This window comes from Halobellus sp., from assembly GCF_042218505.1.
In the GTDB taxonomy this organism is placed as follows: Archaea; Halobacteriota; Halobacteria; order Halobacteriales; family Haloferacaceae; genus Haloquadratum.
The window spans coordinates 18,443-73,814 of record NZ_JBDGQZ010000017.1 but is presented as its reverse complement, the minus strand read 5'-3'; the positions used below and the strand labels follow the sequence as shown (position 1 = coordinate 73,814).

Below are 55,372 nucleotides of genomic sequence, written 5' to 3'. Positions count from 1 at the left end.
GGCGCTCGATCACGCACTCGACATTGCGGCCACGCGAGATGCGACGGTCCACGCGCTCTCGGTGGTCGATCGACGGCTCTACCTGGCAGCCGGTGAGGACCAGAAGGCCGAACTGAAAACGTCCCTGGAAGACGACGCTCAAGAAGCGGTGGAGCGCGTCGCGACCGCCGCCGATGACTCGGGCGTCCACTGTGAAACGATCGTTCGCGATGGCATCCCCTACCGTGCTATTCTGGACTACGCCGAGGAGTCACCGATCGATCTCATCGTAATGGGAACACACGGGCGCTCGGGTCGCGACAAAATCCAGAATCTCGGGAGCGTCACCGAACGCGTCGTCGAGAACACCGATAGCCCCATTCTGGTCGTCCGAATGCCCGGGGAGTGACGCGCCGCCGGGTTTGCTGCCGGCGAGTACCTGGCCGCAGGTTTATTTAGGAGCGCGGGGCCAGACGCCCCGTGATGTAACGTTCGTCCCGCGTCGTGCTGCGGTTGTTCGGCACAGCGACGTGGGCTGTCGGCTGCAACGCCGACGAGCGGTGCCGACTGTTCGCCTTCTCTCCCGAGTTCAGATTCCCTACTGCTCTGCTCAGTCGTGTCTGAAGCACCGACGACCAGTGAACACCATCGGCATTTCGCGCTCGTCGCAGGCGGCGACGACGTCCTCGTCGTTGACGGAGCCGCCGGGTTGGATGACGGCCTCGACACCGGATTCGGCGGCTTCCTCGACGCCGTCGGGGAACGGGAAGAACGCGTCCGAGGCCATCACCGTTCCCTCGGGGTCCTTGCCCTCGGCGTGCTCGTCGGCCTTCATTGCGGCCAGTCGGACGGCGTCGACGCGGGAGACCTGTCCCATCCCGACGCCGACGGTCTCGGTCCCGTCCGCGAGGACGATGCCGTTGGACTTGACGTGCTTGAGCACCTTCCACGCGAAGAGCATCGTCTCCAGTTGCTCGTCGGTGAGTTTGGTCTCGGTGACGACCTCGACGTCTTCGGGATCCGGCGCCCAAAGGTCGCGTTCCTGAACGAGTCGGCCGCCGACCAGCGGCTTCTCCGTGATTCGATCGGTCCGTTCGCCGAGTGATCCCACCTCGAGAACGCGGAGGTCGTCCTTCTCACAGAGCACGTCGAGCGCGGCCTCGGTGTATCCTGGCGCGATGACGACCTCCTTGAACGAGTCGACGATCTCTGCGGCAGTGTCGGCGTCGCACTCGCGGTTCAACGCGACGATTCCCCCGAAGGCGCTCATCGGATCCGTCGAGAGGGCGTCGACGTAGGCGTCCACGAGCGAATCGGCGGTCGCACACCCCGCGGGGTTCGTGTGTTTGATCACGGCAGCCGCGGGTTCGTCGAACTCCTTCACGAGTTCGAGCGCGGCGTCGGCGTCGTTGTAATTGTTGTACGAGAGCCCCTTCGCGCCCTCGTTCAACTGAGGCGCGTCGACGACGCTCGCCTCCGTCGCGGCCGTATCGACGTATACGGCGGCGTCCTGGTGCGGGTTCTCGCCGTAGCGGAGCGTCGCCGTTCGATCGTTCGAGAGCGGGCGGCGCTCGGGGAAGTCGCCGCCGCCGTCGCCGTCGATGGACACCGACAAATCGCCGTCTTCCGCCTCGTGGATGTCGAGGCTTCCCTCGGAGAACCACCGGACTGCGCGAGGATACGCCGTGAATTCGGCGTCGTGAAGCACTCGCGACTTCAGTGAGTCCACGTCGTCGTCAGCGTACACCGGCACCGACTCCTGGGTGACGATCGGACCGGCGTCGACCTCCTCGGTCACGACGTGGACGGTGCAACCGGTCACGCTGACGCCCGCGCCGAGTACCCGGTCGTGGGCGTCGGTACCGGGAAACGACGGGAGAAGTGACGGGTGGACGTTGAGCGTCGTCGGCGTCGCGTCCAGGAACGTCTCGGTGAGGACCCGCATATAGCCATCCAGGCAGACCAGGTCGAAGTCGTAACTCGACAGTGCGTCGAGAACGCGACGCTCGTGTGACTCACGGGACTCGTCGTCGGCCCGTTCGACGACTTCCGTGGGAATGCCGCGCTCGGTCGCGGCGTCGAGGACCGGCGCGCCCTCGTGGTTCGAGACGACGACGCCGAGTTCCGCGTCGCCGGGCCGCCGCTCGTCGATATGTCGAAGGTTCCGTCCCCGATTGCTCGCCAGGCCGGCAATCTTGATCATACTGGAGCCCCCTCGCGCAGGTAGTAAGTCAGTTGTGGTCTCACCGAAGCGTCTATGCACAATTGCGGATAGCGAGGGCCGGATATTGGGTCTTACCCCGCTAATCTATACACGGGAATGGGATACTCATCGACACGCTTTTTTCAGCGCACGGGGACGATGGGCGTATGCAGGACCTCTCCCGTTCCGACCCGCTCGCGGCCGTCTCGCCGCTCGATGGGCGGTATGCGGGTCGAACCGAATCGCTCGTTCCGTACGCCAGCGAGGCGGCCCTGATGCGGGCGCGACTCCGGGTCGAAGTCGAATATCTCCTCGCGCTGTCCGACCTGGATGCAACGCCGTTGTCGCTCTCGGACGACGCGTGTGGACACCTTCGCTCGGTCGTCGAGACCTTCGATGGCGACGACGCACGACTTATCAAGCGTCTGGAGACAGAGGGCGCTGCGGGGTACAGCGCGACCAACCACGACGTGAAAGCCGTCGAGTACTTCCTCCGTACTGAGACCGACGAAACCGTCCACCCCTGGATTCACTTCGGACTCACCTCCGAGGACGTGAACAACCTCGCGCAGCGACTGCTCGTCAAACCCGCCGTCGAGAACGTGCTGATCCCGGCGATCACCGGCGTCCGCAACGAACTCGAAGCGCTCGCACACGAGTACGGCGACACGCCGATGCTCGCGCGAACCCACGGCCAGCCCGCGACGCCGACGACATTCGGCAAGGAGATGGCGGTCTATGCCGCCCGACTGGGCATCACGACGGGTCGCGTTGTCGACGCTGCGACTACCCTCTCGGGAAAACTCGCGGGGGCCTCTGGGACCTACGCGGCACACGTCGCCGCCTACCCCGACGTCGGCTGGCGGGACTTCTCGCAGTCGTTCGTCACCGGCCTCGGACTCGACCACACCGGACTCACGACGCAGGTCAATCCCTGCGACGACCTCGCGGCGCTGTTCGACGCGCTCCGGGGCGTCAACAACGTCCTCTTGGACCTCGACCGCGACGTCTGGCGCTACGTATCGGATCGATACCTCGGCCAGGAGGCCGCAGCGGGCGAGACCGGGTCGTCGACGATGCCGCACAAGGTGAACCCGATCGACTTCGAGAACAGCGAGGGGAACCTCTCGAAAGCGAACTCGGACCTGACCTTCCTCGCGGACTACGTGACCGCCTCGCGACTCCAGCGCGACCTCTCGGACTCGACGGTAAAACGGAATATCGGCGCGGCGTTCGCACACTGCCTCATCGGCTACGAGAAGAGTGAGGCCGGCCTGACCAAGGTCGTTCCCAACGAGACCGTGATGCGCGAAGAACTCGACGCTCATCCCGAGTTGATCGGCGAGGCCGTTCAGACCATCCTCCGGCGTGAGGGCGATACCGAGGCCTACGAGCGGGTCAAGGATCTCACCCGCGGCCACGACGTGACGCTCGAAGAGTTCTATGATCTCTTCGACGACCTCGCTGTCGAGGAATCCGTTCGCGACGAACTCCGAGCGCTCACCCCCGCCGACTACACCGGCATCGCGGCCGAACTCGTCGAGCAACGCCGACCGGATAGTTAACTCGCCATAGAATAAATCTTTTAGCGCTCCCGACGAGAGGGTAGTGTATGAAAGCTATCGCTGTCGAACCCGGGGCTGACGGCCCGGTCGTCATCGACGTCGAGCGGCCGACACCGGGGCCCGGGGCGGCGCTCGTCCGCACGCTCCGCGTCGGCGTCGACGGGACCGACGGGGAGGTAATCGCCGGACATCACGGAGGCTATCCGGCCGATTCGAACCACCTGATCCTCGGACACGAGGCGGTCGGCGTCGTCGAAGAACCGGGCGACACCCGATTCTCGATCGGGGACGTCGTCGCCCCGACGGTCCGCCGGCCGCCCGGCGCGTCCAACGAATACTTCGAACGGGGCGAGCCGGATATGGCACCCTCGGGCGCGTACTACGAACGCGGGATCGAGGGCGCACACGGCTATATGTCCGAATATTTCACCAGTCCGGGAGAGTATCTCGTTTCGGTGCCGTCGTCGCTCGCCGACCTGGGATTTCTTGTCGAACCGCTCTCGATAACCGAAAAAGCGCTCGAACTCGCGTACGCCTCCCGATCGTCGTTCGACTGGACCGCCGAGTCCGCCGTCGTTCTCGGAAACGGCAGCCTCGGTCTGCTCACGCTCGCGTATCTCCGAGAGAAGCACAATTACGACCGACTCTACTGCCTCGGGCGTCGCGACCGACCTGACCCCACGATCGACATCATTGAGGAACTGGGCGCGACCTACATCGATTCGCGCGAGACGCCGGTCGCCGAGATCCCCGCAGTCCACGAACCGATGGACCTGGTGTTCGAGGCGACGGGCTACGCCAAACACGCCTTCGAGACCGTGGCGGCGCTCGCCCCGAACGGCGTCGGCGCGCTGTTGGGCGTTCCGGAACCGTGGGAGTTCGACGTCGACGGCGGAAGGCTCCACCGGGAACTCGTCTTGCACAACAAGGCGCTCGTCGGGAGCGTCAACTCGAACGTCCGGCACTTCGAGGCCGCGGTTGCGGCTCTGAACAAATTCCCTGCGTGGCTCTTTGAAGATCTGGTCACCGGGGTGTACGACGTCTCACAGTTCGAGGCGGCCTTCGACGACGACGACACCACTATAAAAACAGCCGTGCAATTCAGCGAGTATGAAGAACGTTGACGACCTCATTGCAAGCGCGGCCGAACTCGCAGAACGTGGGCTCTCGAAGGGTGAAATCGCTGACGAGCTGAACGTCTCCCGGGAGACGGCCAGTTGGCTGGTGGAACGCAGCGGTTCGAGTGGCTATGACGATCGCGAACCGACCGCAACGTCGGGCGCCGAGGGCAGCGGTCCACACGACATCCACGTCGACTGGAGTGCAGTGGGCCGGGACTCCGCCCGGCTCACGCAGATCGGTCGGGCGATGGCTGATCTCCTTTCGAAGGAAGGCGAGGCAGTCGATCTGACGATCGGTATCGAGAAGGCGGGCGCGCCGCTGGCGACGGTCGTCGCGAAGGATCTGGACACCGACTTGGGCTCGTACGCGCCGGCGAAACACCAGTGGGAGGAAGGCGACATCGAGGAACTCGGCGGTTCGTTCTCTCGAAACTTCGCGCAGATCCGTGACCGCGAGTGCTACGTCGTCGACGACATCGTCACCTCGGGGACGACGATGGGCGAGACGATCGAAGCCATCCGCGAAGAGGGCGGCGAGCCCGTCGCCTGTGTCGTGATCGTCGACAAGCAGGGGATCGACACTATCGAGGGCGTCCCGGTGTACTCGCTGATTGACGTCGTCCGCGTCGGCGAGGAGTAACCATCGTCCTCCGTCTCAGCCGTCTATTCCCGTCGCACCCCGTCCGGTCCCCGAGTGTCTCGTCGCGCCGACGCAACCCCTTTGTCTGCCCGCCGCATACGAGTAGGTATGACGTTCCAGCCCGAATCCGATCTGAGCGATGAAGAGGTCCGCGAACGGGTCGACGGCGCCATCGAGTCCAACGACGTGGTGTTGTTTATGAAGGGGAACCGCCTGATGCCGCAGTGCGGCTACTCTCAGCGCGCGGTCGAACTCATCTCACAGCACGTCGAGGAGTTCGAGACCATCGACGTGCTCCCCGCGCTGGATCACTACCGAAGTGCGCTCGAAGCCCACAGCGGTTGGGAGACGATTCCGCAGACGTACGTCGACGGCGAGTTCGTCGGGGGGAGCGACATTCTTGCGGAACTCGACGAACGCGGTGAGCTTGAAGAGACGCTCGGCGCATAAAGCGTTCTCGAAAAGTACGTTGGAGTGACATATTTATGGTAGTCGCTGTCACCCACCAGATGCAGAGGCCCTATAAGCCCCCGGCCCGTACCAACACACAGGTACAGACGTCGCGTCGCGCCGTCTCGTACGGCTACCACCCAACCCCAGATTAACTATGTCAGGCCGCGTATACCGACTTCACTCGACACTGGAACTGCCCCTCGAAGATGTCGAAGAGTACCTGAACGGTGACCCGGACCTGCCCTCCGAGGTCGACGACGTCGAGGTGACCCGTCGAAACAACACACTCATTCTCAAGGCCGTCGCCGCCGAGGATAATCTCAGCAAATACACCCCGACTGCCCAGTTGAAAGCGAGCATCACGGAGAATCGCGTTTACGAGGAGGAACCGCCGCGCGCTGGCGCCCCGCGCTGGGAGGAAGAAGAAGAGGAGATCCCCTCCGAACTCGTTGAGTTCGCCTGCTTCAAGGGCGACCGCGAGACCGTGCTTCAGAACACGGCGCTGCAGTATCCGATGTTTCTCGTCCTGCGCGAGATTGCGCTGCGTGCCGAGAAAGGCACGCTCACCGCAATCACCGAGATCGACGACGAACTTCACGCCCACCGGATTGTCGAGGGCGAGGAGCGCCCGGCGAGCATCGAAGTCGTCGAGAACCCCTCGAAGAGCGAAAACGGCTCGAACGGCGTGAACTGGCGCGACAACAAGTTCATCTCGGACTGACCCTTCCTCACCGGCGGTCGGGACTCGAAACCCTCTGCGAGACGCAGTGAAGATCCACACAACGACGCGTTCTGGGCTGTTCAGCGACGATCCTGCTTGTATGGCGCTTTCGCGACAGTCGCGCTAATTTCCCTCTCGACGTGGCGCTCGACGCTGTCGTTACCGGAGCCGTCGGCCTCGCCCCAGGTGAGCGTCACCTCGGTCCCGGGCTCTGCGTACTCGGTGTCGACGAGCGCGAGCGACAGCATCTCTCGGTGGTTGTAGAGGTAACTCATCCACTTCGAGACGCCGACGTGTTCGCCGTCTTTCGTGACCTCGTCGTAGTGACACGCCGACGAACGAGGCGTCGGCATATTCATAAACTTGTGCGACGCACCCTCGCGGAATAGCGACGCGAACACGTCCACGACGTCCTCGTCGTCCCACACGAGCGTGACCTTCTTGCGCTCGGGGTCATCCATCTCGGCCTGCAGGGCCGCCTTGCCGACGAAGTCGTGATCGAAGTCGATAATGTGGTCGTAGCCGACCTCGATCGGCGTGACGTAGTAGTCTTCGACGTCGTCGGAGTCGTAGCTCCCACCGATTGAGATGAGTCCCCGGCGGACCGAGAGCCACTCGCGGAAGTCCTGCATCTCCTCGCCGCTGTAGATCGCGGGGAGCGGGAGCGGCAGCCACCCGAGCACGACGTTGGCGCTCTGGTAACTCTTCCCGCCGAGGCGGCGGATGCCGTAGTCCTCGCCGGCGTCGAGAACTGCCTGTTTCACCGTCTCGGCGTCGTCGTAATCGCCCCAGAACTCGAAGCCGGCCTCGCCCGCCATCCCGTGACGCAGCAGGTAGGCGTCGACGCCGTCGATCGAGATCTCTCCGAACCGGAAGAAGCTCAGGTCGGGGAGGTCGCCGTCGACCGCCTCGGCCATCACGTCGACAGCGTCGGGGCCCTGGACCTGATACCGGAAGTTGTTCGGATCGTCACCGGTCGCGGCCGGACGAGGCTGCATCTCGACGTCGATGTCGTACGCTCCGGTCGCCGCCTGGTAGTCCAGCCAGTTGTGTGCGGCTGCTGCACCGACGCTGAGGAACTGGTCCTCGGCCTCCCGGAAGAGAATGGCGTCGCCGATGAGGTAGCCGTCCGGATTGGCGACGACGAGCTGTTTGGCTTGCCCGACGTCGAACTGGCTGAAGTCGTTGACCGCGTAGTCACTGTAGAGATCGATGGCTTCCCGCCCCTCGATCCGGAGATCTGTCATATGATACGACTGATCCGCGAGCGCGACGCTCTCCTGCCACGCGCGCTGTTCTTCGATCCAGTGTGTGTACTCGTCAGGAACGTTGGTGAAGTTCCCGAGGCCGAGGTCGCGCAGCAGGTCGACCTCACTCGCTGCAGCCTCCAGTACGTCGGCTAAGGTACGGTCTGACATCTCGCAGCCCTACAATCGGGCAGACCAACATAATACTTTATGAAAGATCGTCGAGAGCGATCGGCGGACGAAGTCGATGCAGGCGACTCCCTGTGAATTTCGAGCGGTGGAACACACGCCCTCGGCAGTATACTTATTTTATCGCCGACAGAGGATCACACGTATGATTCGCAGGGCGACCGAGGTGAACTGCCGATGAGCGACACACAGACCGAGGTCCGGGCGTACACGCTCCGCTTGGAACTGATCGATGAACCCGGCGAACTCCTCCGGTCACTCCGGCCGATCGCCGACAACGGCGGGAACCTCCTCTCGATCTTTCACGAGCGCGGGAACGTCACCCCGCGCGGCCACATTCCCGTCGAAGTCGACGTGGAGGCCACGCCGGACCGGTTCGAGATGATCATCGACGACCTCCGCGACGCCGGCATCAACGTCATCCAGGCGGGAACCGAGCGCTACAGCGAGGGGCTCACGGTGATTCTCTCGGGGCACGTCATCGACACCGACCTTTCGAACACGCTCTCGCGGATCCAGGAATCCGCCAACGCGAGCGTCACGGACCTCTCGTTGGCCGCGCCCGACGGAACGAGCGACGTCTCTAGCGCGCGGATCCGTATTGCAGCCGAGCGCGGCGCAACCGACCAGGTCATTGCGAAACTCCGGTCGATTGCGGCGGAGAAGGATCTTCGACTCGTCGAACCGCTCAAACCAGCGTAGAAACCGGCCGAGGACGCAGCTCTTCGGTCAGTTCGGGAGCGAGAGTTCCGAGGGAACACCCACGCCGTTCTCGACAGCCTCGATCCGTTCGAGGTTCGCTCCGTCGATCCGGGTCGATTCGACGAGCGCTCTCAGTTTGGCCAGGGGGATCTGTCCGGGGGCGTACTCGCTGTCGTCGTCGAGAAGCGGCGCATAGCCGAGTTTTGAGCCGTAAATGTGGCCGATAACGCGCGTGTGGCTGCCCGTTTCGCCCATCGCGATGCCGGCCGCACTAATTCCCGCTTCGGTCGCTTCGTGAAGCGCCCTCAGAAGCGTCAGCGTGTCCGAGAGGTCTTCAGGATAGATCGCGACTTTCGCAATCTCGCCGTAACTGGCACACTGCTCGATGATCGCAGTGAGGACGCCTTTCTCGGGTGTCGAGTCGAAATCGTGATGCGAGATGATCAACTGAACGTCGTTCCCTCTGAACTCGTCTAGGACCCACTCTTTTGCCCGCGCGGTCTCCAGTTCGATGTCGACGAACGCGACCTCGTCGAATCGCGACGCCGCAAAGAGCGTGTCGAGTCGCCCCTGATCTCTCGCCTTGCCGCCGAACCACTGATTGCGGTTCGTCGCGATAATCGGGAGTTCGCCGTCGTACGCTTCGAGTTGTTCGATCGGATCCTCGGCTTTGTCCATCCGGAATTCGACGATGTCCGCCTTCCCTCGGACCTCCGCCTCGCGTGTGAGGTCGTTTGTTGTGGCTGCGAGGGCGAAGTCGTCGATTTGCATTGTCACCGTGTAGCATCCGTCTGGTTATAAATTTGCTCATCGGTGTCGTGACCGGTCGAGACGTGTCAGCGCCATTGGATTATATGGTACAGTAAATATGATATTTAATTGAATGTATAGTTGAACACTAATCTCGCACACTTAAAAAAAGCCATAGAAGAAGTTTTTAAATGGATAGCAAGCTATTATCTGCAAAATATATATGAAATCAAATATTTATTTTTATTTGGTGTTTATGCTCCAAACTGCGCCGGACTCCGTCAGTCGTAGGTGAGGTTCCACTCTCTGTTGAGGAGCCAATCGTCGAGTTTCTCTCCAGGCTCCGCAAGACTGTGACTTCCGTGGCTGACCAGGACAGTCTCGACGTCGTAGTCGAAGCACTTCCCCGGATTTCGCTCGGCCGTGGCGTGGCTGTAATCGGTGAACTGCTCTCCGGGCGGAAGTTTATATCCTAGCGGGAGTCCCCGCCGACCCGAGGCTTCCAGCGAGTCGCAGGCGATGAGGACCGACTCCTCCTCGAAGAGAAAACTGCTGTTCGCCACCGTGTGGTCGGGCACCTGGACGGTGCGGATGCCACCGAGCAATTCGTCGCCGTCGCTGAAGTGAGCATCGGCATTGTAGTCGAGCGCGACGTAGAAGCTCGGCGATCCGCCGGGGCCCAGCAGTTCCGGATCGAACGCTTCCAGCAGCGCGGGCACGCTCACGAAGCGTCCCTCGTCGTCGTGGGACACGATAAGACGGTCGAGACCGCCGTACTCCGATTCGAGCATCGACGCCAGTTCCTCCCCGTCGTCGGGAAACCCGGCGTCGATGACAGAACCTCGCCGGTGGGCCGGTCGTTGAGCACGAAGACACGGACGTGCTCTAACTGGACAGTGTCCACACTCTCGATGGGACTGTTGATCGACATCGTCGCCGCTTACGAATAAATACAGGTGCTGGATCTCCATTATCTGGATCCGCAGGAACTCGACCCGCTAGCCGCCACCTCTGCTGGCTTGGGTCGACTGGCTGAGTTCCGATTGTTTCCCTCTTACTGAGTTTCTCATCTCCCGTTTCAACGATGCTGGAACGAGATCGACGGCTTACCCACTGTTTATAACACTCGTACGGTTGTTATCGCTATCTGTGATCGCCGCCATACAGTGCTGGTTTTCAACAATAGTGAAACCGGAGTCGGACAGACACACACTCACTCAGGCGGGGTCAGCGGCTCCGCGCCCGGCGCTGGCGGATGCTGGGACGACGATCAACAGGATTATGTCTTAGAACGATCGAACGCGACGTACGAATGACTGTCAGCAACGTCGTCGACGGTATCGACCAGGTTCAGTTCGAGCACGTCCGCGTGTTCGTCCTCGAAGATATGCCGAACCACGGGGAGGTCACCCTCGTCGATACCGCGTTCGACGAGAACGGCGCGGAACTCGTCGAAACGCTCGATACGGAGTACGGGAGAGTGGACCGGATCATCCTGACCCACGGAGACCACGGTCATCACGGCGGACTCTCCCACGTCGTCGATGCGTTCGATCCCGAACTGGCGATGCCGGCCGACGAGTCAAAACTCTACGACCATCTTGATGAGGCAGGCATCGACATCGACCCCGACGTGGCCTACGAGGACGGCGATCTGCTCGCAGGAAACATTCGGGTCATCCAGGTGCCCGGCCACACTGAAGCCACCTCCGCGCTGTTGCTCGAGGACCGCGACATTCTCATCTCGGGCGACGTGCTGGACGGGTCCGACCGCGGTGGACTGCCGGCAGGATACCTGCTCCCGCCACCGGCGTTGTTCAATGCGAACCACGAGGACGCCGAACGCAACCTCTACACCCTGCTCGGTCACGACTTCGACACCCTGCTCGTTTTCCACGGCTCCCACGTCTTCGAGAATCCGAAAAGAAAACTCGACGAGTATCTCGTCGAGCGCGAGTGGAACGAGTGGGACCCACGAACCGACTGAACGCGACACAATACCCCGCGTCGCACTCACTCTGTGTATTGTACCCGACTCTCTATGGACTCGGACGTGCTGTCTTGGGCGACGCTCAGTCGCGGAGTACGGAGACGTCGAATACGGGTTTGCAGGTTTCGCCACCGAGGAAGGATTCGAACGCGGCCTCGGCGTCGAGGAGACTGAATCGGTCGTCGAGGAACGTGGCGTGGTCCACATCGCCGGAAGCCATCAACTTGAACGCGCGGTCGAAGTCCTGAAACAGTGCGCTGTAGGAGCACTGGAGTTCGACTTCGGCGCGGACGAGTTGAGTCGTCGACACCGTCGTGTCACCGGCCTGCCCGACGAGGACGATCTGTCCGCCCTTTCGGACTCCGTCGACGGACATCGGGAGTCCGGAGGGATGACCGGTCGTGTCGAACACCACGTCGTACCCGATGCCGTCGGTGAACGTCTCACAGAAGCCGTCGGGATCAGCGGTCTCGACGTTGATCGTCTCGAAGCCGAGGTCTTCGGCGAGTGGCAGTCGGTATCCGGTGTCTGAGCCGATCCCGGCGACGGCGACCGCTCCCCCCTGGGCACGTGCGACCTGTGCCGTGAGCAGGCCGATCGGTCCCGGACCAGCGACGAGCACCCGATCGCCCGCACCGACGCGGGAGTTCTCGATGACTGCCCGGGTACAGACGGCCGTAGGCTCGGCGACTGCGGCGTGTCGTGGTTCGACGTCATCGGGAACTATCTGGAGCGTCTCTTCAGGGGCGACTGTGTACCCCGCGTACGCGCCGTCACGATCAATCCCGGTTAGTTCGATGTCCTGACAGATGTTCTCCAGTCCGGACTGGCACTGAAAACACTCGCCACAACCGCGGATTGGACGTTCGACGACCCGGTTTCCGGGGTCGAAGCGTGTGACCGAATCGCCGACGTCGACGACGCGGCCGGTGTACTCGTGCCCGATGATTGTGGGCAACTCCATCCGCTCGAACGCCGGTTTGAACTCGTAGATGCCGGCGTCACTCCCACAGAGGCCAGCGTAGTCGACCTCGATCAGGACCTCGTCCGACGCGGGTTCGGGGCGCTCGTTGTCGACGAGTTCTACGTAACCGGACTCACGCCCGGTCTTCGCTAATCCGCGCATACGGGTAGAAATCAATTCACATATTATAATCTTTCGTCCTCGGCGGCCCAATCATCACGACAGCCGCTCCGACGGAGAGGACCTCGGTAGTATTCAAAGAATTTATAATCGTTGATGATTTCTCATCGCCTATGGCATCGGACTGGTACGACAGAGCCACCGTCGCAGTCGGCGTCTTGCTGCTCAACGCGATGTTGGTAGTCGGCGTCATCCAAGTACTGAATCGATACGTAGGTTTCCCGATAGAACTGTACTGGACGTATGAGGTCGCCAGAACGATGCTCGCGTTGATGACGATTCTCGGGATTCCGTATCTCTTCAAGCGAGACGGAGACATTTCGTTTCTGCCGGTTCTCCGGCGGGTCACGTCCCAAACCGACCGGTTCCTGTTGGTGCGGAACGTCCTGATGAGCGGACTCTCGATCGTACTCGTCTGGTCAGCGTACCTCGCGTACCTGACGTCAGGCGACACCACGCTCCCGACAGTTACCTGGTTTAAAATCGCGTGGGGGTACGTGTTTTTCGGTGCAGCCGCCGCGATTCTGTTTGTGATCGTCGTGAGCGATACCAAGCGTCGTCTCGAGGAGGTTCTCGGAGGGTCAGATGTCTGAACTCTTACTCGTGGCCTTCATCGGGATTCTGTTTCTGCTCTACGGGATCGGCGTCCCCGCCGCCTACTCGCTGGCACTGACGGTGATTTTCGTTATGCTTCTGCCGGTCGGACCGGAGCTGAACTTCACCGTCATCACCCAGCGCTTCTGGTCGGGTATGAACTCCTGGGTACTGTTGGCCGTCCCGTTCTTCCTGATGGCGGGCCGGATTATGAACATCACCGGAATCACCGACGATATGTTCAATTTCGCCACCGAACTCGTGGGTCCCGTCCGTGGCGGACTCGCGCAGGTGAACGTGGTCGTGAGTCTGATCTTCTCCGGAATGAGCGGGTCGGCCGTCGCTGACGCAGCCGGTATCGGAAGCGTAGAATACGAGGCGATGACCACGAACGGGTACGAAGGCGAAGACGCCGTCGGCATTACGGGGGCGTCGTCGATTATCGGTCCGATCATCCCACCCAGCATTCCCATCGTCGTCTACGCCGTGCTGGCCCAGGAGTCTATCGGGACGCTGTTCATCGCCGGTGTCGTCCCCGGACTGCTGATGGCGCTGGCGATGGCCGGAACGGTCTATTACCTGGCGCGCACACAGGACTGGCCGAGTGCAGGATCGTACGACTTCTCCAGCCTCTTCGAGTCGTTCCTCAAGGCGATTCCGGGGCTGATGGCCCCGCTCATCATCATCGGTGGGATCCTCTTCGGGATTTTCACCGCCACCGAAGCGGCGCTCGTCGCGGTCGTGTACGCGATCCTGCTGGGATTCTTTTATTACCGCTCGATTACGATGCAGGATCTCTATGAGGTGAGCAAGGAGACGTTCGAGGACACCGCCAGTATCGTGGTGATCTTCGGCTTCGCGAACCTCTATGCCTACTGGCTGACGCTCGCCGGCATCCCAGATATGATCGGGGGCATCGTCACCGGGCTCGGGGCGAGCACTACAGTCACGATGCTGCTCCTCGCGCTGGTGCTGCTGGTGCTTGGGACGTTTATGGAGGGGATGGCAGTGCTCCTAATTATGGTTCCGATGCTGGTTCCGTTGTATCCCGAACTGGGGATCGACCCGGTTCACTTCGGCATCGTGATGGTCGTGACGCTGATGTACGGTCTCATCACGCCCCCGTTCGGACTCATACTGTTCGTGCTCGAACGGGTGACGAACGAGTCGCTCGACGAGGTTATGCGGTCGATGCTACCTTACTATCTCCCGCTGCTGGTGGTGCTTCTCCTCGTGATCCTGTATCCGGATCTCTCGCTCGTGCTTCCCGAAGCGTTCGGCCTGCTCTGAGTGGCCACCAGCGTATTTTAGTGTCCACTTCTCGTGGTCTCTACTCCGCCGATCAAATGATAACCCCGGCCTGAAGAACCGTGATGATAACAGCGAGCAGCGGAATGGACGCCAGCGTGGTCACAAACACGTTGGCGGAGACGAACTCCGGGAGCGATATGCCCCTGACGGTCGTGTCACTCGCGATCTCACCGACGAATATGATCGGGGCCACGGCCACAGGCATCGCGGTGAGCAGGACGAACACGCGCCCCACGATCGGATCCTGAAACCCGAGCGTCACGGCGACGACGATCCCGACCAGTGGGGAGACGACGAAGCGAAACAGCGTCGGCATCACCGTCATCGAAAGGGCCCCGTGGTACTCCGTCTTCGACAACTGCACCCCCAGAATCAGGAGCATAACCGGAATCGAGGCCTCCCCGACGAGCCCGAGCGTCTCCATCAGCGGCGACGCGGCGTCGGGGACGACGCCGGCGGCACGCGCCAGAACTGTGAGGAAAACTGCGTAGATCAGCGGGTAGCGTAACACACGCTTCGTGACCCCGCCAATTCCGTTGTCCCCGGACCGCAGCGCGATAAACAGTCCGAGCGTGAACACCAATGCCCCGTGAACCGCTGCGAAGAGCACCGCAGTCTGCCGCCCGACGTCCCCATATGCGAAGTCGGCCAGCGGGATCCCCAGTGCGCCGGTGTTGCCGAACGCCGTGACGAGCACGAAGGCATTCAGCACTGCGCCTTCCTTGTTCGTCACCGCTCCGTAGAGCCAACTCACGGCGAGCACGCCCGCCAGAAACACTCCGACGCCGACGGTTATCTTCAGTAACGCACTGGCCGTGAGCTCGGTTAGTGCGATGCTGTGGATCACGAGTGCGGGGGTCAGCACGAACAACGAAAGCGTGTTGAGCGGGCCGGGATCGATTCCCCGTGCACGGTTCAACAAGAAGCCAGCCGTGAGAATCAACAGAATCGGAAAAATCGCGGACGCGACGGTCCCGAGGGCAGAGGGCATACAAATGAAATCGCGCAGCAAACATAAAAGTGCTGTCGGTCCATCGTCGCGCGCCTATGTCGATCCGGTCTCAGCACCGCCGCGGGCTACGACAACTCCCTGTGACCACGTCACAATAAAATTATAAAATGGGCGAGCCAGAACTACCGATATGGTCGTCGTAGCCGCAATAGACGAATCAGACCAGGCCCGTGCCGTTCTCAGCGAGGCCGATACGCTGGCAGGACAGTTCGGGGACCCGATCCACGTACTGCACGTGATGAACCGATCAGAGGCGATTCAGGCCGAGGAGGACAGCCTCGCGCATACCGACAAGGCGATTCCCGTTGACGACCTCCGTGCCCGGGCTGCAACTGTCGCGGAGGAGTTGACGAAGGCTCATTCCACGGACGCGCAAGCGATCACCGCTGGACGAATCGGCGATCCGGCGTCCGAAATCGTCTCCTACGCCGACGAACACGACGCCAGATACATCATCGTCAGTCCCCAGCAGCGGAGTCAGACCGGCAAGATCCTCTTCGGGAGTGTCGCCCAGTCGGTCCTGCTGGACGCGGGCTGTCCGGTCGTCTCACTGCGTGCGCGCTCCGCCGAATAGGGTGTTCGACCACTGGCACGTTCGGTTCAAGATTCTCAGTGGGATTCATCGGAAAAATATTGCAACTTGGGGAGATAGCAGAGACAGCGTGAGATAAAAAAACCGAGCGACTGGTCAATCGGTCGGCTTAGGCCAGGTCCTGCACGTCGCTGATACTGACCGCCCACTTCGACTCCGACAGTTCTTCGAGCGCGGGCTGGCCGGCCTCGACGAACGCCGCACGATCGACGTCCTCCGCGGGGACGACCGTGGTGCCCTCTTCTTCGGCCTGGGCGTACAGCTCCTCCTCACGGGACTTGATGTCCTCAGTCATCCCTTGGACCGCGTCGGCGGCCGTCGAGGTGATGAGTTCGACGTCGCTGTCGCTCAGACCCTGGTAGAACTCCTCATTGTAGAGGAAGTGCTTCGTGTCCAGCAGGTGGCTGGTGACGCTGAAGTGCGTCTGCACCTCGTAGAGACTCACAGCCAGGAATTGCGAAATCGGCCCCTCGGAGGCGTCGACGACGCCGGTCTGGAGTGCCGAGTAGAGTTCGTCGTACGCGACCGGCGTGACGTCAGCACCGATCTCGTCCCACACCGAGGTCCACGTGTCGTACTGTGGTAGGCGGAGTTTGAGTCCCTGCACGTCTTCGGGGCTCGTAACGGACGTGTTGCTCGTGAAGCTCCGATTACCGACGTAGAACGCGTCACCGAGTCGGATTCCGTTGTCCAGCAGGATCCCGTTCAGTCCGTCCTCGGGTTTCAGGTACTCCTCGTTCACCGCGCTGTAGTGCTCCATATCCTCGATGACGAATGGGTCGCCCGCGAAGGAGTATTCGGAAGCGAAGCGCTGGGAGAGCGCCGTGGGGCTCTCGTGGAGGATATCGACGGTTCCGGCCTCGAGCGCGTCGAGGTTGTCTTCGGTGCCTCCGAGCGTCGCCGCCTCCAGGCTCACGCTGATGCGTCCGCCAGTTTCCTCCTCGATTACGTCGATAAAGTGTTCTTGGGCCGCTTGGACAGAGACGTTCTCCGGAGGCTGCGTAGTCGCAAAGGTAATATCGACCTCTTCAGAGCCGTTGTCGGCAGATGTGGTGGCACCGCTGTTGGTGCTCCCGCTGTCGGTTTCCGCACCGCCGCCGCCGCTGTTTCCGGAACAGCCGGCAAGCCCCATTCCGATACCGACCGCGATGCCGCCCTTTTTTAATACACTCCGCCGTGTGGTTGGCTTTGAGTCACGAGCCATACTCGTACGCGAATCACTAATCAGTAATAAAGATTGTGTTAATTGTCTATGCTACTCCCGGTGTCTACGTTACTCACGGTCCGTTCTGCGCTTCTGGTCGCCCTACATACATCTTTTCTTGCCTCTCGGTATGGCCGATTCCTCCGACACTCACCGCAACCCAGCGTCCTGTACAGCCGAGTGCGGCAGCGGCTCGCCCTCGATTCCAGCCTCGGTACACGCGGCAACCATCTCAGCCATCCGATTCCGGGTTCCGATGCTCGCACTGCCGGTGTGTGGCGTCACCACCAATCGCTCGGGTGCGTGTCGGAGCAGTGGGTGGTCCCCAGGGAGCGGCTCGGGGTCGGTCACGTCGAGCCCGGCGCGAGCGATCCACCCCTCTTCGAGAGCGGTGTCGAGTGCGTCGCTGTCGACGACGCCGCCACGACTTGTGTTGAGGAGAATCGATTCGTCCGGCATCTGCCGCAGTTCCGACGCACCGATTAGTCCCTCAGTCGATTCCACGAGCGGGACGTGGAGGGAGACGAAATCGCTCTCAGCGAGCAGTTCGCCCCGGTCGACGTACGTGGCGCTGACCCCCACGTCTGCGAGTTCCGCCTCCCGGTCCCGCTTCCGGGACCGACCGCTGTAGCGGACCTCCATCTCGAAGCCCGCAGCACGTCGGGCGGTCGCCGTGCCGATGTTCCCGAGTCCGATGATCCCCAGCGCGGCGCCGTGGACGTCGGGTCCCGTCAGAAGCGTCGGCCCCCACGTCTCCCACTCGTCGGCCTCAACGTACGCGTGGCCCTCCACTGTTCGACGGGCGCACGTCATCAGCAGTGCCCACGCCAGATCCGCGGTCGTCTCGGTCAGCACGCCGGGGGTGTGGCCGACGGCGATGTCTCGTTCGAAGGCTGCGTTCAGATCGATGTGATCGTAGCCGACAGAGAACGTACTCACGACTGACAGATCCGACGAGGCGTCCAGTACCTCTGCGTCGACCGTGTCGGAGAGCAAGCAAACGAGTCCGTCGGCGTCGAGTTCCGCAAGCCGTCTGACGACGTGTGCTTTCGACGGTGGCAGTTTCTGGTCCCGGACGACCACTTCGTAGCGATCCCGGAGTCGTGCGATCCCCGCGTCGGGGATTTTTCGGGTGATGTAGATGGTTGGGGTTGCTGTCATCGGTCATCGGTGGACGTCGCGTCGTGAAATCGTTTTGTGTCGAGCGTCGATCAGTAGTTATATTATTTTGATCGCTCTTCTAGGACGTATGCATACAATTGAGCACGATGTCGAGCGGCCGGACCGCGATGCCGTCGCCGCGTTCGAAGAGATTCCGAGCACGGTTGTCTCAGACGTGACCGGTAACGTGGGACTCACGATGGACGCCGGCCTGTCACCAGTCGCTGACGGTACTGACCTGGCCGGGACCGCAATCACGGTCAAGGCTGCGCCCGGGGACAACCTCATTATTCACAAGGCGATCACGATGGCAGAACCCGGGGACGTGCTCGTCATCGACTGCGACGGCTACACCGACGTCGGCCACATCGGGGAACTGATGTGCGAGTCGTGTCGGGCCCACGGACTCGCAGGCCTCGTCATCGACGGTGGATACCGCGACTGCCGGGAGATCGCCGAGATGGAGTTCCCCGTTTACGGCCGTGGGGTAAATCCCCAGGGTCCACTCAAGCAGGATCCGGGTTCGGTGAACGTTACAATCGTCTGCGGTGGCGTGAGCGTCGATCCGGGTGACATCATCGTGGGTGACGACGACGGCCTTGCCGTCATTCCTAGTGACGGTGCCGAGGAGGTCCTTGAACTCGCACGCGCGAAGGTCGAATCCGAAGACGCGGTCCGCGAAGAGATCCAAGATGGCACATATCTCTTCGAACGCAACGGATACGACGAACTGTTCGAGAACCTGGACGTCGTCGGTCCCGAGGACTCGATCCAGTAGCGGCGACGGTACCGTCCGGCAGTTAGCCCCGGGTTGGCTCGTTCGTAACCACCTGAAAGGGCTCCTAACGCGGATGAACACCCAGCCCAGATTCAACATCGTTGTAATCTCTCACAGGGCTTAAGACGGCACGAGCAAATGAGTACGTATGACCAAATCGAACGAATCGGACGCACGCGGGCTGAAGAGCGTGGAACGCTCTTTCGAGATTATTGAATACTTGCGCAGTGTGAGTGGCGCCACGCTCTCGGAGGCGGCCGACGACCTTGGAATGGCGGTGAGTACCGCGCACATCCACCTCACGACGCTCGTCGACACCGGATACGTGGTGAAAGACGACGACATCTATCGGTGTGGCTTCGAGTTTCTCCACACCGGCGGGCAACGCCGCGACGGGTTGGCACTGTATCAGGCGGCGAAACCTGAACTTGACGAACTACGGGACGAGACCGGCGAACACACGAACGTCACCGTACAAGAGCGTGGCTACTCGGTGCAACTGTACAAATCGGAGAATCCTGACTCGATCGATGACGACGCCTCGCTGGGGGATCACTTTTATCTCCATCTGACGGCGACGGGGAAGGCGATTCTCGCGGAGTTGTCCGACGAGCGCGTCGACGAGATCTTGGATCGACGCGGGATGCCGGCACTGACGGACGAAACGATCACTGACGAAGACGCCCTCTACGACGAACTGGAGGCGATCCGTGAGCGCGGGTACTCAATCAACAACGGGGAGCACTTCCCGGGCGTCTGTGCGATCGGCACGGCGATCGTCTCCGAACCGGATGGAGCCATCGGCGCGATTTCGATCAGTGGCCCGCGGAGCCGAATCACCACCGACCGCATCGAAGACGAACTCGCGCCCGCACTGCTGAACAAGAAGAATATCATCGAACTGAAGATCCGCCAGTTCGAGTGACGGAGCCCCCAGTTTCGGGGCCTGTGCGCCGATTCCGAGCCGACCATTCGCTACGCCGGTGGGCCGTCCCACTCACCGCCATCGTCCTCAGGTTCGTATCCGAGAACGGCCTGCGCGTGCTCAATGTCGAACCACCGAGCGTCGTTGCCGCTGACGGCGTAGAACGCGTCGTAAGTGACGTGATCGTCTTCCAGGCAGCACTCCAGCAGGTGTGCGAAGTCGCGCTGGGAGGTCCACGAGGCCTTCAATCGATTGACCATCTCCTGGTACTGTTCGCTTCCCCGCTCCCAGGAGCCAGTCTGTGACTGGTCCCACACCTCGTCGTCGTCGATCGCGTGTTCGTCGCCGCGGTCGACCCCTCGCTCGGCGTCACCGTAGGGGTGGTCGTACTCCTCAGTTCGAACGCTCGAAATCCGCAGTGAGTACACTTGATTTGGTGCGCCCTCGCGGCGGGCGTGCGTCCGACAGATGTGCTCGCCGAACATCTTCGAGGCACCGTAGTAGCCGTCTGGTTTCGGGAGCGTCTCGTGGGTGAGTCTGAACGGGTCGTGCTCACTGGGGTAGTCTTCCTCGTAGATATCCGGCGCGTGATCCTCCTCGTAGAGGCCCATCACGCGCTGTGAGGAGGCGTAAATCAGCTTTTCCACCCCGGCGTCTTCCATTGCTTTGAGTATATTGTACGTTCCGACGATATTCGGCTCGATGATGTCTGTGAAATCCGCGCCGGCGTCGGACTGTGCTGCCAGGTGAATGACGGCGTCCTGTCCGTCGAACGCCGGCCTGATCGCGTCGTAATCTGCGACGTCAGCGACGTGCGTTTCGTACTTGGGATGGTCACTTCTGTTCAGATACGTGAACTCGTACTCGTCGCTGTCCGCAAGATAATTAAGGATCGCCTCCCCTGCCTCACCGAACGGACCCGTCACAAGAACGTTCTGGGCTACCATCTATAGGATTAAATCCACAATACTACTATTTAAATTTATATGATCACCGGAAACGAACACGCCCCTGTCCAGTTCGCGTGAAAACCGTTTCATTAATGTTGAAACTGCCGCCGTTCGTCAGACGGTTATTATAACATGCGTACGAGAGTTATTCGAAAGGGTATGACCCTCTTAACGGACGCAATCACACCTCGCGCGAGGATTCAATATACTGAAAATATCTCCACTGCAGGCCCTGGTGCAGTTCACACCGCGGCCTACGGATGTTTGATCCTGGTATCCCGACTAGCCCGTGAGCGTAATTTCGTCGATTGTTCTCCGGGCGGCGGTGCCAGGGTGACCCGCTTCGTTTCTCGTATTGAGTCTCGATAGCACTAGTTTGGCGGGCCTTCGATTAAATTATTTATATATAAGAAAAATATAGTTTCAACATAATAGCAGTATGTTGATAGTATTAAAAGATAAAATAATCGTTCGAAACCGCTTTTTGATGCATAATTATGGAGTAGCTCTGTAATATATAATATTACTTATATACACCAGATAAATAAGTATTTACGCTATTATTCGCTATCACACCTTCTCTCTGCTCAGTTGATCCCAAAAGGCATTTATCGACTCTAATTAGATGTAATTACACGATGTCAGACGAGTTCCCAGCGTACCTCGATGTCGACTACACCGACGGCGAGGGCGAGACGCCCGCGGATTATCCAACGATCGAAGACAAGATCGAGAAAGCGATCGACGTCACGAAACGTGGTCTCGAAGAGTACCGGAACCCCGCCGTGATGTGGACGGGTGGAAAAGACTCGACGCTCACGCTGTACTTCATCACGGAGGTCGCCGAGAAGTTCGGCCTGGAGACGCCCAAGGCGGTCTTCATCGACCACTACCAGCACTTCGACGAGATCCACGGCTTCGTCGACCACTGGGCCGAGGAGTGGGACCTCGACGTCGTCTACGCCCGCAACGAAGATGTCGGCGCGTACGTCGACAAGCACGACCTCGAACCCGGCGACGATATCACCGTCTCCGATCTCTCAGAGCACAATCAGCACCACATCCGCAACCTCCTCGAATACGAGAAGGACACCTTCCCGTTCCTGCTTGACACCTACGTCGGCAACCACCTGCTGAAGACGGTGGCCCTCAACGACGTCCTCGAATCCGAGGGTATCGACGGCGTCATCTCCGGTGTGCGCTGGGACGAACAGGAGGCCCGCGCCGACGAGACGTTCTTCTCGCCGCGGCACAACCCCGACATCTACCCGCCGCACGACCGCATTCAACCCATTCTCCAGTTCGACGAGTCCTCGGTCTGGGACGCCTTCTGGCACTTCGTCGTGCCCGAGACGGTCGAAGGCTACCCCGACGACGGCTACGTCCCACAGAACGAGGACGACCTGCCGAACGGCCTCACGATGGCCGACATCCCGGTCTCCCCGAAGTACTTCGCCGGCTTCCGCTCGCTCGGGAGCGAGGTCTCGACCGACAAGACGACCGAGGAACCCGCCTGGCTGCAGGATATGGAGAACACCACCGAGCGCGCGGGTCGCGCCCAGGACAAAGAGGACCTGATGGAGCGACTCCGCGACCTCGGCTATATGTAATCGCACGCGAGTACCAGTTCTCGCCGCTCACTGCACGGGCGCGTCCGACTCGACGTCGACGCACTCGTGAATCGGCCCGTCTCGTTCCCTGCGGTGTTGCGGATCCCTGTCGTTCGAGCCCGCGAGCACCTCGCCGACGATACTATGGGCGATCTGACACGGCGACCCGCCGCCGAGATCGAGACTGACAGGCGTGTGCGGCGACGCCAGCGCGTCGTCGTCTCGCTCGGCTTCGCGATGCTCGTGCGGCTTCGATGGTGCAGACTGCAGCAAGAGTCGAAGCCCGCTGAAGTGGTGTGTCCTATGCTCGTCGTTCGCAGCCTCCGACTGCCGAGTCGACGGTTCGCCCAAAATTCACGTCTGATATCCGGGCCACAAATAATACTTGCAATCGGATCTGCCAGAGAGTATGGACAGGTTCCCTGAACACGCCGTCGAACCGGCCTTATCCAGCGACGGCGGGGTCGGGACGCAGGGGGACTCACACCGGATTCAACTGTACAATATCGTTCTGGACACGTCCAGGAGTCTGATGAGCGCCGAACCGGACGAATTCGACGCGAAACTCCACTGGGTCCTCGAGAGCGTGGGGACACACATCGACGCAGATCGAGGAGGTGTCTTCCGATCAACGGCCGACGGCTACGAACGTCTCGCGTCGTGGTCCGCCGACGGAGTCGATCCGATGACACGCCGCCGCGCCGATCTGGATTCGCTGGAGTGGCTGCGGAGCCGACTCGAACAGTTCGACAACGTTCCGATTGATCGTCGAAACGACATCCCACCAACGGCGGCGCTCAGAAATCGATTCCGGGAGGCGGACATCGGTGCCGCGGTGGTCCTCCCAATCGTCGACGACTGGACGCTCGGTGGGTTCGTCGTCTTCGACGTGCTCGACGCGTCGCGAGAGTGGTCGAACACGGAGGTCGAACTGCTTCGAACCGTCGCCGATATGATCGGCCACTCGCTGGCGAGAGTCCGACGAGAGACAAAACTCGCAGCGCAAAACGAGCGACTCGAGACGTTCGCCAGCGTGATCTCTCACGACCTCCGCAATCCGCTGAACGTGGTGACCGGGTCGCTTCATATGGCCCGACAGAACCACGACTCCGAACACCTCGACCGCGCGGCTCGCGCCGCGGACCGGATGGACGGCCTCGTCGATCAGGTGCTGAACCTCGCGCGGCAGGGCCGAGACGTCAGCGATCCCAAGCGAATTAATCTCAACGCGGTGTCCCGACGCGCGTGGGAAACCGTCGAAACGCGTGACACCACGCTCGAAATGGCGACGATCGGACACACCAAGGGCGATCCGAAACGGCTCCGGGAAGGCTTCGAGAACCTCTTTCGGAATGCGATCGAACACGGCGGTGTGCCAGTGACGGTCCGCGTCGGCCCGGTCGACGGCGGTTTCTACGTCGAAGACGACGGTCCCGGCATTCCCGAACCAGACCGCGAAGCGGTGTTCAAGCGGGGGTACACGACGGACGACGGCACCGGACTCGGCCTCGCAATCGTCCAGAGCATCTTCGAGGCCCACGGCTGGTCGATTCGCGCCCGTGAGGGCTGCGACGGCGGGGCCCGATTCGAGATCACCGGCGTTCATTTCACCGACTAACCACCGATGGCCGACCACAGACCGCTGCCGTCGATCAATTTCCCGGCCTGTCGATAGTGGAAACAATTATGACGGGATGGACGGAAAGTGATTCCAGACGTATGACACGGCGTTTTTCCCGTCTGTTGCCGATCATCGGTGTCGTGGTTCTCCTGGCATTCAGTTCCGTGGCGGCCTCCGCAGCCGTCACGACGAGCAACGAAACTGTCTACAACGGCACGCAAACGGACGCCGACCAGGCGATAGAAGTGACGTACACGGTCTCTCCCGAGGGGAGTACGATCAACAATATGACCGTCGCGTTCAGCGGGACCAATCAGGCGCTCCTCGAACCCAACTCGTTTAGTTTCACCGTTCGCCCGGGTGGCGCGGAGATCAACGTCGAGTCCCGGCCGGGTAACGCGTTCTTCATCCGGGAAATCGAGCCCAACGAGGAGGTGACGTTCGTCTTCGAGACGTACCCGAAGACGATCAAACGAGAGCAGATCGATGCGGCGAGCGTTCGGATCGAGTACATCCAAAACGGGCAGGAGCTCACCGACTCCGAGGCCGTCTCGGCGAATATGAGTTCCTCGCCGTGGTTCGAACTGCAACAGGCAGAAACACGGATCGACCAACTGCAGTCACAACTCGGTGACGTCTCTCTTGCCGGGCAGTTCACCAACGCGGCGTTCCTCGGTGGCCTCGCCGTCGGCATCGTCGGACTGGCCTTCGGCGTATACTCCTGGCGGCGCCGCAGCGGTAGTGAGAGCGATCTAAAACGAGAACACGCCAACCATCTCGAGCGCCTCGCGACGTCGATGGAGAGCACTGATGACACGATGACGCTCAACAACGAAGCCGAAAAGATCCGCGACGAAATTGATTCCGGAGACGACGAAGACTGGTGACACTGTCGAGCAGACCACCCCCCGGAGACAGTATCTGTCTTCGGACGCCGCGATACTCCCACGTTCGGCCGGCCGCGGGTGACCTGCGAAGGCGTAACGTGATAATCGGCTGATGATACGTGGGGCCGTTGCCGGGCTGTCCGGCCCGCATCTATCTACCTCGGCTCCCGCCGCTCACCGGTCGCCGGACGGCAACGGATTTACGCCTTCGACGTTTCTTGCGCCCCGTCCCTTAGTTATAATATACCGCACGGCGAGATATTCGACAGAGAATGGTTACGAACCCATCTATCGTTATTGGGATTGGGGAGGCGGGCTGCAAAATGGCTGCACAAGCGTACCGAAGCATCATCGACGAAGTTCCAGCCGACCGTGGCGACAGGGAGGAAGTCCTCGATCGGTTCAAGTTTGTCGGGATCGACACGAAGGCCGACGAAGTCGAGGAGTACACCCCGGACTCCTTCCAGACGATTGCGCTCGAGACACCGACGAAGAACTGGGAGAACGATGTCGAGGATTACCCGTACCTCCGTGAGGATATGCGCCTGGCCGACGTCGGTGGGGCGACGCGCCAGCGCGCGGTCTCCCGGTACTACATTGACAACCTACAGAACTATACGAGTTTTCGACAGCAGTTAGAGCGCGTCGTCGAGGAGTTCGAGAGCGACGCCGGAAAGGCATTGGACGATCCGGATCTCGACGGGGCGAACCTCTGGGTCATCAACTCCTTCGGGGGCGGGACCGGCAGCGGGGCGTTCCCCCTCGTGTCGGCGATGCTCGACCGGATCACGGCCGACGCCGACGAGAACTACTATCTCTGTGGCCTCGGTTCGCTGCCCCGACTCGACCAGATCGACGAACAGTCCCGGCCACCGGCAGCGAACGAGAACTTCTATGCGAACGCCTACACGGCGCTTCGCGAACTCGCGGTGTTACTCGATTACGACTTCGATGGGGCGTTCGAGGACGCCACAGGCGTCGAATACCCGCTCGAAATTCCGCTGTATGCAACGCACGGTGAGAATCAACTCCCCGGCTACGACGACATCCACCTCGAAAGTCCACCCTTCGACTTCTACGGGTTGATCGGCTTTAATGAGGAGAAGGGCGACAACACTGACTACCGGGAAAACCTCAATCAGGTCGCGGCGGACACCGTCCGACTTCTCGCGGAGGCCTTCGAGGAGGACTTCCCGAACGGCTACTCGCGCTCGGGGCGGAGCGGAAAACCGAAACTCTACTCGGTCGATAGCCGGGGGGTCGAAGTCCCGGTGACAGCCGTCGAGAACTACGTCCAGGCGCTCGAGAACATCCAGGACATCGACGACCGCATCGAGAACGAGGAGAACGAACTGGATCGGTACCAGGAGAACCGCGACTACGTCAATCAGGCGCTGGATCTCGAATCGGGCGGCCAGGCGTCCGGGGATGTCGCTGCCGAAGACGGCGAGGAACTGTACGTCGACAGGTCGCTCGTCGAGACCGCACGAGACCACGCAACCAACGAGTTCGACCCGCGGAACGGCTACGACGACGCGCTGCTCGACGAGAAGTACGAGAAAGCGCTCTCGCAAGTCGGCTCGCTGTCGAGTCGATACGAGTTCTCCGTCGACGACGTCTTCTCGTACTTCTACTACCGCGAACTGGTCACGCGGCTCCAGTCGCTCAAGCAGGGCCATCGGTTCACCAGAATCGTCCAGGACGCCATCGAGGACTACGCGGACAAGTTCTCGCGATATCTCGACAGCGACCAGACGCATCTGCTCACCGACTCCAGCGCCGATCCGCTCGACAAGTGGACTGGTGGGCTCGAAGAGTGGTTCAACGAGGCGATCGAAGACCAGAAGCAGAAACTCGAAGCCACGAGCCGAATCAAGTTCCGTCTCCGCGGCGAGATTGAAGACAGAATCGACACCCTCGAACGGCGACAGAACGAACTCACTGACGAGTACGCGGAGTACAAGCATATCGAGGACGCACAGAGTACCGCCCGCGGCCGTCGCGAAGAGGCCCGGACCGGGTTGGCGGACATCCGCGACGACATCAACGACGAAATCCGTCGAGCGGAGTCGGACCTCGAACAACTCCGCGAGGAGCGTGGCCGTCGCGAGAACGTCCAGCGCTCCAGGCGGGAGACGCTCGAATCGTACAAGCGCGAACGCTACGTGAGCATCCCGTTCCAGAACTTCGAGAACGCCAGCGTCGAGTTCCTCACCGACCTCGAGAGCATCGGTGACCTCCTCGAACGGAGCATCGTCAGTCGCCAGCGCGTCGCCCGCGCGTTCGAGTTTACGCTCAAACACCTCGAAGAGCCGTTCCAGGACCTCGAACCGCAGAACGTCCCGATCAACTCCTACCGGTATCTCGGCGTCCTGACGAACGACTCGAACGTCGATCTGCTCCAGGGCGAACTCGACGACGTCGAGGGAATCGACACCGTTCCCACGCTGATGTCGACGAACAGCGAGGAACAGGAGACGGCCCTCGTTGACGACGTGTTCCGCATCCGGTTCACCGGCGTCCACGCGGACATCGCACTGGAGAACAGCAGCGAGTTCGGACAGATCCACGAGCACTTCCGGGCGGACGAGGACGTCGGCGAACTGCTCGGGTCGACGGCCTCGGACGCCGAACTCGTCGCACAGAAGTTCGGTTACCCCGAACTGTTCCCCGACGACGACCAGATCAACGATGCGTGGGGATTCGAGTCTGAAGTGCCCGAGGCGGCCGAAGACTGAGCGAAACCCCGGCGGCTTCGAGAGCGAGCGGACCCGCTTCGTCTCGCGGCCGGAGCGGCCGACTCACGCTGCGTCCCCGCCGTCCGACCCGCCGTCGCGTTCCGGCAGGGAGACGAAAATGACACCCGCGATTGCGGTCAGTACCGCCAGCAGGACGAACGCCGCAGCGTACCGGTCGTAATCGGCCATCGCCCCGACCGCGGTCGAGCCGAACGCTCCGACGACGAAGAGCGACGTGCGGACCGCTCCCCAGGCCGTGCCGCGAACGTCCGCCGGGAGCAAAGCGACGATGTACGCGTTAGCGACGGGACCGACCGCGAGTCGCATCCCGAGCAAGAGCACGATTCCTACGAGCGGCACGATCCCGTCGGCGAACGGCAGTGCGAGCAGTGGGCCGACGCCGACGAACGCCACAATCGAGAGGACGGTCCCGTAGCCGTATCGGTCGGCCAGCGCGCCCCCGACGGACTGAAACACCGCCGCACTCAGAAACAGCAGGCCAAAGAGCGTCCCTGCAGTCGCCTCCGAGAGCGCTTTCGCTGTCACGAGATACGTCGTGAGAAAGGCGCTCAGTCCCTGGAAGGCGAACAGCATCAACGTCGTTCCGATCATCGCGAGAACGACTTTTCGAGAGGTGACCCCACGCCGGACGTCCCCGACGGCGGTGCGGCCCCGTTCACTGAGCGCCCTGTCATCCGGTTCAGTTCCCGTCACAGCGGACGATCCGTCGTCCCCGTGGGCCGGGTCGACCGCTGGTCGCTCGGGGACGAACACGCGGAGTCCAACCGCTGCAAGCAGGAATCCGGGGGCGGTGAGCCCCAGTGCACCGCGCCAGCCCACCATCCCGGTCGCGTAGACCGCGAGCGGCGGCACCACGGCCGCTCCGATGCTCCCCGCCGCGAGGACGATACCGAAGGCAGCACCGTCGCTGTCGACGTAGGTCCGGGTGAGTACGGTTCCACGCGGCGGCCCGTAGAGGCCCGAGGCGAACCCGAAGGCGGCCGTCGCGAGGACGAACATTGCGAAGGTCGGGGCCACGGCGTACGCGACCATCGTGAGCGCGCCCGTCGCGGCACTCCCAGCGAGTAGCGTACGCTCGCCGACCCGATCGACGAGAACACCGGCGGGGAACTGCATCGCTGCGTAGGTGACCCACAACAGCGTGATCGCTGCACCGGCAACAGTCTCCGACACCGGGAAATCAGCTCGGATGGCCGGCAGCAACGCGGGAATCGTGAATCGCAAGCCGAGCGCGAAGAACCATCCGCCGGCGACGGCGAGCAGCGTCCAACCGCGTCCGTCGCCCCGAAGCGACGCGGTCACGGCGAGAACTCGATCCGAGACGGATCTCGAAGACGGCGGCACGGCCCAAAGAAACACCCATCAGGTAAAGATTCTGACGAAACTGGTGGCGTCCGTCCCGACTACCCCGACGACGTCGCCGTCGCTGTCTGCGTCTGCGCCTGCGACTGCGCCTGCTCGAACGTCGATTCGGGAAACAGCGCGGTCACCTGATCGAAGTACAGCGCCTCGATCAGCGCCGCTGCCGGCCCGTTGACCAGGACGATACCGAACTGGTCGACGCTGCCCTCGATCGAGATCCCGGCCTCAGTCGCCTGTGCTTCGAAGGCCGTGATCGCTTCCTGTCGGAGTTGACTCTGTGCTTCTCGGTACTGCTCTCGGGCCTCCGTCTGTGAGATATTCCCCGAATCGAGTTCCGAGCGGATCTCCGATTCGCGCTCCTGTAACTTCTGCTGGTCCGGCTCTACGGCGGCCGCTGCCGTCGAAGCGTCGCCGTTCGTAGCGGTACTGCCCTCTGTTTGTTCGGTCTGTCCCGTGTTACACCCGGCGAGCGTCGCAGCGGCCCCGACTCCGGTGAGTTCCAGAAACCGGCGGCGACCTGTATCGAACTCCATCATATGCGTTTCGGGCTTCGCTTTGGATAACCGTGGCGGAGTGCCCGCCGAAAGCGGCGCCCCAGATCGGTTATACAGAGTTGGGCTGGGTTGTATACGATTCCTTACCGAGGAAACACACGCTGCGGCGCTCACCGGCTACAGTTGCAGTAAAGCAGTGGACTCGGCGGGATTTGAACCCGCGGCCTTCCCCGTGCCAGGGGGATGATCTACCGCTGATCTACGAGCCCTCGCGTACGTCATCAGATACCCTGTTTCCGCTCTTAAGCGCTTCGACTCGTCGGGCGACGCCCGCGGGTCGCAACCCTTTTGTTACCGTCAGTGGTGAATAGAGACGGGAACAGCACGGCCGTAAATCTGACTCGCCGCGTGCTGCGGCTTGGGATTGCGGAAGTGCGATGCGGTCGAAACCGACCGCGTCATATCGCGTATTCTGCGGTCTGTGCCGTTCCAATCTACAACAATGGCACGAATGCACACCCGCCGCCGTGGTTCATCCGGTTCGGACAAGCCGGTGGCAGACGACCCCCCGGAGTGGAGCGACGTCGACCCCGACGACATCGAAGCGCACGTTGTCGAACTCGCAGAGCAGGGCCACGAGCCCAGCCAGATCGGGCTCAAACTCCGCGACGAAGGCGTGAAGGGCGTTCCGATCCCTGACGTCAAAGTCGCGACGGGCAAGAAGATCACCGCGATCCTCGAAGAGCACGACGCGAAGCCCGAGATTCCCGAAGACCTGCGAAGCCTGATGGAGCGTGCGGTTCGGCTCCGCCGCCACGTCAACGAGAATCAACAAGATATGCAGAACAAGCGCGCGCTGCAGAACACCGAGTCGAAGATCCGTCGCCTCGTTGACTACTACCGTGGCGACGAACTCGATGAGGACTTTACTTACACCTTCGACACCGCCGTCAACATCATCGAAGGGTAACGCGTCTCGCAACGCACGATGGCCTCCAGATCCGATCCCACGCCGGCCCCGGACGCCCCCGCTGAGAGCGTCGCATCGACGCTCCAGAGCGCAGGGTTCGTCCGCCTCCTCCCCGGCGCTGACGGGGACGCACTGGCCGCTGCAGGGCTGCTCGCGCGGGCACTCCGCTGCGTCGACGTCCCGTTCCAGGTGCGCGTCGATCCGCTCGGAGCCGACGCGCCGGCGACCGACGAAGGTGTCCTCGTCGCGATCAGCGCCGAACGCAGCGGCGCTGACGTGACGTTCGCGCCAACGGTCGGATCTGCCGCGACCTGCCGCGCCTACGAGGTGGCCTCGAAGGTAGCGGGCGAGGACCCCGATCCGGTGCTATCACTCGCCGGTGTCGTCGCCGCGGGTGCACACCCCGGATCGGTCGCCGAGACGATGCTCGATCGAGCCGAGGCCTCGGAGTCGGTCGATCGTCGCCCCGGCGTCGCGATCCCGACGGCGGACGTCGCCGACGGACTCGCCCACTCGACGCTCTTTCACGCGCCGGTCTCGGGCGATCCGGATGCCGTCGACGAGGCGATCGGATCGCTCGTGGCGGCCGGCGAGGCCGGCGAAGCGATCGGCACGGAACTCGCGTCGTTCGTCGCGCTCGCAGTGGCTGGCGACAGCGAGGCGACCGCCCGGGGCGCCGAGGCAGTCGAACGGGCGTTGCGTCCGTACGCGACGCCAGGGGGTCCGACGGCGACAGTCGGCGGCTTCGCCGACGTACTGAACGCCGCCGCCCGTGAGCGACCCGGAACGGCTGTCGCGCTCGCGCTCGGTCACGGAGCAACCGACGCCGCGCTCGACGCGTGGCGAACGCACGCTCGGATCGTCCATCAGGCCCTTCGAGCGTCCCACACCGGCCGCTACGACGGCGTCTTCGCCGTTCGGAGCGACGTCGGGACCGACGAGGATGCCCGCGTTGCCGGTCGGCTGGGAACGCTCGCCCGTCTAGCCCGCGACTTCCGCTCGCCGGAACCGTTCGTCGTCGCGCTCGGCGAGGGCGTCGCGGCGCTGTCGGCCGTCGAATCCGGTGCGTCCGACGCGGCCGAGACGATCGCCTCGGAATTTGTCGCCGGCGACCGCGCCGCGTGGACCGGGACGCCGACAGAGGCTGTGGTCCGCTTCGATCCGGTCGCGGCCGATGCCGACGTCATCGCCGCGATCAGGGAGGCGATCCGATGACCGGGAGCGACCCCGACACACCGACGGACGGGTCCGACTCGTCGCAGGTCGACGAGCGCGAGACGGCAGAACGCACAGACACGGAACCACAATCGGACGCGGCGCACACCCGTGCGTTGCGGACAGCCCGCCTGCGGACGACACACGCCGACGCCGAGACAGTGGCGGCGGCGCTCCGTCCGGACAACACCGACTCGATGGAGACCACCGCCGAGGGCGACGCCCTCGTGACGACGATCTCCCGCGAGACGACCGGCGGGTTGCAGTCCACGGTCGACGACACCGTGGTCAACCTGACGGTGGCCGACGCCATCGTCGACACTACCCAGACACACAATGAGTGAACGATCAGTCTCGAAGCAAAGAAGCGGAAAGCGATGGTACACCCTCATCGCGCCGGAACAGTTCGACCGGACAGAAATCGGTTCGACGTTCGCGGACGACCCCGAGAAAGTCTACGGCCGAACCGTCGAGGTCACCCTCGGCGACATCACCGGCGATCAGGGCGAAAACAACACGAAACTCACGTTCAAGGTGAACGACGTCGCCAGCGACGCGGCCTACACGGAGTTCATCAAACACGAACTCGCACGCGACTACGTCCGCAGCCTCGTTCGACGTGGGGCCTCGAAGGTCGACGTCGCGATCACGGTACTGACGACCGACGACTACCGGGTCCAACTCCAGCCGGTCGCCTTCACCACGAAGAAGGCCGACCGCAGCCAGGAGAAGGCGATCCGCCGGGTGATGATCGACCTCGTCAGGGAGGCCGCTGCCGAGCGGACGTTCGACGAACTAGTCGACAGCGTCATCGAAGGCCGACTCTCGTCGGCGATCTACGGCGAAGCCAAGACGATCTACCCGCTCCGCCGAGTCGAGGTCCAGAAACTCACCCTCGAAGCGCGGCCCGAAGAGGTCGCCGCCGAGGAGGAGGCCGCCGTCGATGTCGACGAAGAAGACGTCGCCGTCGGCGACGAGGCCTGATTCGGCTGTTCTGTCAGACAACCCCTATTTTGTGCGATGAAGCGACGGCGCGGGATCAGGAGCTACAGCCTCACTTTTCGACGACGATCCTCCCCACCATTCCGGCCTGCTCGTGCGGGATACAGAAGTACTGGTAGGTGCCGGGGACCTCGAAGGTGTGCGACCACGACTCGCCGCTGTCGATGATTCCACCGAACTCCGAGGTGAAGGCCTCTCTGGCGGCCGCCGTCGAGTCGTAGCCGCCGCTGGCGAAGAACGCCGCGTCCTCGGGGATTCCGGAACCGTACGCGGTGACGGTGTGGCCGCGCGAACTCGTGTTCTGCCAGACGACGCTCTCGCCGACGCTGATGATGATCTCTGGGGGGTTGAATGCGACCGCGGTCATCCCGACGTCGTAGTCGTTCGCCGCGCCGGCACCGGAACATCCGGCGAGACCGGCGACTGTCGCCGTCCCCAGTCCGGCTAGGACGTCTCGCCGGGAGAGCTGAGTCCGCTCTCGTTCGCCCGTCGCACGCCGTTCGCTCATAAGGAACTCTCGGGATCCGAGGGGTATATGTCGCGCGGTCTGGCGGCAGACGACTCGGTCCGCCCCCGCGCCGTGGACGTCGCGTCCTGCGACCGGATGTAAAGAGGTAAACCGATCCTCCGAGTCGTCGGCGGTATGAAGCCCCGGTTCGTGGGTCGGTTGGGTCTCGCCGACGCGGTCACGATCTCGAACGCCGCTCTGGGGTTCGTGGCCGCAATCGCCGCGACGGTCGACGTCGAACTCGCGGCCCGGATCCTCCTCCTGGCAGCGATCGCAGACGCGCTCGACGGGGTCGTCGCCCGTCGGCGCGGGGGGACAACAGTCGGCCCGTATCTCGACTCGCTGGCTGACGTCGCGTCCTTCGGCGTCGGGCCCGCGCTGTTGGTGGCGATGGCCGTCGCGGAGACGTGGGGGCTCGGAGCCCCCCACGGCATCGTCGCCGTGCTCGGATCGGCGCTGTTCGTCGCGACAGCGGTGACTCGGCTCGGTCTCTACACGGCGTATGACAGCGGCTCTGCCGAAACCGAGGGTGTCCAGACCACGCTCGCGGCGACCATCGTCGGCGCAACCGTGCTCGCGGGGTTCACGAGTCCGATCGTGCTCGTACCGCTCGTCTACCTGCTCGCCGCGCTGATGCTCGCGCCGATCACCTACCCGGACCTCCACGCGCAGGACGCGGTGGTGATGGGCATCGTTCAGGCTGCGGCGATCCTTCTCGGGGGGCAGATGGGCCGCCAACTGGTCGGCGCGATCGGCGAAGGATTCGCGTACGGACTGCTGTTTCTCGCGCTCTCGTATCTGTTTCTCGGGCCGCGGTTCTACTGGCGTCGCGACTGACTGCGGACGGTACCGCCCTCCGGTTCCGGCGGCCCTACCCGCTCACATCCCCATATCGGCCGCAGCCTCGGGCACCGGGAGGTCGTGCGGTGTCGCGTCGAGTAGTTCCGCGGCGTGATCCAGGGCCATATCGAACCCGTAGTACCGCTCCAGTTCGTCGCCGTCGGCGTCCGGGCGCACTTTCAGCATCGCGTACCCCTCTCGGTTCTGAGCGATAGCGGCCGTACTCCCGTCCGATTCGAAGGCCAGGACCCGCTCGGTCTCGGTCTCGCTGTAGTGTGCGGTGATTCCGTTTGCCGTCGTCTCGCGTTTCGTCATACCACCGCTTGGTCCGCGACACAGTCGAACTTACCGGTTCGGCGTGGGACGCTGGCGCATCCTCGCGATGCCCCGGAAGCGAAAGTGACGTACGAGTCGGGTTCAATGGCCCCACAATGGCGAGGTGGCTTCAGAGCGGCCGGCGTCGGGACCTGTGCGTTCTGCTCTACGACCAGGGACCGGTACGCGGACAGCAACTCAAGACCGCTCTCGAACGGCAGTACGACACCCGACTGGACCCACAGTCCTTTCACGGCAGTCTCGACGCACTGGTGGATCGTGGGCTGGTTGCCGTCGAGACCGAGGGCATCCACGACGTCTACCGGCTGACCGACGCAGGGGCCGAACGGGTGGAAGCACACTTCGCGTGGCTCACGGCGCGGGTCGATAGCGAATCCGAAAGCGGGGCGGATCCCACCGATGCGGGGGGGTGACCAGCCGCCAGCGAGCCGTTGGCCCGGATCTCCCTTTGAAAAGGGGGCGATCACGCCACCTCGCGTGCTTCCCCACGAAGTTTTTTAAGCCGCCCTTCGTAGTGAGTGACACTCCGAATGTCTCAGCAGGAAGAACGTCCCCGAGTCGACGAAGCCGACCTCCAGTGGTGTCACGAGTCGGTCCAGGGAGTTTCTCGCACTTTCGCGCTCACGGTGGACGTGCTCGACGAACCGATGTCGTCGTACATCTGTCTCGGGTATCTCGTCTGCCGGATCGCCGACACCGTCGAAGACGCATCGCACATTCCGCCAGCGGAACAAGCGGGGCTCCTCGATACGTACGACGACGTGCTCGACCCCGCAGACGACACTGCGGCCGACGCCTTCGCGACCGCCGTCGAACCGCACCTTCCCGAGGACGAACTGTCCGACGACTGGGCAGTCGTCCGCGATTCGCCGCGCGTCCTCCGGACGTTCAAGAGCCTTCCCGAGGACGTCCAGGAGGCGATCGTTCCGCCCGCCCGCGAACTGGTCCAGGGGATGGCGACGTTCGTCGAGCGGTACGAAAACGAGGGTGGACTCCGCATCCAGACTCGTAACGAACTCGAGGAGTACTGCTACTACGCGGCCGGCACCGTCGGCAACCTCATTACGAACCTCGTCACGCGCCACGACGTCGCCACCGATCGGCGACAGCGCCTCTACGACACCGCCGAGGAGTTCGGACTCCTGCTGCAACTGGTCAACATCTCGAAGGACGTCTACGACGACTACACCGCCGAAGACAACGTCTACCTTCCCGCCGAGTGGCTCCGAGATGCGGGCGTTCCACAGGAACAACTCGTCGACGACGACCACCGCGCCAGCACAGCATCGGTCGTTCGCCGGACCGCCGAGTTCGCCGGATCGTTCCTCGACGACGCACAGACGTACCTCGAGACCGTCCCGCTGCGCGACGGCAACACCCTCGAAGCGTGGGCGATCCCCTTCCTGCTCGCGGTAGGCACGCTCCGCGAACTCCTCTCGCGCCCCGAGGACGCGCTCTCTTCGACCGGTGTCAAAATCTCCCGCGAGGAGGTACTGGCAGTCGTGAGTGATATGAGCGGGGACCGTGACCGCGACGCGCTTGAGAAACTCCGTGAGGATATCGAGGCGGGTCCATATCATCGGACGCTGTCGAGTGCGGACTGAGACCGGTCGATCGACGGCCCTCGCAACACCGTGCGTTTTTGAGAGGCTTTTTAATCATCGGATCGAAAAGGTCGTCTATGGGTACCGAAGACGCACACGATGACCACGGACACCACCTCCCGGCGGTCGAGGACTGGCCCCGGGGGTTCGGTGAAGCCAGTTGGTGGCCGTTCGTCACAGCATTCGGTGCGGCCGGCGTCTACGTCGCGGCCGCACTGTACATCCTCGGCCGGGGCGACAGCGCGATCGTCGGCCCGCTGGTCGGTCCCGCCGCGCTGGTCGCGACGATCGGCATCTTTCTTGTCGGACTGTACGGCTGGACGTATCACGCGTTCGTCGTCAAGTTCTGGTCTCGGGACGCGAGCGCCCAGAGCGCGAACAAACTCCGCTGGGGAATGCTCGCGTTCCTCGGCTCCGAGTTGGCGACGTTCGGCGGCCTGTTCGGCTACTACTTCTACATCCGCACGGGCGATTGGGAATCGATCTTCGTCGGCATTCCGGAACTGACGGGGTCACTCGTCCTCATCAACACGACCCTGCTAGTGCTGTCGTCGGTCACGCTCCACTACGCACACATCGCCATCCGGAAGAACGAGCGACGCAAATTCATCGGCGGACTCGCGGCGACGCTCCTCCTCGGGGTCGTCTTCATCGGTGGGCAGGTCTACGAGTACTACGAGTTCATCATCCACGAGGGATTCACGATCACGTCGGGGTTCTTCGGGTCGGCGTTCTTCGGCCTCACGGGGCTACACGGACTGCACGTCAGCCTCGGTGCGGTGCTCCTCGGTATCGTGTTCGTGCGCGCCCTGCTGGGACAGTACTCGGCCGCACGCCACGTGTCCGTGAGCACGGCGTCGATGTACTGGCACTTCGTGGACGTCGTCTGGATCTTCCTCGTCGTCGTTCTCTACGTCGGTGCGGAAGTCGGCGCCTGAGCGCGCTGGTCCGCTTTTGCAGTTCCCACCCTGTCTCTGAGTCCCAATTATCCTGACTACACCGGTTGAAAACCCTCTGCGACACCGTTTCCTCACAGCACTCGTCGCCGCAGAGCGCCTCGGCCGGCGACGGCACGCAGCCTAAAAATTATCACTCGACGGAAACGGGCAGGCGCCGAACGCAGGTCACTGCGAGACGCGGTGGAGGTGTTCGGCATCGATGTCGAGTCTGATCCGATCACCAGCGGAGACGTTCTCGTGACGGCTCGCTTCGACGGTGACTTCGGTCCCATCGGTGAGCGTGGCAATCGCCTGGACCCGTTCTCCCAGGTAGAACACGTTCTCGACCTTGGCCTCGATGGGCCCCGTGCCGAGGCGGAAGTCGTCCGGACGGACCGCGAGCGTCGGTGACCCGGTACCGGGGAACTCCGGAGCGTCGATCTCCGCGAATCCGAAGTCGATCGCGCTATCGGTCACCGTCGCCGTGAGGAGGTTCGAGGTTCCGATGAAATTGGCGACGAACTCGTTGGCGGGCGACTCGTAGATCTCGGTGGGGGTACCCACCTGTTCGAGGACGCCGTCGTCCATCACGGCGATCTGATCGCACATCGACATCGCCTGCTCTTGATCGTGCGTGACGTAGAGTGTCGTCACCCCGAGTTCCTCGAGGAGGTCGCCCAGTTCCTTCCGGAGACTCTGCTTGAGTTTCGCGTCGAGTCCGGTCATCGGCTCGTCGAGCAACAGGAGTCGGGGTTCGATGGCCAGCGCCCGAGCGAGGCCGACCCGCTGCTGTTGCCCACCCGAGAGCGTCGTCGGATCGCGGTCGGCTAGTTCGGGGATATCGAGCAGTTCCAGCAGTTTCTGGGCGCGCCCGCGACGCTCGGTCTTACCGACGCCGTGCATCCGCGGCCCGAACGTGACGTTCTTCAACACGCTCATCGTGTCGAAGAGGGCGTACGACTGGAAGACGAGCCCAACGTTTCGGTTCTCCGGCGGAACGTGGGTGACGTCGTCGCCGTCGTAGGCGATCACGCCCTCGTTAGGCGTCTCGAAACCGGCCGTGAGTCTGAGCGTGGTGGTCTTTCCGCAGCCGCTCGGACCGACGATTCCCATCACCTCGCCGTCCTCGATGGTCAGCGAGAGGTCGTCGACGGCGGTGGTCGAATCGAAGCGTTTCGTGACGCGTTCGAGTGAAACGTCCGACATAACTTATGACTCCTGTCCGGTCGAACGGTGGCCGATCAACTGGAGGGCGATCGTCACGCCGGCGATGAGGAGGAAGAACACCGACACCGCCGCCGCAGCGTTGAGAAACGAACTGTTCGTGATGTTCTTGAAGAGAAACAGCGACAGCGGGGGGGTTCCCTTCGAGTAGACGATGTACGAGAAATTGAACTCCGCGGCTGCGAGCGTCCAGGAGATGATCGATCCGGCGATGATCCCGGTCCGCGCGCTGGGGACGATGACCGTCAGGAACGTCCGCGGCCAACTCGCCCCGAGACTCCGCGCGCTCTCTTCGATCTGCTGGAGATCCATCGATTCGAAGCTCGACTGGACGGCCATCACCATATACGGCGCTTTCAGCAGCGAGTAGCCGATGATCAGTGCGACCCCGGACGTCGAGAGTTTGGGATACGTCCGGAGGAAGGCGATCCCCAGAATGATGCCGGGAGCCAGCGGGAGAATCGCGAAGACGTTGAGTAGATCTCGGCCGGGGAACTCATAACGCGCGATGGCGTACGCTATGGGCACGCCTGCGACGAGGTTGATCACCACTCCGCCGAGGGCGAGTCCCACGCTGTAGAACAGCGAGGAACCGATCGACACGTCCGCGCCGATGTCGTTACCGAAGATCACGGCCTCCCAGTTCGCCGTCGTGACGACCCCCCGTGGGAGGACGCCCGCCCAGTTCGTGGCGAACGAACTCACGAAGGTGAGCACGACGGGGAGTGCGAGAAAGAGGACAGTCGCGATCAGGACTGCCGTCACTGCTCCGCGACCGAACCGGGCCGAGAGGCTCGCACCGCCGATACGGTCGGCTCCGGCCATCAGATGGTCACCTCCGCACTCGTGTATCGGAGCGAGAGCATCGTGAACGCGAAGACGAAGACGAACCAGACCGCCGCCATCGCCGACGCCTGCGCGATATTGAAGCCGTTGGCGAGTTCGCGGTTGATCTGCAGGGTCCAGACGAGCAGACTTTTCAGGATGAGAATGGTCCCGAAGATGGCCAGCGCCGTCCGGAACACCAGAATAAACGCGCCGATGAGCCCCGGTTTGATCTGTGGGAGCGTTACGTACCTGAACGTCTGCAGCGGCGTCGCCCCAAGACTCCGTGCGGCCTCCTCCGCGTCGGTGTTCACCTCCGCGTACGTCCCGCGAAGTAGCAGCATCGCCCGCGGGATCATCGAGTACAGATACGCGAAGAAGAGCCCGAGGACGCTCGTCGCGACCGCGAGACTGGAGGGCGCGCGCCCGCCGAGGAACGCGAGGACGTTCGTCAGCACGCCCGTGTTTCCGAAGAGGATGATGATCATAAACGCCGCCACGATCCCGGGGAGGCTGTTCGGGAACGACAGCACGGTCACCAGTACCTGTTCACCCGGAAGGTCGTACTTTTCGAGGGCGTGAGCGACCGGCACGGCTACAGAGATGGACGCCAGCGTCGTTACGATGGCGAACCAGAGCGAGTTGAACGCGACCTGCCGGTAGTATGGATCTGCGATCAGCCTCCGGTAGGAACTGAGCGTGAACCCTTCGGTGACGAACTGCGATTCGGAGACGCTGATCCGGAACATCTCGACGAGTGGGAAGAATCCCGAAAACGTTACCAGCAACAGGAACGGCACGCAGAGCGCAACGATTCGTCGGAGTTCGCGCTGTCGCTCCGAACGCGGCGCGATCAGTGTCTCGAAAAATCCGGTCACACGGCGTCGCGTCCGGGTGCCGAGCGTCTCGGCGTCAACGGACATCTTACAGATTTGCGCCGCGGGTGATCTCCTGGATGACCGACTCCTGCTTTTCCACGAGCGTCGCGTAGTCGACCTGGAACTGTGTCTCCTTGTAGCGACTCTGCGACGGGAACTCGGGTGGCATCTCCAGTTCCGGGGCCCGGATCGGACGGACGAAGGCGTCGAGGAACTTCCGCTGGCCCTCGAGTGAGAGCACGTAGTCCATAAAGAGCTTGCAGGCGCCCGGGTTCGGCGCGCCATTCAGCATCGCGTACCCGTACGGCTGATTGAACGCACCCTTGTTTCCGTTCTTCCCTTTGAGGAGGGCGAGTCCGACGTTTTCCTCGGGGAGGTCGGAGTTGTTGTACTTGAGGTCCAGTCCGGAGTAGTCATAGCGGATGAACGTCGCGTATTCGCCTTTCGTGAACTGCGCGAGGAAATTATCGGTGAACTCCGCGCCGCCCTGTTGAATCTGCTTGTAGTAGTCGATCACCGGCTGGAGATTGTCGAGGCTCCCGCCGCGGGCGTTGTTGATCGAGAGCGCGCAGGCCAGGCCGACGGCGGCCTGTGGCGTTTGGAGGGCCAGATCCTGCATAATCTCGGGCTTGAGCAGGTCCTCCCACGTCTTCGGCGGCTCGATGCCGCGCTCCTCGTAGATGTCTTTGCGGTAGGTGACCGCGGTGGTCATCCGTCGCGTCGCGGTACAGTGGCCGTTGTCCGTCTTGAGTTTCTCCGGGACTTTGTCCCAGTTTGCTGGCTTGTACGCCTGCGTCAGCCCGTCGTTCATCGCCTGCACCGCGAAGGTGTATCCGCCGTTGAACGCCGAATGCGTTGGATTCTGCGCGTGGGACCGAGCGTCCTTCAGCGCCTCGCCCGACGACCGATCGTCGTCGTTGAGTTGGACCCCGTACTGCTGCTTGAACTGCTTCATCAGGGCGGGCCAGTTCGACCAGCCGGACTGAACCGCGTACACGTAGAGCTTCTTCGGCGGCTCGGGGAAGTTGGCCGCGTTCACCGTCGTCTGATAGTCGCCGAATCCGACATCGTACGTCTTTGCGCTAGAGGTGGTCGTCGACTGACTCCCAGTGGTTTCTGTGGAACCGCTCGTGTCCGTCGCGGTGCTTCCGCCGCCACCACCACCTGAACAGCCAGCCAGTCCGCCTGCGAGCGCTGCGGCCGACCCCGCGAGGAGTCGGCGTCGAGAATAGTTCGAATCGTCCATATGGACACCAATATCAAGTAAAATTTCTCACTTGAATGTTGATATGTTACCTCTGATTGACGCTTATCGCTATGAAACGTAATGTGATTATATAGACAAACTTGCGCTATCATCTAGCTCGCCTATCCGAGCGCCGGCGTGTCGGCTCGGCAGTCGTAGCCTGTGGTCGCTCCGACGAACCAGACCTGTTTTTATCGTCCGTCGCCCGAAATGATTTATGAGCGACGAGTCAGACGACCCGACGGTGCCGATCGTGTGTGAGGCCTGCGAGACGACCTCGAGCGTTCCGCTCTCGGAACTCCGTGAGTCGCTCGACGCCCACAACGAGAAGCGCCACGACGGCGAAGAGATCGCGCAGGTCGATCCGGTGTTCGCCGACGCACTCGCAGACGCTGTCGCCGACGACCTCGGACTGCTGGATGAGGAGTCCTGAAACGTCGGCGATGTTGAGCGCGCCGCTGGGGGAATGGCTCTATTCCAGCAGCGTGTGAACCGGTTCGCCCCACCCACCCTACGAATGGTTTCGCGCGCTTTATCATCGCGGCCGCACAGATCAGCATATGCTCACCTTCATCGGTCTCGGACTGTACGACGAGCGCTCAATCACCGTCGAGGGTCGCGAGGCGCTCGCCAGCGCCAACCGGGCCGCTGCGGAGTTCTACACCAGCCACCTCGTCGGCGCGACAATCGACGAACTCGCATCGTACCACGACCTTGACATCGACGTCCGCGACCGGGCCGGCGTCGAGCAGGAACCGGACGACCTCCTCGGCGCCGCCGAAGACGAACACGTCGCCTTCCTCACCGCTGGCGATACGATGATCTCGACGACGCACGTCGACTTACGACTCCGCGCTATCGAGCGTGGGATCGAGACGCGCGTGATTCACGGCGTAACGGCCCAGACCGCTGCAAGCGGCCTCACCGGACTCCAGAACTACCGGTTCGGAAAGGCCGTCACGCTCCCGTTCCCGTACGCCCACGGCGCAGGCGGCGTCCCGCAGAGCGTCGTCGACTCCATCGAAGCGAACCGCGAGCGCGGCCTCCACACGCTCGTGTACCTCGACATCAAGGCCGAACGCGAGGAGTATATGACCGCCGACGTCGCGGCCGAGATGCTTGCCGACGGCTGGACGGACGCCCTCGGCGTTGCGGTCGCACGCGCCGGGAGTCCGGAACCGACTGTCGCGGCGGACCGGCTCTCCGTGCTCGCGGACCGGGAGTTCGGTGAACCGCTACACCTCCTCGTTATTCCCGGCGACCTCCATCACGTCGAGTCTGATGCGCTCGCGACGCTCGGCGGTGCTCCGGAGGACGTTCTCATCAAAAACGAAGTGTAGGGAAGAGACGGAACGAGTCGGACCCATCGAGAACGAGACCGAAGCGCGCCGAGCGTCCTCTTGCCGGTTCAGCGGGGTCTCGTGGCGTCCGCAACCGGTGACTCACTCGGCGTCACGGTGGTCTCCCGGCGCTGGACCGACAGGTGAGTATGGTTGAACCCCGTCGGTGATTTGAGTCCGTAGCCGACGAGCCGATCCGCCCCAATGTGGCCGATCCACACGAGCGCGACGAGGATGACAGTCGGCTCGCCGACCCCGTATCCCACCGCACCGACCACGGTTGGGACGGTGTAGGTGTGCGCAAAATTGTACACGAGACTTCCGATCCGCGGGCCGCTGAGGTAACCGAGCATCGACAGATCTGGAGCGAGTGCGAGAACGAGCAGCAACCAGAGCGGCCCGCCAGAGAGATAGTAGCCACCGAGTGCGACAGCCAGCGCTGCAGCCCCCTCGATCCTGAGTACTGTTCGTGGGTTCATACGGTGCTAAAGTCGGCTCGGAGCAAAAACGATGCGGTCGCACTGCCGAAAATCGCCGTCAGACGCCTCGACGGTTCAGTCCGAGCGAGGACTCGAGGTCGTACTCGTCCCCGGTGAGCATATAGAGGACGTCCTCGATGACCGTCAGCAGTTCCGGAACCTCGCGGACGACGAGGTAGGTGATGGCGACGAGGACGACCACCGCAAGCACCTGGCTGATGATCCGATCGGAAATAAAAAACGAGACCATATACGGGTCCGTAGAGCCGAACAGCAGCATAATCTCGTCGACGAACCACTGCATATACTGCTTGCCGAACATTATCGTGATGAACGTGGTCCGCAGGAGGTTCAGGCCGTAAATGATAGGCACGGCGATCGCCAGTCCCCGGAGTTTTCGCCGGAGGGGTGCTTTCACCGCGGCGATGAGGCCGCCGAAGATGGCGATGCTCCCGAGGCCGGTACACGCGAGCACGACTGAGACGGTCAGTCGGTGGTCGCCGTCGTAGAAGAGGAACGTGTTGGTGTAGCCCTGTTGGCCCACGATCATCTCCGGCGTGTAGCCGAGCGCGTGTACGAGTGCACCCGTCTGTGCGGCGACGACCTCCATCAAGTATCCCCGTGGAGCGGGCATCGAGACGCCGAACAGCGAGAATGCAGGGATCGTCTCGAAGGGGAGGTAAATCAGTCCCATCGCGGCGACAGCACGCGAGAGAACGAACAGCGTACTCCGGCCGTTCCACAGGAGATAGCCAGTGTACAGCGACGCGGGAACCGCCGCGACGGAGAGGACACCCTCGACGTAACTCTTCTGCTCGAATGCGAAGTGGGGGACCAACTGGAGCCAGAAGACGGCGAAGCCGACCCACGCGGCCGTCGTGAGGACCCGCGCGAGCCGTTCGTTTCGATCCTCCGAGAGCACACCGACGCCGAAGAGGAGGATCACGGCCCACGCGAGCGAATCGGAGAGCAGGCCGGGCATAGGCGTGAGAATGCGATTGAGGAATAAATCCCTTGTCGTTCCGTGCGCCGACGACGGACGGCCGTCGAATCGGGACGGCCGAGTGAATCCGGCGGACCGTCTCTCTGGTCCGATCAGATCCAGAAGGCACCTTCTCCGATCCGATCAAATTCAGGGAGCGTCTTTTTCGCTCCGTTCAGATCCAGGAGACTCTCTCTTCGATCCTGTTCTCGCCGAGGTCGGTGATGACGCGCAACGGAACCTCCCGGGTGGGCTGGGCTCCGTAGTTGGCAAACGTCGACGGGAAGACGACCCGTTCACCGTGCAATCCCGCCTCCGCGACCGAACGGGCATCGTCGGTGACGTCGGCATTCGTGTTGCTCTCCTCGATGGTCCCCCGCTCTGCGTACTCGGTTTCGACGACGCCAGGCCACAGGGCCGTGACCGGGACTCCCTGGTCCGTGACTCGTGTCGGAGTGCCTGTGAAAAGGACAGCACGGACGACTTCGCCCCGGCGTGCACCGCCTTCTTCGGAATGGGGAAGAAGGCCGCCAACGATGCGGTCTCGGGATCAGAGCGATCCGGGCCGAACCGATGCCTCGGCCGCTCGCAGCGCAACTCAGGCTTCGAGAATCTCGATCTCGTGGCCGTCTTGGTCCGTCGTGAACGCGTACCGGTCGCCGCAGGACTCGGGGTCACGGTAGTCCTCGGCACCGCGCTCGAGAAGCGTCTCCCAGTAGTCGTGGAGGTCGTCGGCGCGGACACAGAGATGTCCCCACGCGTCGCCCATCGTGTACGACCGACCGTCGTAGTTGTACGTGAGTTCGACGGTCATCGCGGCGTCGGAGGCGCCCGCTGGCTTCATAAAGTAGTTCGCGAACGTGTCGGACTCCCAGCGACCGTCGGCGACGTACTCGAACTTCCGGGTCCAGAACCCCAGCGCCTCGTCAGCGTCCTCGACGCGGATCATCGTGTGATCGAGGCTCCACGTCGGCAGGTCGGCGTCGCGCTTGACGATCTCGACCTCGTGGCCGTCGGGGTCTTTCACGAATGCGTAGCGGCCGCCGCAGGACTCGGGATCGCGGTAGTCGTCGACGCCCTCGTCCATCAACTGCTCGTAGTGAGATTCGAGTTCGCCCTCAGGGACGCGGACGGCGATGTGGCCCCAGGCGTCGCCCATCTCGTAGGTGCGGTCGTCGTGATTGTAGGTGAGTTCGAGCATCGCCCCCTCCTCGTGCATCTCCTCGGGGCCGAGATAGACGTTGGTGAAGGTGTCCGCTTCCCAGCGACCTTTCTCCTCGTAGTTCAGGTGGGTCGTGTACCAATCGAGCGACGCCTCGAGATCTTCCACCCGCATCATCACGTGATCGAGCACTCCGGACATAGACGGACCTTCGAGTGCCGCGGTGAAAAAGGGTGCCGAACGCGGCCACCCTCGTTCCGGCGCCGAAGTACCGCGGTTCAGTCTCATTCGCTCGCAACGCCGCTTGCGACGCGCCCGCTCGTCGAGTCGTCAGATGGACCGTCCGCTCTCAGCGGATCATCGAACGGAGTCCGGGCCAGTATCCCCACCAGACGACGACGAGGAGCGTGAGCGTCGCCAGCGGCCACGCCGTCCGATTCGGCTGGATAGAGAAGCCCCAGGCGAGTCGCACCTGGGCGATTGCGGCGACGACGAGGAGCCCCACCGTGACGCGGCAGTCCTCGCGCCCGGTCCGCCATCCGATTACGGCGCTCGCGAGCGCGAGGGCGTAACAGCCCACCGACAGCGGCCACGCGAGGATAAATTCGGGAAGCCCGCGCGTGTACACGAACAGGAAATCGAAGAGCGAGACCATCGACAGCGGATTCGTGTTCACGAGTCCCCACGCGAAGAGGAACGTGGCGTCGCGAGCGGTGAACACTTGGATCGACCAGGGCAACAGGAGTGGCGCGAACAGGACGGCAACGCGAACGGTAGCCCGCGGCCCGGGCGTCCGTTGCGAGGCAGCGCGCGATTCATTGTCGGCCTGGCCCACGGGCACTCACTTCCGCGCGATGACGCGCATTACGTCTTCGTCCTGGAGCTCGTGGTCGCGACCGACCTGCTGTTCGTCGTGTTTCGCACTCGGGCCGGAGACCCGGGCGAAGCGGAACCGCTCGTCGAGAGTGCCGCCCAGTTTCCTGAGTGCGTCGTTGACGGTGTTCTCGCCTTCCATCAGGACCAGCGGTTCGTCGTAGTCCACGCCGCGGCCGGGCTTATCCATATAGACCCGGATGAGGCCCAGTTCACCCCAGAGTTTCTCTATGAGCGCGTCGAGACCCTTCTCGGCCTCGGCGCTGATGAACGTCGCCTCCTCGGGATCGACGCCGACTTCCCGGAGGTCTTCCTCCACCGTGGGGAGGTAGTCGCGGTCGATCAGATCTGCCTTGTTGACCGCGACGATCGACGGCAGATAGACGCGATTGTTCATAATACCGTCGATGAGTTCGTCGATCGTGATGTCTCCGCGGATGGTCACGTCGGCGTTGACGTACCCGTGTTCGCGGAGGACGCTCGCGATAGTGTCGCTGTCGAGGGTGACGTCGTCGGAGGTCGTCACCTGGATCCCACCCTTGCCGCGCTTCGAGATGGTGATGTTCGGGGGCGAGGTGTCCAGGCGGATCTTGTTGTTGTAGAGCTCCTGTGCGAGTCGCTCGTAGCGCTCGATCTCGAACACCGAGAGCAGGAACACTACGAGGTCGGCAGTCCGGACTACCGAGAGGACCGCCTTACCGTCGCCGCGGCCACCGGCGGCTCCCTCGATCAGTCCCGGCACGTCGAGGATCTGGATGTTCGCCCCGTTGTGCTTCAGCATCCCGGGGTTGACGTCGAGCGTCGTGAACTCGTACTCGCCGACCTCGCTGTCGGCGTTCGTGAGCGCGTTGATGAGTGTCGATTTGCCGACGCTGGGGAAGCCGACGAGCGCGACGGTCGCGTCGCCGGTCTTCTCCACCGCGTATCCGTGCCCACCGCCACTCGAGGACTGGTTCTCGAGTTTCTCTTTCTTCTCCGCGAGCTTCGCCTTCAGCCGACCGATGTGCTCCTCGGTGGCTTTGTTGTAAGGCGTGTTCGCGATCTCCTCGCGGAGGTCGTCGATCTCGTCTTCCAGTCCCATCGGTTATGTTTCGACGACCTGCGTCGAAAAAGCTGTTCTTTCCGCGCGGTCCCCACCCGCAGAGGAGGTCGGAGGAATCGAAGCCCTTTGTATCATCGGGCCCGTAGACCAGTGTAATGGACGCTGAACCGGGTCTGTCTGAGCAGTATCGGATGGCGAGCCCCTGGCCGCTGTTCATCGCGCTAGGGATCCCGATCGCCGAGCTTGGAATCCTCTTCAACCTGTTGCCGCTCGCCGTCGGTGGACTGCTGTTGTTCGGCGGGAGCGTCGCCGGGATGGCGACCGAATCGGGCTACGCGCGGACGCCGTGGCGAGCGCTTGTCGTCGTCGCGGTCCCGCTGGCGGCGCTTGGTGCCGGATTCGCCTTCACCCCGATCAACCTCCCGAACCGCGGTTTCGCGATCGTCGCGGCTGCCGCCATCCTGCTGGCCGCGGGACTCGTCGGCACCGCGTTCAAAACGAGCAGCGACCCCACGTACTGAGGTCCGGTTCGCCAGAGCAGCCGGGGCTGCGCGTGAAACGAATCAGATAACGGGCGATTCGGCCGGAGACCCGAAACCAACAAACTATTTCATTCTCCACTGTTAGGCTGAGGTATGGCGAACAAGATCTTCGACCGGGATACGCTCTTGGACCTCACGGTCAACATCATCCCGCTGTTCATCATCGGCTTCTTCGTCGTCGCCTTCGTGGTGCTCACGCCGTTCGGAATCGAACCGCTGGCGTCGGCGATCCAGTTCGGACTCCTGGCGGTTCCGTTCGTCTTGCTCGCGGTTCTGACGTACTTCGCCGGGCGCGCTGTCGCTGGAGCTGAGAAGTCCAGTGATGTGTACCTCCCCGGGCAGGCGAGCGTCCGCGGCGCCGAACCGCTCGAGGAGTTCGACGACACGCCCGAATCGCTCGACGAGAATCAGACCGACGCCGTCGAAGGCGAGACCAGCGCCGACGACCACTGACGACACGGCCGCCTCCGTCTCGCCGGGCACATCCCACCTCTCCGCCGCCCACCCTGCTATTCGGGTTGGTTCCTTCTCCGTCTCCCGTTTTCGTTCGGCTCATCGGCTGACACTTCGTGCCGACTGGCCCCGTCCCGAACCTTTCATTACCTTTCGTTCCTCAGAGGGACCTATGCAGGTCAACGGACAGCTCGCACTGACGGTCCTGATGGGGATTTTCCTCGTGGCCGTCGCCGCGTGGCTGGCGCGGATCGAGAACTGGCGGTCGTACAGCCCGATCGGGGGCGGTGGTGCGCTCGGACAGCAGGAAGGATACGTCTCGAGAGAGAAGCCATCCGGGCTCATCCGCTGGCTCACGACGGTCGATCACAAGGACATCGGACTGCTGTACGGCACCTATGGTCTGATCGCGTTCGTGGTCGGCGGACTGATGGTCACGGTAATGCGACTCGAACTGATCGATCCGGGGATGTCGTTCATCTCTAATCAGTTCTACAACTCGCTGCTCACGAGCCACGGCATCACGATGCTGTTCCTCTTCGGGACGCCCATCATCGCGGCGTTCGCAAACTACCTGGTGCCGCTGCTCATCGGCGCAGACGATATGGCGTTCCCGCGGGTCAACGCCATCGCGTTCTGGCTGCTCCCCCCGGCGGCGCTGCTCATCTGGGCCGGGTTCTTCCCCATCCCGAACCTCGTCCCGGCGCAGACCGCCTGGACGATGTACACGCCGCTGTCCGCAGGAGTCGGTGCCGGGACCCAGGCCAACGCCGGCGTCGACCTGATGCTTCTCGGACTCCACCTCACTGGCGTCTCGGCGACGATGGGGGCGATCAACTTCATCGCGACCATCTTCACCGAGCGGGGTGACGACGTCTCGTGGGCGAACCTCGATATCTTCTCGTGGACGATCCTTACGCAGTCTGGACTGATCCTGTTCGCCTTCCCGCTTCTCGGCAGTGCGCTCGTGATGCTCCTGTTCGACCGCAACTTCGGCACGACGTTCTTCACCGGTGAGGGCGGAGCGATGCTGTGGCAGCACCTGTTCTGGTTCTTCGGCCACCCCGAAGTGTACATCCTGGTGTTGCCGCCGATGGGAATTGTCAGTTATGTGCTCCCACGGTTCGCGGGCCGTCGGCTGTTCGGCTTCAAGTTCGTCGTCTACTCGACGCTCGCGATCGGCGTCCTCTCGTTCGGCGTCTGGGCGCACCATATGTTCGCGACGGGAATGGACCCCCGGCTTCGCGCCTCGTTTATGGCCGTCTCACTTGCGATTGCGATACCGAGCGCGGTGAAGACGTTCAATTGGATCACGACGATGTGGAACGGGCGGGTCCGGTTGACCACGCCGATGCTGTTCTGCATCGGCTTCGTCTCGAACTTCATCATCGGTGGTGTCACCGGTGTCTTCCTCGCGTCGATCCCGGTGGACCTGATCCTTCACGACACCTACTACGTCGTGGGACACTTCCACTACATCGTGATGGGCGCGATCGCGTTCGCCGGTTTCGCGGGTCTCTACTATTGGTACCCGCTCTACACCGGTCGGATGTACCAGAAGACGCTGGGCAAGGCGCACTTCTGGCTCTCGATGGTTGGGACGAACATCACGTTCTTCGCGATGATCCTGCTCGGATACGGCGGGATGCCGCGTCGCTACGCGACGTACCTCCCGCAGTTCGCGACGCTCCACCAGGTCGCGACGCTCGGGGCACTGATCCTGTTCGTCGGGCAGGTCATCTTCGTGTGGAACTTCGTCCAGTCGTGGCTCGAAGGCCCCAAGGTCGAGGACGGCGACCCGTGGAACCTCCGCGAATCGGGCCTCTACACCGCCGAGTGGGACTGGTACGACCAGAAAATCAAGACGGCAATCGCCGACGGTGGCGAGGAGGACGACTCAGTGCTGACCGACGGCGGCGAAGAAGAGTCAGCCCGAGCCGACGACGGCGACGCCGACGCAGACTGACGACGATAACCGCTCGATCCGCGCTTTAGGACATCGACCAGAAATTCGACTGGCGCATTCCGATACGGTTCTCCGACGATCAGACGACGAGAACGATCCCTGTTGCGAACATCAGCACAACGACCGCGGCGAGGATGATCCCGAGGAGATCTCGATCGCTCATACCCCACGTTCGCCGCCGTCGGGCAAAGATCCGTCGGTCTCCCGGGTACGCCAGAACGGGCCGTTTAAGCGCTCGCGAGCCCCACATCCGATGTGACCGAACGGGAGGCCGAGGCCGGCGCGGGTGCACAATCCAACGAGGAGGGAGTCGGCGGATCGACCACGGCGGGCCGAGACGGGTCCCGGTTCGTTATCCAACTGTACGCCGCGCTCGTCGGCGTCGGGGCGACGGCCGGCCTACTGACCGGAACGTTCGTCGAGGGACTCACTGCGCCGCGGTTTCTCTTTCTCGTGCCGCTCCCGCCGACGCCTGTCGGATTCGCGCTATATGGGGGACTCACGCTCGCGCTCGTTCTCGGCGTCCCGCTCGCGCTGGTGGTCTACGTCTCCCAGTCGATCGACGCCGAGTGAATACGGTCTTCGAGGCCGAAGAGATGGCGAACAGCCGGCAGGCAGCAGTCTCACGACGGCGTGCCGGACACCCGCCGACCGGCGTGGGATCGCTGGTCACGTCATCGGGGCGGTGGTCCCCCCATCTGATATGAACCTTCGTCCGCGCAGCATCCGTGCCCCGCGACCCTTTTTATTCCGGGCGGCTATAGACTCGATCGATGGACGTAGACGAACACGCCGAGGAGCTCGCCTCCGCCCTCGGTGTAGACAAAGCGGAGGTCAAAGACGACCTGAAGAACCTCGTGTCGTACAGCGTCCCAATCGACGAGGCGAAACAGAGCATCCGCCGGAAGCACGGCGGCGGCGACGGGAGCGACGCGACGCCGACAACGAAGGACGTCGCTGCGGTGACGCACGGGGACGGCAACGTCACTGTCACCGTTCGCGTGCTCTCTGTCGGCCGCCGCTCGATCAGGTATCAGGGCGACGAACAGGTCATCCGCGAGGGCGAGTTCGCGGACGCAACCGGAAAAATCTCTTACACCGCCTGGGAGGACTTCGGGTTCGAGCCCGGCGACTCGATCACAATCGGTAACGCCGGCGTCCGCGAGTGGGACGGCGAACCCGAACTGAACATCGGCCAGTCGTCGACGGTCGCGCTCGAAACCGACCCCGTCGAAGTCTCCCACGAGGTCGGCGGCGACACCGGCCTCGTCGAACTCCGTCCCGGAAACCGCGGCCGGAACGTCGAGGTTCGCGTGCTCGAAGCGAACGAACGCGTTATCGACGGCCGGAACGGCGAGACGACGATCCGTGAGGGCGTCGTCGCCGACGAGACGGGACGGTTGCCGTTCACCGACTGGGAGGCCCGCTCGGAACTCCGAGAGGGCCACGACTTCCGGTTCGAGGAGGTGTACGTCCGTGAGTTCCGTGGCGTGCCGCAGGTGAATCTCTCGGAGTTCACGACCGTCACGCCGCTGGCCCGCGAAGTCGACGTCGACGACGAGGCCCCGCGGATGCGAATCGCCGAGGCAGTCGGCTCCGGTGGCCTCTTCGATGTCGAACTCTTCGGCAACGTCCTCGAAGTCCGCGACGGCTCCGGGCTCATCGAACGGTGTCCCGAGTGCGGACGCGTCCTCCAGAACGGCCAGTGCCGCACCCACGGCGAGGTCGACGGCGAGGACGATATGCGCGTCAAAGCCATCGTCGACGACGGAACGGGGACCGTGACGGCGATTCTGGGTCGGGAGTTGACCGAGGAACTGTACGGTGGCACGCTCGAGGACGCGATGACGGCAGCCCGCGATGCGATGAGCAAGGAGGTCGTCGCCGACGAGATCCGCGAGCGCGTCGTCGGCCACGAGTATCGAGTCCGGGGAAACCTCTCGGTGGACGAGTACGGCGCGAACGTCGAGGCCAGCGAGTTCGAGCGTGCGGACGACGACCCCGGAACGCGCGCAACGGAACTCCTGACGGAGGTGCAGCTATGAGCGACGCCCCACAGAGTCGCGAGGTCGCCCGCCGCGTCTTCGCGGCCGAGTTCGACGACGCGACCCTTTCGTACTCGGAGGGCGACGAGGAGCGCGCCCCGAACTACGTGGTGACCCCGACGGGCGCGCGAACCAACCGCCTGTTCGCCGTCGGCGCGCTCACCGAAGTCGACCAGGTCACCGACGATATCGTCCGCGGACGGATCGCCGACCCCACGGGCGTCTTCGTCAGTTACGCCGGACAGTACCAGCCGGATGCGATGGCCTTCCTCGAACGCGCGACGCCCCCATCGTTCGTCTCTCTGACGGGGAAGGCCCGGACGTACCAGCCGGAGGACTCCGACCGCATCTACACTTCAGTTCGCCCGGAGAGCCTCAACGAGGTCGACGCCGACACCCGGGACCGCTGGGTCGTTGCGGCCGCAGAGGCGACGCTCGAACGCGTCGCGACGATGACCGCAGCGCTCGACATAGACGCCCGGGGCGACCAACTGCGTGCCGAACTCGAGTCCCGCGGCGTCGACGACGCGCTCGCGCAGGGAGTCGCCCTCGCCATCGACCACTACGATCCCACCGAGCACTACCTCGAAACCGTCCGGCGTATAGCGATCCAGGGGCTGGAACTCGTCGCCGGCGAACGCGAGACCGTCGACAGCCTCGATGTCGCCCCCGACGAGAACGGCCCCGACACGCTCGGCCCGCTCCCCTCGGTCGACGCGGCGCCGGCCGCTGCCGACGGCGTGATCGCTTCGACCGTCGGCGAGACGGACGACACACCGACGGACGCGACGACAGAAGTGACAGACGACGTGGAGGCAGTCGGATCCAATACCGACGCCAGCGCCACGGGCGCGGGGAATGCAGTCAGCGCTGACGACGCTTACGAATCTGTGTCTCCGTCGGATTCGTCCGGATCCGACTCCAGAGAGGGGACTCCGAGCAGCATCGAATCGGACATCGATGCCGACTCGACACGAACCGAGCGCGGGACGTCCGCAGACGAGCCGTCTGCCGACGAACCGTCCGCTTCGGAGGCCGCAGACGCTGAAGACGGCTCTATGGGCACTGCGACCGCGACCGACGAAGCCGAAGCTGAATCCGGTTCCGACGGCCTCGGCGACTTCGGCGTCGACGACGAGTCGATCGCCAGCGAAGCGCCTGCAACCGACGACAAGACGACCACCGACGACGTCGACATCGACGAAGACGGGATGTACGAACTCGATCCCGAGGAGCGCGCGGAAGTCGAGGCCGAGTTCGGCACCGAGTTCTCGACCGGCAACGAGGTCAGCGACCCCGGCGAGGCCGGCATCGACGTTCCGGACGCCGACGAACTGGAGTCGGAAGTCTCCGATGAGGAGCTGAGCAGTGAACTGACTGCGAATGCGACCGAGACTGATGCGGCCTCTAGAACCCAGTCCGACGCGGCCTCCGAGACTGGGACCGATGCGGTTTCGGAAACCGACGCGACTCCCGCTACCGGAGCCGATGCGGCGGAGACTGAGCCGGATCTGACGGCCGATTCGACCGGCGCATCCCCGAGTGAGGCGTCCCCCATAGAGGGAGACGACTTGTCCACGGACGATGCGTCCGCCGCGCGTTCGTCAGCCACGGAACCGTCCACGGCGTCGCCTGACGCTGACTCCGAGGGAGTCGAGGCCGACTCGGACGAGGCCGACGCTGCGGACGTCGATCTGGAGGCAGAAGCCGTCTCGATGATGGACGACCTCGACGACGGCGACGGGGCCGACCGCGAGGCCGTCATCGCAGCGGTCGTCGACGCGCACGGCGTCGACCCCGGCGACGTGGAAGACGCCATCCAGGAAGCGCTGATGAGCGGCCAGTGCTACGAGCCGTCCGAGGGGACGCTGAAGGCGATCTGACGCGGATGGACGGAGTCGATTCCCAGCCGGCGCTCGTCGAGCCGATCCCGGGCGCTCCAGCCGCCCGCGCGTCAGTCGATGACGAGACGGCCCTCGTCGTCGCTGACTACCACGCCGGCATCGAAGTCGGACTCCGTTACGAACGCGGGGTCGAACTCGAAAGCAACGCTGACCTCCGCCGGATTCGTCTACTCGGCCTGCTCGATCGCATCGACCCCGACAGACTCGTGATCCTCGGCGACCTCGGGCATCGGATCGGCAACGCCGGCGAGCGAGAGGCCGACGAACTCGACACCCTGTTGACAGCGGTCCTCGACCGCGTGCCGGCGACAGTGGTTAGCGGTAATCACGACGCCGGGTTGGATGCGAACGAAATCGACCACTCGGGTCGGCACCCGCTCGTAATCACCGAGCCGGCGGGGACCAGACTGGGTCGGGTCGGCTTCCTCCACGGCCACACTTGGCCCGCGCGGACAGTCGTCGAGAGCGACGTCATCTGCGTCGGCCACGAGCACCCCGCAGTGCGCTTGGAGGACGAGGTCGGCGGCGGTCGAAAGGAACGCGCGTGGCTTCGTGGCCCGGTCAACCCGGAGCCGTTCGCCGACCACCTGGGCGTCGCCGCCGCCGACCTCGACTGGCGGGATCCCGAGATCGTCGTCTTCCCGGCGTTCAACGACCGATCCGGTGGGACCTGGGTGAACGTCGAGGGACAGGGGTTCCTCTCGCCCTTCCTTCCCGACGCGCTCGTGGCTGACGCCGTGGACGCGTATCTCCTCGACGGAACCAGACTGGGGCTGTATCGAACGGTCTGACTGATCTGATATCCCCGGGCGCGTCCGCGACGGTCGCTCAGACCCCGCCGATCAGCAGCGCAAGCGCGTAGCCGACCGCACCCAGGATGGCGGCGACGACGGTGAGGTCCCACTCGTCGGGGCCGCCTATAGTAGCGTTTGCAACTGATTGCATAGTCGATCGCACGCAGTCGTGCGATCGAGTGAGCGAAGACTTACAAACGCTACTATACGTCCTCAGATCTGAGGAGCGCGCACCCGGCG

General features: G+C 62.9%; 57 protein-coding genes and 1 tRNA gene (1 of these 58 only partly in view). 34 read left to right on the top strand and 24 right to left on the bottom strand.

From position 1 onward, the window contains the following. Positions 1-388: the 3' portion of a universal stress protein gene (locus tag ABEI27_RS05200; protein ID WP_375798345.1), read on the top strand. The gene continues 50 nt to the left of window position 1, outside the view; 388 of the gene's 438 nt are visible here — the last part of the coding sequence; the start codon falls outside the window, past its left edge; it ends in the stop codon at positions 386-388. A gap of 201 nt (positions 389-589) precedes the next feature. On the opposite strand, the gene purN is transcribed toward ABEI27_RS05200, so the two are convergent. Continuing rightward, positions 590-2,182 carry a phosphoribosylglycinamide formyltransferase gene (gene purN / locus ABEI27_RS05195; protein ID WP_375798344.1) on the bottom strand — a complete coding sequence of 531 codons (1,593 nt, stop codon included), beginning with the start codon at positions 2,180-2,182 and terminating at the stop codon, positions 590-592. Positions 2,183-2,349: 167 nt separating this feature from the next. On the opposite strand from purN, the gene purB reads away from it, so the two are divergent. The 5 genes from purB (at position 2,350) to ABEI27_RS05170 (ending at position 6,682) form a co-directional block, all read left to right on the top strand. Then, positions 2,350-3,747, top strand: a complete 1,398-nt coding sequence (gene purB, locus ABEI27_RS05190) for an adenylosuccinate lyase (RefSeq protein WP_375798343.1) — start codon at positions 2,350-2,352, stop codon at positions 3,745-3,747. Positions 3,748-3,794: 47 nt separating this feature from the next. Beyond that, positions 3,795-4,871 (top strand): glucose 1-dehydrogenase, encoded by a 1,077-nt coding sequence (locus ABEI27_RS05185; RefSeq protein WP_375798342.1) that lies wholly within the window; start codon positions 3,795-3,797, stop codon positions 4,869-4,871. Continuing rightward, positions 4,858-5,508: a transcriptional regulator GfcR gene (gene gfcR, locus ABEI27_RS05180; protein ID WP_375798341.1), complete on the top strand. Its 651-nt coding sequence runs from the start codon at positions 4,858-4,860 to the stop codon at positions 5,506-5,508. Before ABEI27_RS05185 ends, gfcR begins: the two co-directional genes overlap by 14 nt. Positions 5,509-5,616: 108 nt before the next feature. Then, positions 5,617-5,958 (top strand): glutaredoxin family protein, encoded by a 342-nt coding sequence (locus ABEI27_RS05175; protein WP_375798340.1) that lies wholly within the window; start codon positions 5,617-5,619, stop codon positions 5,956-5,958. A 157-nt stretch (positions 5,959-6,115) separates the two neighbouring features. Continuing rightward, positions 6,116-6,682, top strand: coding sequence for a hypothetical protein (locus ABEI27_RS05170; RefSeq protein WP_375798339.1), 567 nt, complete (start codon positions 6,116-6,118; stop codon positions 6,680-6,682). An 80-nt stretch (positions 6,683-6,762) separates the two neighbouring features. Here the strand turns inward: ABEI27_RS05170 and ABEI27_RS05165 are convergent, their stop codons facing one another. Next, entirely contained in the window at positions 6,763-8,100 is a 1,338-nt protein-coding gene (locus ABEI27_RS05165; protein ID WP_375798338.1) for an aminomethyl transferase family protein, read from the bottom strand. Positions 8,101-8,295: 195 nt separating this feature from the next. Between ABEI27_RS05165 and ABEI27_RS05160 the strand changes: the two genes are divergently transcribed. Next, positions 8,296-8,820: an amino acid-binding protein gene (locus ABEI27_RS05160; RefSeq protein WP_375798337.1), complete on the top strand. Its 525-nt coding sequence runs from the start codon at positions 8,296-8,298 to the stop codon at positions 8,818-8,820. 27 nt (positions 8,821-8,847) lie between these two features. Here the strand turns inward: ABEI27_RS05160 and ABEI27_RS05155 are convergent, their stop codons facing one another. Then, on the bottom strand, positions 8,848-9,591 hold the full coding sequence (locus ABEI27_RS05155; protein WP_375798336.1) for a type I 3-dehydroquinate dehydratase: 744 nt from the start codon (positions 9,589-9,591) through the stop codon (positions 8,848-8,850). A gap of 260 nt (positions 9,592-9,851) precedes the next feature. Next, positions 9,852-10,361 carry an MBL fold metallo-hydrolase gene (locus tag ABEI27_RS05150; protein ID WP_375798335.1) on the bottom strand — a complete coding sequence of 170 codons (510 nt, stop codon included), beginning with the start codon at positions 10,359-10,361 and terminating at the stop codon, positions 9,852-9,854. Between the two features lie 521 nt (positions 10,362-10,882). Between ABEI27_RS05150 and ABEI27_RS05145 the strand changes: the two genes are divergently transcribed. After that, on the top strand, positions 10,883-11,557 hold the full coding sequence (locus ABEI27_RS05145; RefSeq protein WP_375798334.1) for an MBL fold metallo-hydrolase: 675 nt from the start codon (positions 10,883-10,885) through the stop codon (positions 11,555-11,557). 85 nt (positions 11,558-11,642) lie between these two features. On the opposite strand, the gene ABEI27_RS05140 is transcribed toward ABEI27_RS05145, so the two are convergent. Next, positions 11,643-12,686 carry a zinc-binding dehydrogenase gene (locus ABEI27_RS05140; RefSeq protein ID WP_375798333.1) on the bottom strand — a complete coding sequence of 348 codons (1,044 nt, stop codon included), beginning with the start codon at positions 12,684-12,686 and terminating at the stop codon, positions 11,643-11,645. Between the two features lie 131 nt (positions 12,687-12,817). On the opposite strand from ABEI27_RS05140, the gene ABEI27_RS05135 reads away from it, so the two are divergent. Both ABEI27_RS05135 and ABEI27_RS05130 read left to right on the top strand, forming a co-directional pair. Beyond that, positions 12,818-13,297 (top strand): TRAP transporter small permease, encoded by a 480-nt coding sequence (locus ABEI27_RS05135; protein ID WP_375798332.1) that lies wholly within the window; start codon positions 12,818-12,820, stop codon positions 13,295-13,297. Beyond that, entirely contained in the window at positions 13,290-14,588 is a 1,299-nt protein-coding gene (locus ABEI27_RS05130) for a TRAP transporter large permease (RefSeq protein ID WP_375798331.1), read from the top strand. The genes ABEI27_RS05135 and ABEI27_RS05130 overlap by 8 nt, the downstream gene beginning before the upstream one ends. Before the next feature lie 52 nt (positions 14,589-14,640). On the opposite strand, the gene ABEI27_RS05125 is transcribed toward ABEI27_RS05130, so the two are convergent. After that, complete coding sequence (locus ABEI27_RS05125) at positions 14,641-15,600, bottom strand: AEC family transporter (protein WP_375798330.1); 960 nt, start codon at positions 15,598-15,600, stop codon at positions 14,641-14,643. Positions 15,601-15,751: 151 nt separating this feature from the next. Here ABEI27_RS05125 and ABEI27_RS05120 point away from each other — a divergent pair, with 151 nt between their 5' ends. After that, the gene (locus ABEI27_RS05120; protein WP_375798329.1) at positions 15,752-16,195 is read left to right on the top strand and encodes a universal stress protein; all 444 of its coding nucleotides are present in this window, start codon (positions 15,752-15,754) and stop codon (positions 16,193-16,195) included. Between the two features lie 127 nt (positions 16,196-16,322). On the opposite strand, the gene ABEI27_RS05115 is transcribed toward ABEI27_RS05120, so the two are convergent. Together ABEI27_RS05115 and ABEI27_RS05110 are read right to left on the bottom strand one after the other, a co-directional pair. Beyond that, positions 16,323-17,417, bottom strand: coding sequence for a TRAP transporter substrate-binding protein (locus ABEI27_RS05115; protein ID WP_375798328.1), 1,095 nt, complete (start codon positions 17,415-17,417; stop codon positions 16,323-16,325). 150 nt (positions 17,418-17,567) lie between these two features. Further along, a complete protein-coding gene (locus ABEI27_RS05110) occupies positions 17,568-18,578 on the bottom strand; it encodes a 2-hydroxyacid dehydrogenase (protein ID WP_375798327.1) in 1,011 nt (336 codons plus the stop codon). Positions 18,579-18,666: 88 nt separating this feature from the next. Between ABEI27_RS05110 and ABEI27_RS05105 the strand changes: the two genes are divergently transcribed. Together ABEI27_RS05105 and ABEI27_RS05100 are read left to right on the top strand one after the other, a co-directional pair. Then, positions 18,667-19,356 (top strand): 4-carboxy-4-hydroxy-2-oxoadipate aldolase/oxaloacetate decarboxylase, encoded by a 690-nt coding sequence (locus ABEI27_RS05105; protein ID WP_375798326.1) that lies wholly within the window; start codon positions 18,667-18,669, stop codon positions 19,354-19,356. Between the two features lie 148 nt (positions 19,357-19,504). Further along, positions 19,505-20,281, top strand: a complete 777-nt coding sequence (locus ABEI27_RS05100; RefSeq protein ID WP_375798325.1) for an IclR family transcriptional regulator — start codon at positions 19,505-19,507, stop codon at positions 20,279-20,281. Positions 20,282-20,331: 50 nt separating this feature from the next. Here the strand turns inward: ABEI27_RS05100 and ABEI27_RS05095 are convergent, their stop codons facing one another. Beyond that, on the bottom strand, positions 20,332-21,228 hold the full coding sequence (locus ABEI27_RS05095) for an NAD-dependent epimerase/dehydratase family protein (protein ID WP_375798324.1): 897 nt from the start codon (positions 21,226-21,228) through the stop codon (positions 20,332-20,334). A gap of 641 nt (positions 21,229-21,869) precedes the next feature. Between ABEI27_RS05095 and ABEI27_RS05090 the strand changes: the two genes are divergently transcribed. Beyond that, entirely contained in the window at positions 21,870-22,841 is a 972-nt protein-coding gene (locus ABEI27_RS05090; RefSeq protein WP_375798323.1) for a phosphoadenosine phosphosulfate reductase family protein, read from the top strand. 27 nt (positions 22,842-22,868) lie between these two features. Here the strand turns inward: ABEI27_RS05090 and ABEI27_RS05085 are convergent, their stop codons facing one another. Beyond that, positions 22,869-23,192 carry a hypothetical protein gene (locus ABEI27_RS05085; RefSeq protein ID WP_375798322.1) on the bottom strand — a complete coding sequence of 108 codons (324 nt, stop codon included), beginning with the start codon at positions 23,190-23,192 and terminating at the stop codon, positions 22,869-22,871. Positions 23,193-23,250: 58 nt separating this feature from the next. Here ABEI27_RS05085 and ABEI27_RS05080 point away from each other — a divergent pair, with 58 nt between their 5' ends. The 3 genes from ABEI27_RS05080 to ABEI27_RS05070 all read left to right on the top strand — a co-directional run bounded on the left by ABEI27_RS05080 (position 23,251) and on the right by ABEI27_RS05070 (position 28,087). After that, on the top strand, positions 23,251-24,459 hold the full coding sequence (locus tag ABEI27_RS05080) for a sensor histidine kinase (RefSeq protein ID WP_375798321.1): 1,209 nt from the start codon (positions 23,251-23,253) through the stop codon (positions 24,457-24,459). Between the two features lie 101 nt (positions 24,460-24,560). Further along, positions 24,561-25,349 (top strand): hypothetical protein, encoded by a 789-nt coding sequence (locus tag ABEI27_RS05075; protein ID WP_375798320.1) that lies wholly within the window; start codon positions 24,561-24,563, stop codon positions 25,347-25,349. 272 nt (positions 25,350-25,621) lie between these two features. Beyond that, the gene (locus tag ABEI27_RS05070; protein WP_375798319.1) at positions 25,622-28,087 is read left to right on the top strand and encodes a tubulin-like doman-containing protein; all 2,466 of its coding nucleotides are present in this window, start codon (positions 25,622-25,624) and stop codon (positions 28,085-28,087) included. Between the two features lie 63 nt (positions 28,088-28,150). Here the strand turns inward: ABEI27_RS05070 and ABEI27_RS05065 are convergent, their stop codons facing one another. From ABEI27_RS05065 to ABEI27_RS05055, 3 genes are all read right to left on the bottom strand, one after another. Further along, a complete protein-coding gene (locus tag ABEI27_RS05065; RefSeq protein ID WP_375798318.1) occupies positions 28,151-29,410 on the bottom strand; it encodes an MFS transporter in 1,260 nt (419 codons plus the stop codon). A gap of 101 nt (positions 29,411-29,511) precedes the next feature. Then, positions 29,512-30,003 carry a hypothetical protein gene (locus tag ABEI27_RS05060; RefSeq protein ID WP_375798317.1) on the bottom strand — a complete coding sequence of 164 codons (492 nt, stop codon included), beginning with the start codon at positions 30,001-30,003 and terminating at the stop codon, positions 29,512-29,514. 158 nt (positions 30,004-30,161) lie between these two features. After that, positions 30,162-30,233 (bottom strand) — tRNA-Ala (locus tag ABEI27_RS05055). Positions 30,234-30,466: 233 nt separating this feature from the next. On the opposite strand from ABEI27_RS05055, the gene ABEI27_RS05050 reads away from it, so the two are divergent. The 4 genes from ABEI27_RS05050 to ABEI27_RS05035 are packed head-to-tail and all read left to right on the top strand — an operon-like array spanning position 30,467 to position 33,133. Next, complete coding sequence (locus ABEI27_RS05050) at positions 30,467-30,934, top strand: 30S ribosomal protein S15 (RefSeq protein WP_375798316.1); 468 nt, start codon at positions 30,467-30,469, stop codon at positions 30,932-30,934. Positions 30,935-30,952: 18 nt separating this feature from the next. Further along, positions 30,953-32,149 carry a hypothetical protein gene (locus ABEI27_RS05045; protein ID WP_375798315.1) on the top strand — a complete coding sequence of 399 codons (1,197 nt, stop codon included), beginning with the start codon at positions 30,953-30,955 and terminating at the stop codon, positions 32,147-32,149. Continuing rightward, positions 32,146-32,493 carry a KEOPS complex subunit Pcc1 gene (locus ABEI27_RS05040; RefSeq protein WP_375798314.1) on the top strand — a complete coding sequence of 116 codons (348 nt, stop codon included), beginning with the start codon at positions 32,146-32,148 and terminating at the stop codon, positions 32,491-32,493. Before ABEI27_RS05045 ends, ABEI27_RS05040 begins: the two co-directional genes overlap by 4 nt. Beyond that, positions 32,486-33,133: a 30S ribosomal protein S3ae gene (locus ABEI27_RS05035; RefSeq protein ID WP_375798313.1), complete on the top strand. Its 648-nt coding sequence runs from the start codon at positions 32,486-32,488 to the stop codon at positions 33,131-33,133. The genes ABEI27_RS05040 and ABEI27_RS05035 overlap by 8 nt, the downstream gene beginning before the upstream one ends. Before the next feature lie 70 nt (positions 33,134-33,203). Here ABEI27_RS05035 and ABEI27_RS05030 read toward each other — a convergent pair whose 3' ends face one another. Beyond that, positions 33,204-33,659, bottom strand: coding sequence for a plastocyanin/azurin family copper-binding protein (locus tag ABEI27_RS05030; protein ID WP_375798312.1), 456 nt, complete (start codon positions 33,657-33,659; stop codon positions 33,204-33,206). Positions 33,660-33,794: 135 nt separating this feature from the next. Between ABEI27_RS05030 and ABEI27_RS05025 the strand changes: the two genes are divergently transcribed. Next, positions 33,795-34,496 carry a protein sorting system archaetidylserine synthase gene (locus ABEI27_RS05025; protein WP_375798311.1) on the top strand — a complete coding sequence of 234 codons (702 nt, stop codon included), beginning with the start codon at positions 33,795-33,797 and terminating at the stop codon, positions 34,494-34,496. A gap of 42 nt (positions 34,497-34,538) precedes the next feature. Here ABEI27_RS05025 and ABEI27_RS05020 read toward each other — a convergent pair whose 3' ends face one another. Next, positions 34,539-34,814, bottom strand: a complete 276-nt coding sequence (locus ABEI27_RS05020; protein WP_375798310.1) for a hypothetical protein — start codon at positions 34,812-34,814, stop codon at positions 34,539-34,541. Between the two features lie 116 nt (positions 34,815-34,930). On the opposite strand from ABEI27_RS05020, the gene ABEI27_RS05015 reads away from it, so the two are divergent. The 3 genes from ABEI27_RS05015 (at position 34,931) to ABEI27_RS05005 (ending at position 37,377) form a co-directional block, all read left to right on the top strand. Beyond that, positions 34,931-35,248 carry a DNA-binding protein gene (locus ABEI27_RS05015; RefSeq protein WP_375798309.1) on the top strand — a complete coding sequence of 106 codons (318 nt, stop codon included), beginning with the start codon at positions 34,931-34,933 and terminating at the stop codon, positions 35,246-35,248. A 117-nt stretch (positions 35,249-35,365) separates the two neighbouring features. Continuing rightward, positions 35,366-36,439, top strand: coding sequence for a phytoene/squalene synthase family protein (locus ABEI27_RS05010; protein ID WP_375798308.1), 1,074 nt, complete (start codon positions 35,366-35,368; stop codon positions 36,437-36,439). 77 nt (positions 36,440-36,516) lie between these two features. After that, positions 36,517-37,377: a heme-copper oxidase subunit III gene (locus tag ABEI27_RS05005; protein WP_375798307.1), complete on the top strand. Its 861-nt coding sequence runs from the start codon at positions 36,517-36,519 to the stop codon at positions 37,375-37,377. A 186-nt stretch (positions 37,378-37,563) separates the two neighbouring features. Here ABEI27_RS05005 and ABEI27_RS05000 read toward each other — a convergent pair whose 3' ends face one another. The 4 genes from ABEI27_RS05000 to ABEI27_RS04985 are packed head-to-tail and all read right to left on the bottom strand — an operon-like array spanning position 37,564 to position 41,550. Next, entirely contained in the window at positions 37,564-38,583 is a 1,020-nt protein-coding gene (locus tag ABEI27_RS05000) for an ABC transporter ATP-binding protein (protein WP_375798306.1), read from the bottom strand. 3 nt (positions 38,584-38,586) lie between these two features. Beyond that, positions 38,587-39,426 (bottom strand): ABC transporter permease, encoded by an 840-nt coding sequence (locus tag ABEI27_RS04995; RefSeq protein WP_375798305.1) that lies wholly within the window; start codon positions 39,424-39,426, stop codon positions 38,587-38,589. Next, positions 39,426-40,349 (bottom strand): ABC transporter permease, encoded by a 924-nt coding sequence (locus ABEI27_RS04990; protein WP_375798304.1) that lies wholly within the window; start codon positions 40,347-40,349, stop codon positions 39,426-39,428. The genes ABEI27_RS04995 and ABEI27_RS04990 overlap by 1 nt, the downstream gene beginning before the upstream one ends. A gap of 1 nt (position 40,350) precedes the next feature. Further along, positions 40,351-41,550 carry an extracellular solute-binding protein gene (locus ABEI27_RS04985; protein ID WP_375798303.1) on the bottom strand — a complete coding sequence of 400 codons (1,200 nt, stop codon included), beginning with the start codon at positions 41,548-41,550 and terminating at the stop codon, positions 40,351-40,353. A gap of 217 nt (positions 41,551-41,767) precedes the next feature. On the opposite strand from ABEI27_RS04985, the gene ABEI27_RS04980 reads away from it, so the two are divergent. After that, complete coding sequence (locus ABEI27_RS04980) at positions 41,768-41,983, top strand: hypothetical protein (protein ID WP_375798302.1); 216 nt, start codon at positions 41,768-41,770, stop codon at positions 41,981-41,983. A gap of 127 nt (positions 41,984-42,110) precedes the next feature. Further along, positions 42,111-42,890 (top strand): diphthine synthase, encoded by a 780-nt coding sequence (gene dph5 / locus ABEI27_RS04975; RefSeq protein ID WP_375798301.1) that lies wholly within the window; start codon positions 42,111-42,113, stop codon positions 42,888-42,890. 68 nt (positions 42,891-42,958) lie between these two features. Here dph5 and ABEI27_RS04970 read toward each other — a convergent pair whose 3' ends face one another. From ABEI27_RS04970 to ABEI27_RS04950, 5 genes are all read right to left on the bottom strand, one after another. Next, positions 42,959-43,369: a DUF4260 family protein gene (locus tag ABEI27_RS04970; protein ID WP_375798300.1), complete on the bottom strand. Its 411-nt coding sequence runs from the start codon at positions 43,367-43,369 to the stop codon at positions 42,959-42,961. Between the two features lie 58 nt (positions 43,370-43,427). Further along, positions 43,428-44,351 carry an archaeosortase A gene (gene artA, locus ABEI27_RS04965; RefSeq protein WP_375798299.1) on the bottom strand — a complete coding sequence of 308 codons (924 nt, stop codon included), beginning with the start codon at positions 44,349-44,351 and terminating at the stop codon, positions 43,428-43,430. A 598-nt stretch (positions 44,352-44,949) separates the two neighbouring features. Next, positions 44,950-45,714 (bottom strand): VOC family protein, encoded by a 765-nt coding sequence (locus tag ABEI27_RS04960; protein ID WP_375798298.1) that lies wholly within the window; start codon positions 45,712-45,714, stop codon positions 44,950-44,952. 148 nt (positions 45,715-45,862) lie between these two features. Then, positions 45,863-46,348, bottom strand: coding sequence for a TIGR04206 family protein (locus ABEI27_RS04955; RefSeq protein WP_375798297.1), 486 nt, complete (start codon positions 46,346-46,348; stop codon positions 45,863-45,865). Positions 46,349-46,354: 6 nt separating this feature from the next. Further along, positions 46,355-47,467: an OBG GTPase family GTP-binding protein gene (locus ABEI27_RS04950; protein ID WP_375798296.1), complete on the bottom strand. Its 1,113-nt coding sequence runs from the start codon at positions 47,465-47,467 to the stop codon at positions 46,355-46,357. Between the two features lie 116 nt (positions 47,468-47,583). Here ABEI27_RS04950 and ABEI27_RS04945 point away from each other — a divergent pair, with 116 nt between their 5' ends. The 7 genes from ABEI27_RS04945 to ABEI27_RS04915 all read left to right on the top strand — a co-directional run bounded on the left by ABEI27_RS04945 (position 47,584) and on the right by ABEI27_RS04915 (position 55,129). Beyond that, positions 47,584-47,949 carry a cox cluster protein gene (locus ABEI27_RS04945; protein ID WP_375798295.1) on the top strand — a complete coding sequence of 122 codons (366 nt, stop codon included), beginning with the start codon at positions 47,584-47,586 and terminating at the stop codon, positions 47,947-47,949. A 114-nt stretch (positions 47,950-48,063) separates the two neighbouring features. Further along, positions 48,064-48,423, top strand: a complete 360-nt coding sequence (locus ABEI27_RS04940) for a DUF6684 family protein (protein WP_375798294.1) — start codon at positions 48,064-48,066, stop codon at positions 48,421-48,423. A gap of 208 nt (positions 48,424-48,631) precedes the next feature. Next, positions 48,632-50,389 (top strand): cbb3-type cytochrome c oxidase subunit I, encoded by a 1,758-nt coding sequence (locus ABEI27_RS04935; RefSeq protein WP_375798444.1) that lies wholly within the window; start codon positions 48,632-48,634, stop codon positions 50,387-50,389. A gap of 354 nt (positions 50,390-50,743) precedes the next feature. Next, positions 50,744-50,962, top strand: a complete 219-nt coding sequence (locus ABEI27_RS04930) for a cox cluster protein (RefSeq protein WP_375798443.1) — start codon at positions 50,744-50,746, stop codon at positions 50,960-50,962. 200 nt (positions 50,963-51,162) lie between these two features. Further along, on the top strand, positions 51,163-52,434 hold the full coding sequence (locus ABEI27_RS04925; RefSeq protein ID WP_375798293.1) for a Single-stranded DNA binding protein: 1,272 nt from the start codon (positions 51,163-51,165) through the stop codon (positions 52,432-52,434). Further along, positions 52,431-54,317: a hypothetical protein gene (locus tag ABEI27_RS04920; RefSeq protein WP_375798292.1), complete on the top strand. Its 1,887-nt coding sequence runs from the start codon at positions 52,431-52,433 to the stop codon at positions 54,315-54,317. Before ABEI27_RS04925 ends, ABEI27_RS04920 begins: the two co-directional genes overlap by 4 nt. 5 nt (positions 54,318-54,322) lie before the next feature. Next, complete coding sequence (locus ABEI27_RS04915; RefSeq protein ID WP_375798291.1) at positions 54,323-55,129, top strand: metallophosphoesterase; 807 nt, start codon at positions 54,323-54,325, stop codon at positions 55,127-55,129. Positions 55,130-55,372: the final 243 nt, after the last annotated feature.

Bases quoted from the DNA above. Each gene is read 5' to 3' on its own strand.
- purN (WP_375798344.1), bottom strand. From the start codon at position 2,182: ATGATCAAGATTGCCGGCCTGGCGAGCAATCGGGGACGGAACCTTCGA.
- purB (WP_375798343.1), top strand. From the start codon at position 2,350: ATGCAGGACCTCTCCCGTTCCGACCCGCTCGCGGCCGTCTCGCCGCTC.
- ABEI27_RS05185 (WP_375798342.1), top strand. From the start codon at position 3,795: ATGAAAGCTATCGCTGTCGAACCCGGGGCTGACGGCCCGGTCGTCATC.
- gfcR (WP_375798341.1), top strand. From the start codon at position 4,858: ATGAAGAACGTTGACGACCTCATTGCAAGCGCGGCCGAACTCGCAGAA.
- ABEI27_RS05175 (WP_375798340.1), top strand. From the start codon at position 5,617: ATGACGTTCCAGCCCGAATCCGATCTGAGCGATGAAGAGGTCCGCGAA.
- ABEI27_RS05170 (WP_375798339.1), top strand. From the start codon at position 6,116: ATGTCAGGCCGCGTATACCGACTTCACTCGACACTGGAACTGCCCCTC.
- ABEI27_RS05165 (WP_375798338.1), bottom strand. From the start codon at position 8,100: ATGTCAGACCGTACCTTAGCCGACGTACTGGAGGCTGCAGCGAGTGAG.
- ABEI27_RS05160 (WP_375798337.1), top strand. From the start codon at position 8,296: ATGAGCGACACACAGACCGAGGTCCGGGCGTACACGCTCCGCTTGGAA.
- ABEI27_RS05155 (WP_375798336.1), bottom strand. From the start codon at position 9,591: ATGCAAATCGACGACTTCGCCCTCGCAGCCACAACAAACGACCTCACA.
- ABEI27_RS05150 (WP_375798335.1), bottom strand. From the start codon at position 10,361: ATGCTCGAATCGGAGTACGGCGGTCTCGACCGTCTTATCGTGTCCCAC.
- ABEI27_RS05145 (WP_375798334.1), top strand. From the start codon at position 10,883: ATGACTGTCAGCAACGTCGTCGACGGTATCGACCAGGTTCAGTTCGAG.
- ABEI27_RS05140 (WP_375798333.1), bottom strand. From the start codon at position 12,686: ATGCGCGGATTAGCGAAGACCGGGCGTGAGTCCGGTTACGTAGAACTC.
- ABEI27_RS05135 (WP_375798332.1), top strand. From the start codon at position 12,818: ATGGCATCGGACTGGTACGACAGAGCCACCGTCGCAGTCGGCGTCTTG.
- ABEI27_RS05130 (WP_375798331.1), top strand. From the start codon at position 13,290: ATGTCTGAACTCTTACTCGTGGCCTTCATCGGGATTCTGTTTCTGCTC.
- ABEI27_RS05125 (WP_375798330.1), bottom strand. From the start codon at position 15,600: ATGCCCTCTGCCCTCGGGACCGTCGCGTCCGCGATTTTTCCGATTCTG.
- ABEI27_RS05120 (WP_375798329.1), top strand. From the start codon at position 15,752: ATGGTCGTCGTAGCCGCAATAGACGAATCAGACCAGGCCCGTGCCGTT.
- ABEI27_RS05115 (WP_375798328.1), bottom strand. From the start codon at position 17,417: ATGGCTCGTGACTCAAAGCCAACCACACGGCGGAGTGTATTAAAAAAG.
- ABEI27_RS05110 (WP_375798327.1), bottom strand. From the start codon at position 18,578: ATGACAGCAACCCCAACCATCTACATCACCCGAAAAATCCCCGACGCG.
- ABEI27_RS05105 (WP_375798326.1), top strand. From the start codon at position 18,667: ATGCATACAATTGAGCACGATGTCGAGCGGCCGGACCGCGATGCCGTC.
- ABEI27_RS05100 (WP_375798325.1), top strand. From the start codon at position 19,505: ATGACCAAATCGAACGAATCGGACGCACGCGGGCTGAAGAGCGTGGAA.
- ABEI27_RS05095 (WP_375798324.1), bottom strand. From the start codon at position 21,228: ATGGTAGCCCAGAACGTTCTTGTGACGGGTCCGTTCGGTGAGGCAGGG.
- ABEI27_RS05090 (WP_375798323.1), top strand. From the start codon at position 21,870: ATGTCAGACGAGTTCCCAGCGTACCTCGATGTCGACTACACCGACGGC.
- ABEI27_RS05080 (WP_375798321.1), top strand. From the start codon at position 23,251: ATGGACAGGTTCCCTGAACACGCCGTCGAACCGGCCTTATCCAGCGAC.
- ABEI27_RS05075 (WP_375798320.1), top strand. From the start codon at position 24,561: ATGACACGGCGTTTTTCCCGTCTGTTGCCGATCATCGGTGTCGTGGTT.
- ABEI27_RS05070 (WP_375798319.1), top strand. From the start codon at position 25,622: ATGGTTACGAACCCATCTATCGTTATTGGGATTGGGGAGGCGGGCTGC.
- ABEI27_RS05060 (WP_375798317.1), bottom strand. From the start codon at position 30,003: ATGGAGTTCGATACAGGTCGCCGCCGGTTTCTGGAACTCACCGGAGTC.
- ABEI27_RS05050 (WP_375798316.1), top strand. From the start codon at position 30,467: ATGGCACGAATGCACACCCGCCGCCGTGGTTCATCCGGTTCGGACAAG.
- ABEI27_RS05045 (WP_375798315.1), top strand. From the start codon at position 30,953: ATGGCCTCCAGATCCGATCCCACGCCGGCCCCGGACGCCCCCGCTGAG.
- ABEI27_RS05040 (WP_375798314.1), top strand. From the start codon at position 32,146: ATGACCGGGAGCGACCCCGACACACCGACGGACGGGTCCGACTCGTCG.
- ABEI27_RS05035 (WP_375798313.1), top strand. From the start codon at position 32,486: ATGAGTGAACGATCAGTCTCGAAGCAAAGAAGCGGAAAGCGATGGTAC.
- ABEI27_RS05030 (WP_375798312.1), bottom strand. From the start codon at position 33,659: ATGAGCGAACGGCGTGCGACGGGCGAACGAGAGCGGACTCAGCTCTCC.
- ABEI27_RS05025 (WP_375798311.1), top strand. From the start codon at position 33,795: ATGAAGCCCCGGTTCGTGGGTCGGTTGGGTCTCGCCGACGCGGTCACG.
- ABEI27_RS05020 (WP_375798310.1), bottom strand. From the start codon at position 34,814: ATGACGAAACGCGAGACGACGGCAAACGGAATCACCGCACACTACAGC.
- ABEI27_RS05015 (WP_375798309.1), top strand. From the start codon at position 34,931: ATGGCGAGGTGGCTTCAGAGCGGCCGGCGTCGGGACCTGTGCGTTCTG.
- ABEI27_RS05010 (WP_375798308.1), top strand. From the start codon at position 35,366: ATGTCTCAGCAGGAAGAACGTCCCCGAGTCGACGAAGCCGACCTCCAG.
- ABEI27_RS05005 (WP_375798307.1), top strand. From the start codon at position 36,517: ATGGGTACCGAAGACGCACACGATGACCACGGACACCACCTCCCGGCG.
- ABEI27_RS05000 (WP_375798306.1), bottom strand. From the start codon at position 38,583: ATGTCGGACGTTTCACTCGAACGCGTCACGAAACGCTTCGATTCGACC.
- ABEI27_RS04995 (WP_375798305.1), bottom strand. From the start codon at position 39,426: ATGGCCGGAGCCGACCGTATCGGCGGTGCGAGCCTCTCGGCCCGGTTC.
- ABEI27_RS04990 (WP_375798304.1), bottom strand. From the start codon at position 40,349: ATGTCCGTTGACGCCGAGACGCTCGGCACCCGGACGCGACGCCGTGTG.
- ABEI27_RS04985 (WP_375798303.1), bottom strand. From the start codon at position 41,550: ATGGACGATTCGAACTATTCTCGACGCCGACTCCTCGCGGGGTCGGCC.
- ABEI27_RS04980 (WP_375798302.1), top strand. From the start codon at position 41,768: ATGAGCGACGAGTCAGACGACCCGACGGTGCCGATCGTGTGTGAGGCC.
- dph5 (WP_375798301.1), top strand. From the start codon at position 42,111: ATGCTCACCTTCATCGGTCTCGGACTGTACGACGAGCGCTCAATCACC.
- ABEI27_RS04970 (WP_375798300.1), bottom strand. From the start codon at position 43,369: ATGAACCCACGAACAGTACTCAGGATCGAGGGGGCTGCAGCGCTGGCT.
- artA (WP_375798299.1), bottom strand. From the start codon at position 44,351: ATGCCCGGCCTGCTCTCCGATTCGCTCGCGTGGGCCGTGATCCTCCTC.
- ABEI27_RS04960 (WP_375798298.1), bottom strand. From the start codon at position 45,714: ATGTCCGGAGTGCTCGATCACGTGATGATGCGGGTGGAAGATCTCGAG.
- ABEI27_RS04950 (WP_375798296.1), bottom strand. From the start codon at position 47,467: ATGGGACTGGAAGACGAGATCGACGACCTCCGCGAGGAGATCGCGAAC.
- ABEI27_RS04945 (WP_375798295.1), top strand. From the start codon at position 47,584: ATGGACGCTGAACCGGGTCTGTCTGAGCAGTATCGGATGGCGAGCCCC.
- ABEI27_RS04940 (WP_375798294.1), top strand. From the start codon at position 48,064: ATGGCGAACAAGATCTTCGACCGGGATACGCTCTTGGACCTCACGGTC.
- ABEI27_RS04935 (WP_375798444.1), top strand. From the start codon at position 48,632: ATGGGGATTTTCCTCGTGGCCGTCGCCGCGTGGCTGGCGCGGATCGAG.
- ABEI27_RS04925 (WP_375798293.1), top strand. From the start codon at position 51,163: ATGGACGTAGACGAACACGCCGAGGAGCTCGCCTCCGCCCTCGGTGTA.
- ABEI27_RS04920 (WP_375798292.1), top strand. From the start codon at position 52,431: ATGAGCGACGCCCCACAGAGTCGCGAGGTCGCCCGCCGCGTCTTCGCG.
- ABEI27_RS04915 (WP_375798291.1), top strand. From the start codon at position 54,323: ATGGACGGAGTCGATTCCCAGCCGGCGCTCGTCGAGCCGATCCCGGGC.